The organism is Serratia sp. NPDC078593 (genome assembly GCF_050268245.1).
GTDB lineage: Bacteria > Pseudomonadota > Gammaproteobacteria > Enterobacterales > Enterobacteriaceae > JBNNGK01.
This window is the reverse complement of sequence record NZ_JBNNGK010000014.1, coordinates 1-57,671: the sequence shown is the minus strand read 5'-3', so window position 1 is coordinate 57,671 and position 57,671 is coordinate 1. Positions and strand designations below refer to the sequence as shown.

Sequence of the window (57,671 nt, the reverse complement as noted above, 5' to 3'; positions counted from 1 at the left end):
ACCCGACGGCGACGTGGCCGCCTCGATACTCACGTGCATGCCGGAAAGCGAAGTGGATGTGATGTATGGCATTGGCGGCGCGCCGGAAGGGGTCATTTCAGCCGCCGTGATTCGCGCACTGGACGGCGACATGCAAGCGCGGCTGCTGCCACGCCATCAGGTGAAGGGTGACAGCGCAGAAAATCGTCGCATCGGCGAAGAAGAACTCACTCGCTGCCGGAGCATGGGTATCGAGGCCGGTAATGTGCTGCTGCTGGACGACATGGCACGCAACGATAATGTGATTTTCTCCGCCACGGGTATCACCAAAGGCGATCTGCTGGAAGGCATCAGCCGTAAAGGCAACATGGCAACCACCGAAACCCTGCTGATACGCGGTAAATCGCGCACCATTCGTCGCATTCGCTCAACACATTATCTTGACCGTAAAGACGCGGCGCTACACGAGTTTCTGCTGTAACACGCCATTCAGAACGGCGAAAACGACATGACCAGATTAAGCTCTGGCCATGTCGTGTGTTACGCGGTGTGCCCCTGATGCTGCATCCGATTGGATAGCGGCCACCAACATAACAGGATCAGCAACGCCATCGCGAACATCAGCAGACCCAGGCTAAATTGCCCAGTTTGCGGCAACATGGCAGACAGCCAGGTCGCAAGACCAGAGCCCATATTCTGCATACCGCCCACTAATGCCCCGGCCGCGCCTGCCAAATAAGGAAACGGCTCCATCGCTCCGGTTGTTGCCAACGGGAATAACATACCCGCCCCAAAGAAGAACAGCGCCGCCGGTACGATCAGCGTCCAAATATTCATCACCCCGAACCAACCCGGGATCCACATCATCAACCCCGCCAGCAAGCAGCTAATCACCGCGTGCCACATCAGCTGATGGAAGCTTTTGCCATCACGCCCAGCGTACCACGCACCAAAGAACGCCGCCGGGATCGGCAGAATGAACAACACACTGACGGTCAAACCGCTCAGCCCCAGCACTCCACCCATTAGCACGCCACAACTGGCTTCAAATACCGCGATCCCCGCCAGTGCGCCAATCAACATCACCAAGTAGCAACTGAACGTGCCATCAGCCAACAGTTGCCGGAAACTGGTCAGCATGCGGCGTTTTTCAGTTTGCTGCGGTCGCGTTTCAGGCAACCAGCGAAACATGGAAAATGCCACGCCAGCGCACAAAGCCAATAAGAAAGCATAGCAAGCGCGCCAGCCAAACAGCATCGCCAGCGCACCGCCAATCACCGGAGCCAGCAGTGGGCTGACTAAAATCCCCATGTTCAGCAAACTGTTGGCATAACGCAACGCCGTACCTGCATACAAATCACGTGGCATGGTGCGCGCCATGACTCCGGCCACGCCGGTGCCCATTCCCTGAATCGCGCTGGCAGCCACCAGCATGGTCAAACTGTTTGACAACAACGCACCCAACGCACCCAACATGAAGATCACCATGCCCGCCAGAATCACCGGGCGTCTGCCAATGCGATCGGACAAGGGGCCATAAATGAGCTGCGATAAACCGTAGGTCATCAAATACGCCGCCATCACCCGCTGCACGGCACCTGTTCGCGCCGACAAGTCGTGAGCAATATCAGCAATGGTAGGAACATAAATGGTTTGCGCCATCTGGCCGACGGCGACTAACAGAATCAACATCACCAGCAGGTGAAAATTATCTAATTTTCTCATTATCTTCGTTAACGTATTAACTCGGCCAAGCCGTTCACGCGTCATGCATGCCCATGCATCATCGCAAGCGGCCTTCTATGGCGGCATAAGCTAACAAATCTATTTTTTTTAGCGAGCTTCCGGCAAATATTGATCGCGATCACACTGGCAGCAAAGCCAGCCATCCTCGTAAATTAAACTGTACGTCTCTTCTTTCCAGCGATAAGAACCAAACTTGCAGTAGCCCGGCTTTCACATTTAATCGATAATTCTTTTCATCAACTTGAAATAAAATAACACCATAGGGATTGGGTTCATGAAAACGCCAGAACGGATTTTATTGCAGTTAAAAACCTTGGGGCCTCATTCGGCCAAGATGCTCGCAGAATGCTTGGGGATCACGCCAATGGGAATACGCCAACATCTGCAATCTCTGGAAGAACATGAGCTAGTCTGTTACGAAGAGGCGCGTAACAAAGTGGGTCGCCCAAAACGATTTTGGTCATTGACGCCACAAGGCTATGCCAAGTTTGTCGCTCAGCGCGGGGCGTTAGCCCAAGAGTGGCCTGATGTCACCCACCCGCTGTTTGGCACTGAAGAGCTGAATAAACGGATCCGCACCCGTGAAGAAAAACTGTTCCAGCATTACGCCAGCGAATTAGCCGAAGAACAGAGTCACCAAGATAAATTGACTCGGCTGGTGTGTTTGCGGCGGCACGATGGTTTTATGACCGAACTGGTGGAACATCCTCACGGTGCATTATTGGTAGAAAATCACTGTCCGATGGGCATAACGGCTGACACCTGCAGTAGCCTCTGCGATTCGGAGTTGCAACTGTTTCATCGGTTGCTTGGTAAGGGTTACCAGATTGAACGTACCGCGCATGCCATTTACGGCTCGCGGCATTGCGCATATTTGATTCGACTACGGGAGCATTAAAGTATGGCTGAATGGGTTAAAGGTAAAGTTACGCATCTGGAACAATGGACCGATGGATTGTTTACTCTCACCGTCGATGCACCGATCGACCCGTTCACCGCAGGGCAATTCGCTAAATTGGCCTTGGAAATTGATGGCGAACGCATACAGCGCGCTTACTCCTACGTTAACGCTCCCAGCGATTCCAACCTGGCGTTCTATCTGGTCACCGTACCGGATGGCAAACTGAGCCCGAAACTCAATCAACTACAGCCGGGCGCAGAAATCATGATCACCAAGGAAGCCGCCGGGTTCTTCGTACTGGAGGAAGTACCCGATTGTGACACGCTATGGATGCTGGCGACCGGCACGGCTATCGGCCCCTATCTGTCCATTCTGCAAGAAGGTAACGGACTGGAGCGATTTAATAAATTGGTACTGGTGCATGCCGCCCGTTATGCGCGTGACTTAAGTTATTTGCCGCTGATGCAACAATTGCAGCAGCGCTATAACGGCAAATTACATATTCAAACGGTGGTCAGCCGTGAAGAAGCACCCAGCTCACTGACCGGTCGCGTACCGGCACTGCTCGAAGACGGAAGGCTGGAAGCGGCAATCGGCTTAAACATTGATGCCGAGACCAGCCATATCATGCTGTGCGGTAACCCACAAATGGTGCGCGACACTCAGCAAATGCTGAAAGAGCGGCACGGGATGCGCAAACACCTGCGCCGCAAACCGGGACATATGACCAGCGAGCATTACTGGTAAACAAAACGTCAACCTACGCGAAACTTCACCGGCTCCGGCGGTGCGCCAAAACGGTTGTCGTCTGGCGTGCCGACGAACGCACCCAAATCGATCATCATCATGACAATAATCAGCGTCGGGATAAAACGCCCGACGCCCCACTGCCAAACCGGTGCCAGCATGTGCCAATTACCCGCAGCTAGCATCCACGCCAAGATCAGTAACAGCGCCCACCAGCCAGACTTGTTGCGATCGTGCAACCGCTTAACTAACACCGCTGCCGTTGGCCACAGCATGGCCACAATGAAAAACGCGATGGTTTGAATCGCCACCCAATCATAGTTAGCAAGCGTAAACGCGGCGGCCATTAACACCAGCCAAACGCCTATCCAAATCCAGAAGTCACGCCGCCCAATTCGGCCTTTGAACGAAAAGCACCACTGTTGTAATGTCATGGAATCCTGCATTGTTAACCTGCCCATATTTTGCTCGACAGTGTAACATAGGTCATGCCATGTCGGCGGTGCCAGCGCAATCTCAAATACGCCATGATGGCCACCAATAGATAATCCAATGGGATCTTTGACAACCGCCCCCGATTATCGCTTTAATCGGAGTCTGCTTTGTTATCAGAATCGCGAATTATGTTGAGAAGAATTACCCTCACCACTTGTCTGCTGTCCGGGCTGAGCTGCGCTTGGGCTCAGACGTCTGCCAATGCGAATGCCGCGGCTACGGCTCCCTATTTACTCGCTGGGGCGCCAACCTTCGATCTGACGGTGGTGCAATTCCGCGAAAAATATAACCGCGATAACCCCACATTACCTATCGGCGAATTTCGCGCGATCGCGACGCCTGAAGACGATGCACCGTTGCTGACGCGCGCTGCCAGTAAGCTGAACGAAAACCTCTATGCTTCCACCGCTCTGGAAAAAGGCACCGGTAAAATCAAAACATTGCAAATTACCTATCTGCCATTGCAGGGCAACGTGGAAAAAACGGCGCGGGCCATTGCCATTAACTATATGGCGGCACTGATGCGCCAATTCGAACCGGCACTAACGGTCGAAAAAAGCATCACAGGGGTAAGCGCACTGCTCAAGAAAGGCCAAGGTGCGCGTTTTTATTCGCAGCAGGCCGGTGCAATCCGCTACGTGGTGGCAGATAACGGCAAGAAGGGGCTAACCTTTGCCGTTGAGCCGGTCAAACTGACGTTGTCCGAGCCCTGACGCTGAGGCATGATGCGCCGAATCCCCCAAGTAATATGGCCGCATCGGGTAATGATGAAACGTATTAATGACAAAAAGCAAAGCCTTCTCATCTATTCATCTCTATACTGTTGGCCAGGTTGACTGCCCGTTCGGCAGTATTAATTTCGGCTCTCGCGTTCCCTTGTTGGAGGAAAATATATGCGTCATCCATTAGTTATGGGTAACTGGAAACTCAACGGCAGCACTCATATGGTCAACGAGCTGATTGCTGGCCTACGCAACGAACTGAGCAGCGTAGAAGGCTGCGGCGTTGCCATCGCGCCACCGGTCATGTACCTGGATCAAGCCAAACACCAATTGGCTGGCAGCCGTATTGCGCTGGGCGCGCAGAACGTAGACGTAAACCTGTCTGGCGCGTTCACTGGTGAAGTTTCTGCTAACATGCTGAAAGATGTCGGTGCGCAATACATCATCATCGGTCACTCTGAGCGTCGCACTTATCACAAAGAAACCGATGAAGCGATCGCTGAGAAATTTGCCGTGCTGAAAGAAGCCGGTTTGATTCCTGTGCTGTGCATCGGCGAAACCGAAGCAGAAAACGAAGCGGGTAAAACCGAAGAAGTTTGCGCTCGTCAGATCGATGCCGTGCTGAAAACGCTGGGCGCTCCGGCAATGAAAGGCACCGTTATCGCCTATGAGCCAGTGTGGGCTATCGGTACTGGCAAATCAGCCACCCCGGCGCAGGCACAAGCCGTGCACAAATTTATCCGCGACCACATCGCTAAGCATGACGCGGAAGTGGCTGCAGACGTCATCATCCAGTACGGCGGCTCCGTTAACGATAAAAATGCAGCAGAACTGTTCGCTCAGCCGGACATTGACGGTGCATTGGTCGGTGGCGCTTCACTGAAAGCAGACGCATTTGCCGTCATCGTGAAGGCAGCCGCTGAAGCTAAAAAAGCCTGATAATCTTTGGCTTAGCCTGAAAAACCCCGTTAGTCGGGGTTTATGGTTGATGACAACGCTTGTTATTAGGGAAAGCGTGTCGATGGGGTCGTAGTGGCGTAAGCCACCGGAGCGCTCCTCGCTGCGCTAGGCCCGGGTATCTCGGATCATCAGGCGACTTCGTCATCAAGCTCAAAACCCCGCTCGCCGGGGTTGTTTATCTTGGCGTTAAATCAGCGTTTGCCGATTTCGTCAAATGTCCCACCGCTGGAAAAATGCACTTTTTGCGCATGAGCCCAACCACCAAAGGTATCCTCCACGGTGAACAATTTCAGTTTTGGAAACTGCTCGGCAAATTGAGCCTCAACAGCCGCATCACGTGGCCGGTAGTAGTGTTTTGCCGCGATGAGTTGCCCCTCTGGTGAGTACAGATAGTGCAAATACGCATTCGCCACTTCACGCGTTCCTCGTTTATCCACCACTCTGTCGACTAACGACACCGTTGGCTCCGCCAAAATGGATTCGCTCGGGGTGATAATCTCGAACTTATCTTGACCCAACACCTGTTTCGCCAGTAAGGCTTCGTTTTCCCACGCAATCAGCACATCACCGATACCACGCTCAACAAAAGTATTGGTCGCACCACGCGCGCCGGAGTCCAACACCTCAACATTTTTATACAGGTTTTTGACGAACGCCTGCGCCTTGGACTGATCGTTATTGTTGTGATGTAGAGCGAAACCCCAAGCCGCGAGATAGTTCCAACGTGCGCCACCAGACGTTTTCGGGTTAGGCGTAATCACGGAAATGCCCGGTTTAACCAAATCCGGCCAATCATGAATGCCTTTCGGGTTACCCTTACGCACCAGGAAAACAATGGTCGAGGTGTAAGGTGCTGAGTTAGCAGGTAAGCGCTTAATCCACTTTTTATCTATGCGCCCACGCTCGGCAATGGCGTCGATGTCATAGGCCAATGCCAGCGTCACCACGTCAGCCTCAATGCCATTGATAACAGAGGTGGCCTGCTTGCCTGAGCCACCATGTGATTGACGCACCGTCACCTTATCACCGCTCTGTTGCTGCCAGTATTTACTGAAAGCCGCGTTATACTCTTGATAGAACTCGCGCGTCGGATCGTACGAAACATTCAATAATTGACTGTCTTTTGCCGCCGCGCCGGCCGCCAGCAATAATAAGGTAAGTCCTAGACCCCATTTACGCATCACTACTCTCCCAGAATAATAACCGCAGCCTCAAGCGGTTGATTTAACATCAAAGCCTGCCAGAAACTGAAGGAAGAGATAAAGAATAAAAAAATTATTACTAGACGATTCTGGAATATAGGCACATAACGCGTAAAAAAGCCCCCGCTAGCGGAGGCCTTCATTGCACAACACCAAAAGACGATCAGTACAATTTTTTGGCGGTATCCAACCAGTCACTGCGGAACGGACGCTTCATGTTCTCGATCGCGTCAATGATGTCGTGATGCACCATTTTTTCGTTCTGGATCCCCACACAACGGCCGCCATAACCTTGCAACAGCAGTTCAATGGAGTAAGCGCCCATACGTGAGGCCAGAATACGGTCGTAGGCTACCGGTGAACCACCACGCTGAATGTGCCCCAAGACGGTCGCACGGGTTTCACGCTTAGTTTCCTGCTCGATATAAGCAGCAAGCTCATCGATATCGCAGATGTGCTCGGTAATGGCCACGATAGCGTGTTTTTTACCTTTAGCGATGCCCGCTTTGATTTCACAAACCAGGTCTTCGCGGTTGAACTCGATTTCCGGCAAGACGATAAATTCGCAACCGCCAGCAATCGCCGCGGCCAGTGTCAGGTCGCCACAATAACGCCCCATCACTTCGACGATAGAAATACGTTGATGTGAAGAAGAGGTGTCACGGAGACGGTCAATCGCCTCAACCACCGTTTCTAACGCGGTGAAATAACCAATGGTGTAGTCGGTGCCCGCAACATCGTTATCGATGGTACCTGGCAGACCGATGCACGGAAAACCTTCTTCCGTCAGACGTTTGGCGCCCATGTACGAACCGTCACCGCCAATGACCACTAACGCGTCAATGCCGCGTTTCTTCAGGTTTTCGATTGCCTTGGCACGTACGTTTTCATCTCTGAATTCCGGGAAGCGGGCTGAGCCCAAGAAGGTGCCACCACGGTTGATCATGTCGGACACGCTATAGCGATCCAATTGTTCCATACGATCTTCGTACAAGCCAAGATAGCCGTCGTAGATACCAAAAACGTCCAGACCTTCCGTAAGTGCGGCGCGCACAACGCCACGGATTGCAGCGTTCATACCCGGCGCGTCACCGCCACTCGTCAGTACACCGATTTTCTTGATCATGACTACCTCTGAACTTGTAGATGCAATTTCTTAAGAATTTTGTATTCGCCGATTGCGACTTCCACGTCTCCGGTTGTAGCAACCCCGCTTTACGGATTTTATTGCTGAATATTATATCAAAAACACCCAGCTGAATTGATTCAGGTCACGCTAAATTAAGGTAAAAAAAGTCGCATCGCACGTGGAGCTAATTTCCCCTCCCCGACACAACGCTCGTCGTAGGCTATGTGCTGATTATAGCTCCCAATGGCCTTGTCGGCTTAGAGGCACAACGGAGCAGGGATCCTGGTGAATAATCACATCAGCGCCAGGAAAACGCCGTAGCAACGCTTTTTCCACCCGTTCAGCCAAATTATGCGCCTGCACCAGCGGCAGATTATCGTCCATTTCCAAGTGCAACTGAATAAACTTCGTCGGCCCAGACTGACGAGTACGTAAATCATGCGCGCCTCTAACACCGGGCCATGATGAGACGATATCAATAATCATCTGCCGTTCATCATCCGGCAATGCACGATCCAGTAACGATTGCACCGCTTCATAACCCATTCGCAACGCACTGTAGAGAATGTAGACGCCAATCCCCAATGCAAACAACGCATCAGCACGCTGAAAACCGTACCAGCTTAGCCCAAGCGCGATAAGAATAGCACCATTCATCATGACATCTGACTGATAATGCAGCATATCTGCGCGCACCGCCTGACTACGCGTTTTTCTGACGACCCAGCGCTGATAGGCAACCAAAATCAGCGTGCTAAGCAATGCCACCGCGGTAACCGCTATGCCAATACCGGGCTCGCGTAGCGTTTGCGGCGAATACAGATGTTGGAAGCCGGTAAGAAACAAAAACAGCGCGGAGCCGGAAATAAACATACTTTGCGCTAACGCCGCCAACGATTCGGCTTTTCCGTGACCAAAGGAATGTTCTTCGTCGGCGGGTTGCAATGAGTAACGAACCACCAACAGGTTAGTCAACGAAGCTGCGATATCGACTAATGAATCCACCAGCGATGCTAACAAGCTGACCGAGCCGGTGATGTACCAAGCAACGATTTTGATCAGCAGTAACGTAGAGGCCAAAACGGTGGCAGCCAAAGCGGCGGATTTTACCAAGCGCGCATATTGCTGTTGCATAACAAATCCCGATGAAATTTCCAGGCGTCAGTATAACGGAATGTCAGGCAAAAAAAGCCCCGCCATGATGGCGGGGAAGACAGGGATGGTGTCTATGGCAAGGAAAAACAGGGTACTACTCAGTCGCACTCAACTTCTGGGCAGAAGTTTGCTGCAAACCAGAAATCTGTTGCTTCATCTGCTGCATACGCTGCAGATGTTTCTGGTCTAAAACACTTTTTTGTTGTGGCGTCAGCAGGTTGTACATTTGGTTGCGCACTCTCGCCATGACGATCTGGCGCTTTACCTGTTCCTGAGCCATTTTCTCCGCTTGTTCATGCACAGCGGCTTCATCAAACTTGTTTGCAGTGACCAGTTTATGCATCGCTTCCATTTCAGCTACATTGACATCAGGCAGATCGTTGCGGGCCTGATGCATCAAATCTCGCATTTGCTGGCGCTGCTGTTCGGTCAGGCTAACACCGTCGAACATATGGTGCTGACCAGGTGTACTTATCGCATCATGTTTAGGAGCTGGACGTATTTCCGATATAGTGTCGGCAGCGGTAGCGGCGGTAGAAACTAACGCCAGCGTTGATGCCATAACTAATACGGCCACTTTACGCATTTTTGCTCCTCTTTCTTTCAACTTTGCGAATCAACGAGAAGCAGTGTACTGCTGCACCTGCAAACATCCGTCAGTGCATGTAAAACTACGTAAAGTCATGGAATGCCAACAGTTGATGACGTATTTTGCGTTGAGAGGTAAATCACAATGAATAAAATTTTGTTAGTTGATGATGACCGCGAGTTGACCTCGCTGTTGAAAGAACTGCTTGAAATGGAAGGCTTTACTATCATCGTAGCCCATGATGGTGAACAGGCTTTATCGCTGCTGGACAGCTCTATCGATCTGCTATTGCTTGATATCATGATGCCGAAGAAAAACGGTATCGATACCTTGAAAGAACTGCGCCAACACCACCAAACGCCGGTCATTATGTTGACCGCTCGCGGTAGTGAACTCGATCGCGTTCTCGGTCTGGAACTGGGGGCTGATGATTACTTGCCTAAGCCGTTCAATGACCGTGAACTGGTAGCACGCATCCGCGCTATTCTGCGCCGCTCCAACTGGAGCGAACAGCAACACAACGTCGATACCGGCGCCCCAACGCTTGATGTCGATGGTCTACAGCTCAACCCCGGTCGCCAAGAAGCGAGCTTTGACGGCCAAGTGCTGGATTTGACCGGTACTGAATTCACCCTGCTTTACCTGCTGGCACAACACCTAGGCCAAGTGGTATCACGCGAGTTGCTGAGCCAAGAAGTGTTGGGCAAACGTCTGACACCGTTCGATCGCGCCATCGATATGCACATCTCCAACCTACGGCGTAAGTTACCGGATCGTAAAGATGGTCATCCTTGGTTCAAAACCTTGCGCGGCCGGGGTTACTTGATGGTGTCGGTAACATGATCAACAGTTTGACGGCACGCATCTTCGCCATTTTCTGGTTCACATTAGCGCTGGTGCTCATGCTGGTGTTGATGGTGCCCAAACTCGACTCACGCCAAATAACCTCGCTGCTCGACAGTGAGCAACGACAGGGGTTGATGCTGGAACAACATGTCGAAGCCGAGTTGCAACAGGATCCGGCGAACGATCTGATGTGGTGGCGACGCTTGTTTCGTGCCATCGATAAATGGGCTCCGCCTGGCCAACGCCTGCTTTTGGTGACCAGCGAAGGCCGCGTGATCGGCGCCCAACGTAACGAAATGCAAATCGTGCGTAATTTCATTGGCCAATCTGATAACGCCGATCATCCGAAAAAGAAAAAATATGGCCGCGTTGAACTGGTTGGCCCCTTCTCAGTGCGCGACGGTGAAGATAATTACCAGCTGTACCTGATTCGCCCCGCCAATAGCCCACAATCTGATTTCATCAACTTGATGTTTGATCGGCCGCTATTGCTGCTGATTGTCACCATGTTGATCAGCGCACCCTTGCTGTTGTGGTTGGCCTGGAGTCTGGCAAAACCTGCGCGGAAATTGAAAAATGCCGCCGATGACGTGGCGCGTGGCAATCTGAAGCAGCATCCAGAGCTGGAAGCGGGGCCACAGGAGTTTCTCGCTACCGGTGCCAGTTTTAATCAGATGATCAGCGCCCTGGAACGTATGATGACGGCGCAACAGCGGTTGATATCTGATATTTCTCACGAACTGCGCACCCCTTTGACCCGTTTGCAATTGGCAACCGCGCTGATGCGCCGCCGACACGGCGAAGGCCATGAATTAGCACGTATTGAGACAGAAGCGCAGCGGTTAGACTCCATGATCAACGATTTGCTCGTTCTGTCGCGTGGGCAGCAAAAAAGCGAGTTGGTACGTGAAATGCTGAAGGCCAACGAGCTTTGGGCCGATGTGCTGGACAACGCCGGTTTCGAAGCAGAACAAATGGGTAAACAGTTGGAGGTCATCTCGCCGCCCGGACCATGGACATTATTTGGTAACGCAGGTGCCTTGGACAGTGCGCTGGAAAACATCGTGCGTAATGCCCTACGTTACTCCGACACGCGTATTGCCGTGGCGTTCAGCGCCGACAATCAAGGAATTACCATCGTGGTTGACGATGATGGGCCTGGCGTTAGCCCGGAAGACCGTGAGCAAATCTTCCGGCCATTTTATCGCACCGATGAAGCACGTGACCGCGAATCCGGTGGCACCGGCTTAGGGCTGGCGATCGTTGAAGCGGCAATAACGCAGCACCGTGGCTGGGTAAAAGCCGAGGACAGCCCGCTTGGCGGATTACGTCTGGTGTTGTGGCTACCGTTACATCAACGCAAGCCATTACGCGATCATTAACCTCAGATCCGGCATCTCATTTCGCGACAAACCCTGTGAAGATTTGCTATTCTGCGCCCCTCGTCATGAGGGGCTTTTTACATGCTGAACATCGTTTTATTTGAACCTGAAATTCCACCCAACACCGGCAATATTATTCGTTTGTGCGCCAATACTGGGTTTCAATTGCATTTGATTGAGCCAATGGGCTTCCCATGGGATGACAAACGTCTACGACGCGCCGGGTTGGATTACCATGAATTCACTCATATCAAACGCCACGCCAATTACGACGCATTTCTCGCCAGCGAACATCCGCAACGCGTGTTTGCCCTGACCACCAAAGGCACCCCTGCGCACAGTGCAGTAAGCTATCAGGCAGGTGATTATTTGTTATTTGGCCCTGAAACTCGCGGCCTTCCAGCCACGATTCTCGACGCGTTACCAGCACAACAAAAAATCCGCATTCCAATGCAGGCACAAAGCCGTAGTATGAATTTATCCAATGCTGTCGCGGTGGTGGTATACGAAGCCTGGCGCCAATTGGATTACGCTGGGGCGTTGATCAAGCAGTAGACCTCAGACAACAAAAGGCCGAGCTTGATGACGAAGTCGCCTGATGAACCGAGATACCCGGGTCTAGCGTAGCGAGGGGCGCTCCGGTGGTTTACGCCACTAAGACCCCACAGCCACGCTTTTCCTAATAACGGGCTTTGTCAGCAGTCTAAGGCCGCAGATAGCGGCCTGGAATTATGCAGCATTCTGATGATAACTAGATGCCGTCGCCATACTCAAACCCATGATTGGCGCCGTTGAAGTATTGATCCATATCCATCGAGGGTTTGTCACTTTCTGGCCGACCGACAATACGCGCAGGCACGCCAGCGGCGGTGGTATGCGGTGGCACCGGTTGCAACACGACCGAACCTGCGCCAATTTTCGCCCCTTTGCCCACTTCGATATTGCCGAGAATCTTCGCCCCGGCGCCGATCATGACGCCTTCACGAATCTTCGGATGGCGATCGCCGCAGGTTTTGCCTGTGCCACCTAGCGTGACCGATTGCAAAATCGAAACGTCATTTTCCACCACGGCCGTTTCACCGATCACAATACCGGTGGCGTGATCCAGCATGATCCCGCAGCCGATATTCGCCGCCGGGTGAATATCCACACCAAATGCCACAGAGATCTGATTTTGCAAATAAATCGCCAACGCCTGACGACCTTGCAACCATAGCCAATGGCCAATACGGTAGGCTTGTAAGGCATGGAAACCTTTCAGATACAGCAGCGGCGTAGAATACTTATCAACCGCCGGATCGCGTAGCCGCACCGCAAGAATGTCGCGCGCAGCGGAGGCGATCATCTGCACATCGCTACGGTAAGCCTCCTCCACCACTTCACGCACAGCAATCGCGGGCATGATCGGATTAGCCAATTTGTTGGCTAGAATATAACTGAGCGCACTGCCCAAATTTTCGTGCTTAAGCAACGTCGCATGGTAAAAGCTAGCCAGCATCGGTTCACAATCAGCCAGCGCTCGCGCCTCTGATTTTATACTGTTCCAGATTTGTTCTAACTCTTCTGACGACATCACTTTCCTCTCTGCATGGTAAAAGCCTCCTCACCGTATCAGGCAAGGAGGCTAATCGATACGTTAGAGCGCGTTTATCGCACCCTTGTCAGATCAGACACTGTTTTTTTCGTCTTTCCGTGTACGGCCCAACAAGCTCAACGCGGCTTCGCGGGCATTTTTGTTACGGTACAACACCTGATAAATCTGTTCGGTGATGGGCATCTCCACCCCATAACGCTGCGCCAACGCCAATACCTCTTTGGTATTGCGATAGCCTTCAACCACTTGGCCGATGGTATCTTGCGCTTCTTCAACGCCTTTTCCCTGCCCCAACATAATACCGAAGCGACGGTTGCGAGATTGATTATCCGTGCAGGTTAACACCAAATCGCCAAGCCCAGCCATGCCCATAAATGTCGAAGGATCCGCGCCTAACGCCGTACCTAAACGGCTCATTTCCGCTAGGCCGCGCGTAATCAGTGCGGTGCGCGCATTGGCACCAAAACCGATACCGTCAGACATCCCCGCCCCGATGGCAATCACGTTTTTCACTGCGCCGCCCAATTGCACCCCAATGAAGTCTGGGTTGCTGTAGACACGAAAGCTTTTGCCACAATGCAACAATTGCTGCAAATCTTCAGCAAATTGCTCGTCAGTCGCTGCCAACGCAATGGCCGTCGGTAAACCTGCCGCCAACTCTTTGGCAAACGTCGGCCCAGAAACCACCGCTAACGGAATGGCATCACCTAAAGCTTCACGCGCCACATCCTGCAATAGCCGGCCAGTTTCTGCTTCCAAGCCTTTGGTCGCCCAAACAATGCGCGCATCGGCACGCAACAGCGGCTTCAACTGACGCAGTACGTCACCGAAAACGTGGCTTGGCACCACCACCAACACATCACGGCTCGCAGCTAGCGCGCTGGCTAAGTCGGCATCGAGCAAGAGAGTATCGGGGAAAGGCACATCGGGAAGAAACGCCTGATTACGGCGTTCATGTTGCAGTTTAGCGATCTGTTCAGGGTTGTGACCCCACAGCACCACCGGGTGGCCATTACGCGCCAGCGTAATGGCTAATGCGGTGCCGTACGAGCCGGCACCGATTACGGTCATTGAAGCATTGACGGTGTTCATCAGGCATCCTGATGTGGTGTAGCACCTTCATCTTCGGTCTGCTGTTGCAGATAGTTCATGAACAGCGCATCGAAGTTGACCGGTGCCAGATTCAGTTGTGGGAACGTACCACGAGAAACCAACGCGGTGATGCACTCGCGCGCATAAGGGAACAGAATGTTCGGGCAATATGCACCCAGGCAATGCGCCAGTTGCGTACCATCAATACCGGCTACGGAGAAAATACCCGCCTGTTGTACTTCACACAGGAATGCGGTTTCTTCACCCAGTGCTGCAGTCACGGTCACGCGCAGTACAACTTCATACACATCATCCGCCAGTTGGCTAGAAGCGGTATCCAGATCAAGTTTAACTTCTGGCTGCCATTCCTGCTGGAAAACCTGCGGTGCATTTGGAGCTTCAAAAGAGATGTCTTTGGTGTAAATACGTTGGATCTGGAAAGCCATCTCGGTGCTGTTTTGTTCTGACATGTGTGTAATACCCTTAGTTAAACGTCCTTATATACCCGTCCTAATCCAAGCAACATCGTAATTGGCTACCTTTACTTACCCGATGGAACCTAGGCTCCCGAAGCATCGTGGAGTTATCGCCTTGATGCTACTCGAATTATTGAGAGTATCGATACTCTGCACTGGCCGACCGCTTAAAGCAACGGATCCAAGCCACCACTTGCATCAAGTGCATGTAAATCATCGCAGCCGCCAATATGCTGGCCGTCGATGAAAATTTGAGGCACGGTGGTTCGCCCACTGCGTGCAATCATTTCTTCACGCTTCACATTGTCGCCGTCAATGGCGATTTCATTAAAAGCTGCGCCCTTGCTGTTCAACAACGCCTTTGCGCGATGACAAAAAGGACACGTCGCTTTAGTGTAAATGTCGATATTAGCCATGAAAAGCGCCTCTACTACGTTAAAGAATTATTTACCACGCGCCAAAGGCAGATTTTCACCGCTCCAGCCAGCAATGCCGTCTTTCAGCGTGGTGACGTTCTCGAAACCGGCTTTGTTCAACTCTTCTGCCGGCGCGCGCGCCGCCGTACCGTTAGCGCACACCACAATCACCGGCTGAGTTTTATGTTTTTCCAGCTCACCCAGGCTACCGTTTTTGATTTCGCTCGCCGTCAAATTGATCGCGTTGGCAATGTGGCCTTTACGGAAATCTTCGCGGCTACGGGTATCAACCACCACAGCATCTTCTTTGTTAATCAAGCGAGTAGCTTCACCACGGGTGATTTCTTTCACCTTGGAGAAACGGCTTTTGAAGGTCATCACAATCACGGCAACCAGCAGGGCAACCCAAGCCAGGCTAAGTATGGGATGCTTGCTAACGAATTGCATAATTTCTTGCAGCATGGGGTGTAACAACTCCCGTTAGTTAAGGGGAAAAATAAGTCAAGGCTCCAGAGTATACCTGCCGATTGCGGCAATTACAGCCAATTAGCATCTGTGATTGCAGAAACTGCGAGTGATACCAATAAAATGCCGCACCAATGGAAGAAAGTTATCGAACGTTCAACGCAACTTTGATCTCTCTGGGCGCTTTTTATCCTGCCACATTGTAATATCCCCTGCTTTGCAGGGTGCATAGCCATCATCCCGCGCGAGCAGATGGCTATGCATACTTAAAGCCTAAAAAATGAGGTTAAAATAATGTCGAGCAATAAAAAACCGATGGTTCTGGTGATTTTGGACGGTTACGGCCACCGCGAAGAGCAACAAGATAACGCCATCCTGAACGCCCGTACGCCGGTGATGGATCGCCTTTGGCAGCAACAGCCACATACGCTGATTGCCGCGTCTGGCCTGGATGTCGGTCTGCCAGAAGGGCAAATGGGCAACTCGGAAGTGGGTCACGTCAACTTAGGTGCAGGGCGTATTGTTTACCAGGATTTAACCCGCCTGGATAAAGAGATTAAAGACGGCGATTTCTACGCCAACCCAACCCTGACCGCAACCGTAGACAAAGCCGTACAGGCCGGTAAAGCCGTCCACATCATGGGGCTGATGTCGCCGGGCGGCGTACACAGCCATGAAGAACACATTCTGGCCATGGTGAAACTGGCGGCTCAACGCGGTGCCAAAGCCATTTACCTGCATGCATTCCTCGATGGCCGCGACACGCCACCGCGCAGTGCTGAATCCTCCCTGAAACGATTCACCGACGAGTTTGCCAAACTGGGCGCCGGCCGTATTGCTTCCATCATTGGCCGTTACTTTGCCATGGACCGCGACAATCGATGGGATCGCGTACAGTTAGCCTATGATTTGCTGACTCAGGCTAAAGGCGAGTTCCACGCCGACAACGCCGTGGCCGGGCTACAGGCCGCCTATGCCCGCGATGAAAACGACGAATTCGTTAAACCAACGGTGATCCAAGCGGCTGGGGAAGCCAGCGCTGAAATGCAGGATGGCGACGCATTAATCTTTATGAACTTCCGCGCCGACCGTGCTCGGCAAATCACCCGCGCTTTTGTCGACGCCGATTTCACGGGTTTCACGCGCGACAAAGTGGTGGCCTTCGCTGACTTCGTGATGCTGACTGAATACGCTGCCGACATCAAAACCGCCTGCGCTTATCCACCCGCATCACTGGTCAATACTTTCGGTGAGTGGTTAATGAAGCACGACAAAACCCAGTTACGCATCTCCGAAACTGAAAAGTACGCGCATGTCACTTTCTTCTATAACGGTGGCGTAGAACAACCATTCAACGGTGAAGACCGGGTGCTGATTAACTCGCCAAAGGTTGCCACCTACGATCTTCAGCCCGAAATGAGTGCTGCAGAACTGACCGACAAACTGCTGAGTGCCATCAACAGTGGTAAATACGATGCAATTATTTGCAACTATCCGAACGGCGATATGGTCGGCCACACGGGTATTTACGATGCCGCAGTCAAAGCGGTAGAAACGCTGGATAGTTGTATTGCACAAGTCGTTGATGCGGTAAAAGCCGTCGACGGTCAATTGCTGATCACCGCCGATCACGGTAACGCCGAGCAAATGCGTGACCCAGCTACGGGCCAGGCACACACTGCGCATACTAGCCTGCCGGTGCCATTAATTTACGTCGGCAAGCCGGCTACCGCAGTCAATGGCGGCAAGCTTTCAGACATCGCGCCAACCATGTTGACGTTGATGGGAATGGAAATCCCGCAAGAGATGACTGGTAAGCCGCTGTTCATCGTGGAATAATCCTTCTCCATGAGGGAGAAGGCGTATTTTGCACTATCAAGGGTAACCCGAAGCGCAAACGCTGGCAGCCAACCGCTGCCACTACGCGGTGCGCCGCGGACGTTAACCACACTGTGCGCCAGCGTGTTTTACGCTGGCGTATTGCTGTTGCCGCTATCCGGCCATGCTGCGAATGACAATAAAACCCAACTCAAAGACATCCAGCAGAGTATCGCTGAGAAAGAACAAGCGGTTAAACAGCAGCAGCAACAGCGCAATTCGTTACAAGAACAGCTCAAGTCGCAAGAAAAAACCATCGCGCAAGCTAGCCGTACGCTGCGTGATACCCAAAATACGCTAAATGCTTTGGATACAGACATTTCTGGCTTGAACGCCTCGATCGCCAAACTGCAAAAACAGCAAACAACACAACAAGATATTCTTGCCAAACAGCTCGATGCAGCATTCCGTCAAGGGCAACACAGCGCAGTCCAACTCATCTTAAGTGGCGAAGAAAGCCAGCGTAGCGAACGCATTTTGGCTTACTTCGGCTATCTGAATGAAGCGCGGCAGAAAACCATCGAAGAACTGAAGCAAACCCGTGTTGAACTGGCAGAAAAAAAGACGACGTTGGTCGCCAAGCAAAGCCAGCAACAAGCCTTGTTGAGTACACAGCGGGCACAGCAACAAAAGCTGGAACAAGCACGCAGTGCGCGCAAAAAAAACCTCTCTGCACTCGAAGCGTCGTTAGATAAAGATCAACAACGGCTGAACGAGCTACGACAGAATGAAACCCGTCTGCGCGATAAAATCGCCCGTGCTGAGCGTGAAGCCCGCGCCCGTGCTAAACGAGAAGCGCGTGAAGCCGCCCGCGTCCGTGAGCAAGTTCGTAAAAAAGAACAGCAAGCGAAGAAAACAGGTTCCAGTTACAAACCAAGCGAAAGTGAACGTTCACTGATGGCACGCACCGGTGGCTTGGGTCGTCCAAACGGTCAGGATTACTGGCCGGTACGTGGCAACACACTGCACCGTTTTGGCGAGCAGCAGCAAGGTGAGCTACGTTGGAAGGGCATGGTAATTGCAGCCAAAGAAGGCAGTGAGGTCAAAGCCATCGCCGACGGTCGTGTGCTGATGGCTGACTGGTTGCAAGGCTATGGTCTGGTGGTCGTGGTTGAACACGGTAAAGGTGATATGAGCCTGTACGGCTACAACCAAAGCGCCTTGGTTAACGTCGGTGCGCAGGTTCGTGCCGGACAGCCTATCGCATTAGTGGGCACCAGTGGGGGTCAAGGAACGCCTTCGCTCTATTTCGAAATTCGTCGCCAAGGTCGGGCGGTTAATCCACTGCCGTGGTTGGGAAAATAGATTTGCACTACATCAAAACGCGCAGCGCTATTGTGATTGGCTCCCTGCTGCTAGCCTGTGCCGCTCAGGCGGGTAAACTCTCAATTGTTATTGATGATGTGGGATATCGCCCACATGAAGAGAATGCCGTTTTGCAAATGCCTCTCGCCATTTCGGTCGCGGTATTGCCCAATGCACCGCATGCAAAGTTAATGGCAACCCGCGCCCACAACCAAGGCCGCGAAGTGTTGATTCATATGCCGATGGCCCCCATCAGCAAGCAGCCGTTGGAACGCGATACGCTCCATCCTTCAATGAGCAGTGAAGAAATTCAACGCATAATCCGCAACTCAGTCAATAATGTACCCTACGCCGTTGGCATGAATAATCATATGGGCAGCGCCATGACATCCAGCTTGCCCGCGATGCAAAAAGTGATGCAGGCACTGGAAAACTACCGTCTGTATTTTCTCGACAGCATGACCATCGGTAGTAGTCAGGCGACCCGCGCAGCCGCTGGCACCGGTGTAAAAGTGATCAAACGTCGGGTATTTCTGGATGACACCGCAAGCGAAGCCGATATTCGCCATCAGTTCAATCGTGCGGTCGCACTGGCACGGCGCAACGGTTCGGTTATTGCGATCGGCCACCCGCGCCCGGCCACCGTTAAAGTGTTAAAGCAGATGCTGGCAACCCTGCCAGCCGATATTGTGTTGGTCAGGCCAAGCTCACTGTTGAATGAAACGCAGTGGGTTAACCGTCACCATGAAACATCCGCCAAGCCGCAGCATCCACAATCTAACAACCCGTTCAAAAACGGCATTAAGCAATGTAAGGTGACGTTGCCAAAGGAAAAAACCAACGCAGGTACTGCGTTAAATGTGATTGCTGAGAGCCTGGCACAATCACCGGCCGTCACATTTATCAAATCTCAGTGGCAGCGTTGGATGGGATCGGCAGAGCGTCAATCATAAGGCCCGGCCTGCCGGACCCCATGATTCTTGCGAGCTCGGCATCAATCCCAGCTCAGCACCACTTTACCGGACAACCCAGAACGCATCGCATCAAAACCTTGCTGGAACTCGTCAATCGAGAAACGGTGAGTAATGATCGGTGTCAGATCCAGCCCAGACTGAATGAGCGCTGCCATTTTATACCAGGTTTCAAACATCTCACGGCCGTAAATCCCTTTGATAAACAGCCCTTTGAATATCACCTGATTCCAATCTATCGACATATCAGAAGGTGGAATACCCAGCATCGCGATTCGCCCGCCGTGATTCATCGCGTTGAGCAGCGTACGGAATGCCGGTGGCGCGCCAGACATCTCCAGACCTACGTCAAAACCTTCGGTCATGCCCAGCTCTGTCATCACATCGTCAAGATTTTCCTTACTGACGTTGACCGCTCGGGTGACGCCCATTTTACGCGCCAGCTCCAGACGATATTCATTCACGTCGGTAATCACCACGTGGCGCGCACCAACGTGTTTGCAGACGGCCGCGGCCATAATGCCAATCGGCCCGGCTCCGGAAACTAACACATCCTCACCGACCAGATCGAATGACAGTGCGGTGTGCACCGCGTTGCCGAACGGATCGAAGATCGATGCTAACTCATCAGAAATGTTATCTGGGATTTTGAAAGCATTAAACGCCGGGATCACCAAATATTCAGCAAAAGAGCCGGGGCGGTTCACGCCTACGCCGGTGGTATTACGACACAGGTGGGTACGACCACCACGGCAGTTACGGCAATGACCACAGGTAATGTGGCCTTCACCGGAAACACGATCGCCGATGTTAAACCCTTTGACTTCCTGACCAATGGCAACCACTTCGCCCACGTATTCGTGACCAACTACCATCGGTACCGGGATAGTTTTCTGAGACCATTCATCCCAGTTATAAATATGCACATCCGTTCCGCAAATCGCGGTTTTACGAATTTTAATCATGACATCGTTGTGACCCAGCTCAGGCTGAGGCACATCGGTCATCCAAATTCCTTCTTCCGCTTTCAGTTTTGACAATGCTTTCATGGAATTACCTTATGCAATAACGCCAAGATCTTTACCGATACGAATAAACGCTTCAACCGCACGTTCAATTTGCTCCGGTGAGTGATCGGCAGACATTTGGGTTCGGATACGCGCCTGACCCTTCGGCACCACCGGATAGAAGAAACCTGTTACGTAAATGCCTTCCTTAAGCAATGCATTGGCAAAATCCTGTGCCAATTTGGCGTCACCCAACATCACCGGGATGATGGCGTGATCGGCCCCCGCCAAGGTAAACCCGGCAGCGGTCATTTTTTCGCGGAACATACGGGCGTTGGACCACAAACGCTCGCGCAGCGCGTCCCCCTGTTCCAACAACTCGAGCACTTTAATCGACGCGGCAACAATGGCGGGTGCCAAGGAGTTAGAGAACAGATAAGGGCGCGAGCGCTGGCGTAACCATTCTACAACGTCTTTCTTCGCTGCGGTGTAGCCGCCTGAAGCCCCGCCCAATGCTTTACCCAACGTGCCGGTAATGATATCGACGCGGCCCATCACGTCGCAATATTCGTGTGTTCCTCGCCCCTGTTCACCAACAAAACCGACGGCGTGGGAGTCATCCACCATCACCAATGCCTGATATTCATCAGCTAAATCACATACGCCTTTCAAGTTGGCAATCACCCCATCCATCGAGAACACGCCATCGGTGGCAATCAGGATATGGCGAGCGCCGTCGGCCTTCGCCTGCTTCAGCTGTGCTTCAAGCTCATCCATATTGTTATTGGCATAGCGATAGCGTTTGGCCTTGCACAGACGCACGCCGTCAATAATCGAAGCGTGATTCAACGCATCAGAAATGATGGCGTCTTCAGGGCCTAACAGGGTTTCAAATAGGCCACCGTTGGCGTCAAAGCAGGATGAATAGAGGATGGCATCTTCCATTCCCAGGAACGCCGCCAACTTTTGCTCCAGCTGTTTGTGGCTGTCTTGCGTGCCGCAAATGAAACGTACTGAAGCCATACCAAAACCATGGCTGTCCATACCCGCCTTTGCGGCGTCAATCATCGCCGGATGATTGGCCAAACCCAAGTAGTTGTTGGCGCAAAAGTTGATCACATGGCTACCGTCCGCCACGGCGATATCGGCCTGCTGTGCGGACGTAATAATACGTTCTTCTTTGAACAATCCTTCAGCGCGGGTGGTGGCAATTTGTTGTTCCAACTGCTGATAAAAAGACGCGGACATTCGGTTATCTCCAGGATGGGCTCATTTCCGACATATTTTACTGATTTGTCGCCTGACTGACGAGAATACGCCGGAGAGAATATGAAAATTGCAGCAGATATCACGGCAAACGACTGCTATCCCCCGCTTCACGGGAGAATAAGAACCCTTACGATGTTTGCTGCGGTATGAAATGCTATTATAGGCGACATATCGTGTGGGGCATTGTGCACCACCAGGCAGAATAGCAGGGGTAAACCCAATGATTATCGTCACTGGCGGCGCCGGTATGATCGGCAGCAATATCGTTAAAGCACTGAATGATAGCGGATATCGCGATATTATGGTGGTAGACAACCTGAAAGACGGCACCAAATTCGTCAATCTGGTCGATCTCGATATCGCCGATTATATCGATAAAGAAGATTTCATCGCCAGCATCATGGCGGGCGATGATCTTGGCGACATTGATGCGGTGTTCCACGAAGGCGCCTGTTCCGCGACCACCGAGTGGGACGGTAAGTACATGATGGACAATAACTATCAGTACTCCAAAGATTTATTACACTACTGCCTGGAGCGTGAAATTCCGTTCCTGTATGCCTCTTCTGCCGCGACCTACGGCGGTCGCACCGAGAACTTCATCGAGGAACGTCAATATGAGCAACCGTTGAACGTTTACGGCTACTCTAAATTCCTGTTTGACCAATACGTGCGTGAAATCATGCCGCAGGCCGATTCGCAAATCTGCGGCTTCCGTTACTTCAACGTATATGGTCCACGTGAAGGCCATAAAGGCAGCATGGCCAGCGTCGCGTTTCATCTGGATGGCCAACTCAAGCGGGGTGAAAATCCAAAACTGTTCTCCGGCAGTGAAAACTTTAAGCGCGATTTTATCTACGTAGGTGATGTGGCAGCCGTGAATCTGTGGTTCTGGAAGAGCGGCGTGTCTGGCATCTTCAACTGCGGAACGGGTCGTGCGGAAACCTTCCAAGCCGTAGCCGATGCCGTGGTGGAATACCATCAAAAAGGCACTGTGGAATACATCGAATTCCCAGAAAAACTGAAAGGCCGCTACCAGGCTTATACGCAGGCCGATCTGACCAAGTTACGTGAAGCCGGTTACGATGCGCCATTCAAAACCGTTGCCGAAGGCGTGAAAGAGTACATGGCCTGGTTGAACCGCACTGCATAAGCTGAAGGAAATCTGCACGGTATGAAAATACTGGTTATCGGCCCTTCCTGGGTTGGCGATATGATGATGTCGCAAAGTCTCTACCGCACCCTAAAGGCCGAATACCCGTCGGCAGAAATTGATGTGATGGCACCAAGCTGGTGCCGTCCACTGCTGGCACGAATGCCTGAAGTCAACCGAGCACTCTCCATGCCATTGGGCCATGGCGCGTTGGCGATCGGCGAACGTTATCGACTGGGCCGCGAACTGCGAGCCACCGGCTACGACCGCGCTTATGTGTTGCCGAACTCGTTTAAATCAGCGCTGGTGCCCTTCTTTGCCCATGTGCCACTGCGTAGTGGCTGGCGTGGTGAAATGCGTTACGGCCTGCTCAATGACCTCCGCGTATTGGATAAAAACGCGTTTCCGTTAATGGTGCAGCGCTATGTGGCACTGGCCTACGATAAAAATCGGGTTCAACGCGCAGAAGATCTGCCGCATCCGTTACTGTGGCCGCAATTGCAGGTCAGCGACGAAGAAATTGCTGAAACCGCTTCCGCTTTCAATCTGACCGATGAACGTCCAACGATAGGATTTTGCCCGGGTGCAGAATTCGGCCCAGCCAAGCGTTGGCCACATTACCATTATGCTCAGTTAGCACATATGCTGATCGAACAAGGCTATCAGGTCGCTTTGTTCGGTTCCGCCAAAGACCATGAAGCCGGTGAACAAATCCGTGCAGCGCTGGTCGAAGAGATGCGCGATTACTGTATCAACCTAGCCGGCGAAACCCAGCTGGAACAAGCGGTCATTTTGATTGCCTCTTGCCAAGCGGTAGTCAGTAATGATTCTGGTTTGATGCACGTTGCCGCTGCGTTGAACAAACCTTTGATAGCCTTGTACGGCCCAAGCAGTCCGGACTTTACGCCTCCGCTATCCGATAAGGCAAAAGTTATCCGCCTCATCAGCGGCTATCATAAAGTGCGTAAAGGCGATGCGGATCAGGGCTATCACCAGAGTCTGATCGACATTCAGCCCCTACAAGTGTTGGACGCGCTGACGCCATTACTTGCCGCCAGCGAGGAATAATCATGCAAGTGTTGATCGTTAAAACCTCTTCCATGGGGGATGTGCTCCATACCTTGCCTGCGCTAACGGACGCCATGAATGCCATTCCCGGCATCCGTTTCGATTGGGTCGTCGAAGAGGGTTTTAGCCAGATCCCGACCTGGCATCCGGCAGTCGATCGCGTGATTCCCGTCGCCATTCGCCGTTGGCGAAAAAACTGGTTCGGCAGCGAAACACGTCAGCAACGTTGCGATTTCAAACGTCAGGTGCAGGAACGCAACTATGACATCGTCATCGATGCGCAAGGGTTGATCAAAAGTGCAGCGCTGGTGACGCGTATCGCCAAAGGCAGCAAGCATGGACAAGATTGTAAGAGTGCGCGTGAGCCCTTCGCCAGTTGGTTCTACAATCATCGCCATGAGATTGATCGGCAGCAACATGCCGTGGAACGCACGCGCGAACTGTTTGCTAAAAGCCTAGGCTATGCAAAACCAGCGGCCTATGGCGACTATGGCATTGCCGCCCGTTTTCTCAATCAACCGCAATCGGATGCCGGGCAATATTTGGTGTTCCTACATGCCACCACGCGTGACGAAAAACACTGGCCGGAGGAAAACTGGCGTGAACTGATTGCTCTGGTTGAACCGACCGGGCTGAAGATTAAGCTCCCTTGGGGCGCTGAGCATGAACACCAGCGCGCACAACGGCTAGCGGAAGGTTTCTCTCATGTAGAAGTGTTGCCGAAGCTCAGCCTACAACAGATTGCCACGGTGCTAGCCAACGCGCACGGGGTCGTATCCGTAGATACTGGCCTAAGCCACCTGACCGCCGCGCTCGACCGTCCGAATATTACCCTGTTCGGCCCTACCGATCCGGGGCTGATTGGCGGATACGGGCAAAATCAGGTGTCCAAAAAATCTGATAATAATTCGATGAAAACAATTTCAGCTATCGACGTATTTGCCTTGCTGCAGGAACAATACCCATGAAGCGGTTACACGTTATCAACTTAGGAAAAATGGGCGGTGCAGAAAAAATTTTTCTTCAGTTCCTGCATAATACAACGTCAGGCAGTGACAGCATCCTATGCATCAGTAATCACATTGCGCCAGAAATTGCCGATGGGTTAGGTAATACACCGGTCGTTTTTGCCAATCGCCTGACGAATAGCGCCCCGTTAAAGTTGCCTGTATTTCTGCGTAAATTAGCATTACTAAAAAAAATTGAAAAACAACAAGCAGACCTGGTGATTTTTTGGGATTTCGTTCCTAACTTGAAGCGTAAGATTAGAAACAGTAAGACCATTTATTATGATCATGGCTGCTCTTGGCGTTTTCCATTAAATAATAAAACGTTAGGCTTTTTCGCGAAAGTTGATGGCTGCATCGCTGTCAGCTATGCCTCCAAACGTGTGATGGAAGAACGTTTCAATCTGACTTGTCCCATCGAGATCGTTAGTAATTGTGTGCCACCACCGGTAATTCCTATCACACCCAAAACGGTTGAACCCACGACGCATGTGGTACTGGGTACAGCCTCTCGTTTGGTTTCTTTAAAAGGAATCGGTGTTTCTATCCTAACTCTGCAAGAACTATTGAAAAACAACATCTCTGCAGAATTGTATATTGCCGGCAAGGGGCCGGATGAAGAAGCATTACGCAAGTTAGTCGCTAAACTGAAGCTTGAAAAACACGTTCATTTTCTTGGTTTTCAACAAGATTTAACGTCTTTTTTCAACCGTATCGATTTCTATATCAGCACTCCTGTCACTGAGTCTTTTGGTTTATCCTGTCTGGAGGCCTTATATCATGCGGTACCGGTGATTTTCCCCTTAATAGATGGGCAGCCTGAAGTTATTCCTGATGGTAAATGTGGTATAGGCATTGAGCCGAGATTAACATTTGAGCAATATTATGCCCTGACAGGTATCAATATTGATTTCCCACATGATGTGTTCAACGCCGTCAAACAACAACTGATGCCGCCTTTAGTACTGGCTCCGGACGAGTGCGCTCAACAAATTATTAATATCATCCGTCAGCGCCAATATCTGACATTCAGCAAAAATGCGTTACAGCATGCCAATACGCAATTCGATTACACACTGTTTGTTAAAAATCTTGAGCAGAGCCTTTCATGTTTCATAAATTAAAAACAATCAATCCTCTCTCGCTCGCCTTTTTGTTGGTTGTGATTGCCGTATCCACAAGCTTAACGGATAGCACCGTTAACCGGAACGCGTTTTACCTGGCTACGCTGTTTGCCATTATTGCATTTATTTTCAGCAGGCCTCGTACGCTATCACGTGATGTCATTCTTACGGCAATTGCCGTATTTTGCGTAAGCATTAGCCAAGCTTTTTGGCTATGGCGCTTTCCCGCATTAGAGTCTTTAGAAATCAACGAGGAATATCTCACCAGCGCAACCCGCCTGCTATGTGGTGCGGTACTTATTTTTACACTGGGTTCCTTACGAGAAAAACTCGATCATAAAATCATAACATTTGCTAAAGGCTTATTAGTCATTGGTTTTTTTTACGCGACGAGCATTGCACTATATCTTCATGAGCAATCGCCGGAAAAAAGACTGGAAATTAATACGGTCGCTACCATGACAGCATATATTTATGTTTTGCAGTCGTTGTTAACCGTTTATGTCTTAACTGGCTGGCAATCGCGTTACAAACATCTTGCCATCGCTATCGTTATCCTGCTTAGCCTGTGGGTTATCCTACTCACGGAAACGCGATCTTCGTTATTAGGTTATCCCATTTTCTTGCTCCTATTGTTGTTCAGGAAACACCATTTCTCCTGCAAGAACATGCTGATAGGATTTTTCGTTTTCTTGGCTTCCGCCACGGCCACCTACTATTTATTTACCACCGCCACAGAGCGACTCGCTAATAGCGTCAATGAACTGGCCAACTATCAAAAAGGTGACGGTAACTCCTCCATTGGAGCGCGGATCAGTATGTGGAAAGCGGGAGCTCATGCCATAGAACAGATGCCCGAAGGGCAAAGCGCCGCCTCTCGTCTCAAGATCACAGCACAATATATCAATCAGTATGAAGGGGGCAATCCAGAAGCCTTGCGTAACCTCACTTTTCATCTTCATAATGACTTTATTGAAGCGGGTTCATTGCAAGGCCTACTCGGAATTTTGGCGCTGATATTTTTCTACTTACTCATTATTCATGCCAGCATTAAGTACTCGCATACCAAGGCGGTATTGTTGTTGCTTTTGTTGCCCACCTTAGTGATTGGAGCAGTAGATACATTATTTATCGATCACCGCTATGTCACTAATCTTACCCTGATGTTGGCTATCTATCTCTGTCTACAGCGCTCTGGCCTGAACAGCATCGGGATTAACGCGCAGAAAAATTGAATTTAAAACGGGGAGTTCCCATGGCTATTTTAGTAACGGGTGGTGCAGGATATATTGGTTCACATACTGTCCTCACCTTGCTGGAACGGAATGAAGAGGTTGTGGTGCTTGATAACCTGGTTAATGCCTCTTCAGTTTCACTGCAACGCGTCGCAGAGATCACCGGCAAGCAGGCCACATTTTATCCTAATGATGTGATGGACAGAGCCGCGCTCAAACACATTTTTGCCAAACACCGTATCTCTTGCGTGATTCATTTTGCGGGTCTGAAAGCCGTGGGCGAATCAACCGTCAAACCGTTAGAGTACTACCAAAACAACGTCTCCGGCACACTGGTTTTACTCGACGAAATGCGTCAGGCAGGTGTTAACCAATTTATTTTCAGCTCTTCTGCAACCGTGTACGGCACACCGGAGCAGGTTCCCCTGCGTGAAACATCACGTGTCGGGGGTACGACTAACCCCTACGGTACCTCCAAGCTGATGGTCGAGCAGATCCTGCAAGATTTTGCTAACGCCGAGCCGGCATTCTCAATCACTATCCTGCGTTATTTTAATCCGGTAGGCGCACACGAATCCGGCCTGATTGGCGAAGATCCTAACGGTATCCCTAACAATCTGATGCCGTATGTCGCCCAAGTTGCCATCGGTAAACTGGAGCGTTTGGCGGTATTTGGTGATGACTACCCAACCCCTGACGGCACCGGTGTACGCGATTATATCCACGTCATGGATTTGGCCGAAGGTCATCTGAAAGCGCTGGACAATATCAGTAGTAGCAAAGGCATTACCGTATACAACTTGGGTACCGGCGTAGGCTACTCCGTGTTGCAAATGATTCATGCCTTTGAACACGCTTCTGGTCGTCAAGTCGCTTATCAAATTGCACCGCGCCGCCCGGGTGATATTGCCGAATGCTGGGCGGATGCCGCATTGGCTGAAGAAAAACTGGGTTGGAAAGCACAGCGTGGCTTAAAGGAAATTATGCGCGACGCATGGAACTGGCAACAAAAAAATCCTCAAGGATATTGCGATTAACTGAATCAAAAAAGCGTATCGAGGTTGATGTCGAAGTCGCCTGATGGCCCGAGATACCCGGGCCTCAAGTAGCGAGGGGCGCTCCGGTAGCTTACGCCACTATGACCCCACCGCCACGCTTTGCCTAATAATGGGTTTTGTCAGCCGTCTGAGAGCGCTTCACGCGCTCTTTTCTTATCAAACACCCAACATTCCCACGACTCGGCTAAACACATCATCGATGGAGATTGCCCTCAATGGTTCTTCCCTATCAACAACGCGAGGATCGCTAAGCGGTAAGTAGATCTGTTGATGTTGATCACGATCCTGATAAGGGCCGCTACGTCGCGGGTCCTCGGTGACAAACAGGCTTAATGTCGGCACGCGTAACGAAATAGCCAAATGGAATGGCCCGGTATCGCCGGTTACCAGTAAGTCCATTGACGCAATGACGCCCAATAATTGCGGCAAGGTGGTTTTGCCCACATAGCTGGTAATATTACGCTGCAAAGTCGGATCTAAATGATGCAATAACGCTTCTGCCAACCCCCTTTCTTCAGCAGAACCAATCAACACGATTTCAATAGCGCTATCCCTGGCGATCAATTGTTTGGCCAGCGCTGCGTAATATTCTGGTGGCCAACAGCGAACAGGTGTCGAAGCCCCTAATTGGAAACCAACACGAATGATGCCTTCTGGTTTTGGCTGTTTTTCATACGAACAGGGTAATGCCATATCGACGTTATCGGTTTGGCAACCTAAAGCAGCAACCAATTTCATTTTTCGTGCAATAACGTGTTCATCGAACTCATCTAAACCGTAGGCCAACCAGTGCTGCATCTTGCCTATAGGCTTGGCATAATTATCGCGCACAATATATTGGCAGCCGGCCATGGCGGCACTGACAATGTCATACGGCAGATGGGAATGCAGTAAAATAGCTAATTGTGGTTTACATTGCCTGGCCTGTTTAACCAACGTAAACATATCGCTGAGCTTATTGGTCCAAAACAAGACATCATCGTAAAAATCACGCCGGGTCAACAAGCTTTTATATTTAGAATGAGCGACTAATGTAATCCTGGCTGAAGGATAACGTTGCCGAATAGCCCGCAACGCTGGCGAGTTGAACATGTAATCGCCCAATGCCGTGGTGGAATAGATGAGGATACTGTCGAACTCGACAGTAGATAAAGCGCGCTGTTTTTCAGGCGTAGCTTTTGCCCGCCGAAAAAACAGGTTAAGAATCAAATGACAGAGCCCAATTTTTACTTTCTTATTTTCTCTCATTTTGCACTAACTTTATCCAAGTAATATTCCGCCAAAGTTTTGCCAACGGCGACATCATGTATCCAACTAAAGAACTGCTCCAAATCGCGGTATAACGCCTCAATATCCTGTTCGTTTTTAAAGGTTGGGCTACCACCGGGCATAAATTCAGAGGAGTGCAGCATAAACTCCACGTAATCATGCCCCTGAGCCAATGAACGTTCGGCTACCCATTGCATTTTATCGAGATTATTACCGGTCGGGCGTAACCAGTGCACCGAAGGTGAACGTTGTTTACCACGCAGCCGGTCATAACCTTGTTTGAGCGTATTCATCAGCCCTGAATGCTTGTACTGAATACTCATTGGCACCTCAAGCAGACTGGACTGACCGGAACGCGCAATATTGTTTGGATCGATAAAATAGGCATGCGACGGAAAATGACGATAATCGGTGCCACCACTGCCTTGCGGATTGCCCGGCGAAAACTGCCAGTTGACGCGTGGCGTGACAGAACAATCGATCTGATAGCCGTACTCCATCAATAAGCCCGCATAATATTCATTAAACGCCCAACGCCCCGCACGGTGGCTGAGCATTTTGGTTTGAAATGCGTCCTCCAACAGCTTGGTCATGTGATCGACCTTGGCTCGAATTTGATCGGCTGGGTATTCAATCAAATACGGCTTATGCCGCCAGTCATCATCGGTCAGCGGCGATAACGGCGGGCTGTTCCAGGCATGTAGATGCATCCCGACCTCGCCTGTACCGCGTGCAATAACATCGCGTGCAAACTCAACGTATTGCGGGTCAACCGCCATTTCATAATTGGTCAGATAAACCGGCTTAAAGGCATATTTTTCACACAACGCTTGAAAGCGCGGCAAAAAACGGGTGTTTTCCGTAGCAATACGATCGTGGTTTTGCCACAGGTTATCGCCTTCGGTATCAATAGTGATGATAAAAGCCGGCTTAGTCATGAATATCGCACCTGATATCTATAGTTATATATTATGTTACGCAGCTCCGCGGTTCACGGCAAATGACTTCACCAGCTGGTTTGGAAATTATTGAACTTAGTTTGACGCCTTTTTGCTGCCATTTCCTGACTTCTTTACGAGAAAGATCTGCAATAGTAGCCACATGGCAGAGCGTCATTTAGAATCATCCATTGGTTTCCCATATAGCGAATCATGATGAACGACGCGCCAGCACAGATCCCAGCCCTATCCATACAGCGTATTTTGATCGTCAAGCTGCGCCACCACGGTGACATGCTGCTAACCACGCCGGTGATCAATACGCTGAAAGCCAACTATCCCGATGCGCAAATTGACGTGTTGCTGTATAAAGAAACACGAGACATGCTGGCCAGTAATCCAGCACTGTCAAACGTATGGGAAATAGACCGCCAATGGAAGAAACAGGGGACACTGGCCCATATCCGGCATGAGCTACGTTTGATTCGCCAACTGCAAGCCCGTCATTATGACGTCGTGGTGAATCTCGCCGACCAGTGGCGTAGCGCACTGCTTACTCGCCTTCTCGGCGCACGCATCCGCTTGGGTTTTGACTTCCCTAAACGCCGTGGTTATTTATGGCGTCACTGCCACACACATCTGGTGCCGGTCAGTCAGCATGTTAATCTGCACACGGTCGAGCAAAATCTGTCACTGCTGCAACCGTTGGGTCTCGAAGCCGTCGATACTCGCGTTACCATGAGTTATGCGCCGCACGACTGGCAAACATGTGAAGGGTTATTGCTACAACAGAATATCAGCGATAGTTATATCGTAGTGCAACCCACTTCGCGCTGGTTATTCAAATGTTGGAGCGAAGAGAAAATGGCCGCCACAATCAGTGCACTGCATGCCGACGGCCACACCATCGTCATCAGTTCGGGCCCAGAGACGAACGAGCGTCAAATGGTCGAACGTATTTTATCTCAATGCCCGCCACAAGGTGTCGTGTCGTTAGCCGGGCAGCTCACATTGCCGCAACTAGCCGCATTGATCGATCATGCCACCCTGTTTATCGGCGTCGACTCGGTGCCCATGCATATGGCCGCCGCGTTGCAAACGCCATGCATCGCGCTTTTCGGCCCATCGAAACTCACATTCTGGCGGCCATGGCACGCGATCGGCCAAGTAATTTGGGCTGGCGATTATGGCGCATTGCCCGATCCGGATGATATTAATACCGGCACCGATAAACGCTACCTTGACCTTATTCCTACAGACGCGGTGATTGAAGCCGCGCGGAGCCAGCTTTCATGAAAGCATTTCGTTTGGCGATCGTTCGTCAAAAATATCGACCGGATGGCGGAGCCGAACGTTTCGTTTCCCGCGCGCTCGAAGCACTGGAGCAGCAAGACCTTGATCTGAACGTTATTACCCGTGAATGGCAGGGTGCAACCAATCCAAACTGGCATATTCATTTATGTAATCCGATGAAATTCGGCCGCATCAGCCGCGAGCGCGGTTTTGCCGAAGCGGCCCGCACGCTTTGGCAAAAAGAAAAGTTCGATCTGGTGCAAAGCCATGAGCGCATTGCGGGCTGTGATATTTACCGTGCCGGTGATGGCGTTCACCGTCGCTGGTTATTACAGCGCGCGCGTCTACTGCCCGTATGGCGTCGCAAGTGGTTATTCTCCAATCATTACCACCGCTATGTGATGTGTGCAGAACGCGCGATGTACGCCGCCCCCGAGTTAAAAGCGGTGATCTGTAACGCAGAAATGATCAAACAAGAAATTATTGATGATTTCGGTGTACCCGCCGATAAAATCAACGTGATTTACAACGCCATCGACAACCAAAAATTCCTGCCGGCCAATGAACAACTCAGACAATCGTTGCGCCAGCAATATCAGATCCCGCTTCAGGCTCATTGTTTGATTTTTGTTGGCTCGGGCTTTGAGCGTAAAGGGCTAGCGGCCGCAATCCGTGCGATCGCGACAACCGACAGTTACCTGCTGGTTGTCGGCAAAGATAAAGCGGAAAAGCGTTATCGGGCGCTGGCACAATCGCTAGGCTGCGGTGAGCGCGTACGATTCATGGGCGTACAGAAACAAACATTACCGTTTTATCAGGCCGCTGATGCGCTGTTGCTACCCACACTGTATGACCCATTCCCGAACGTTATTTTGGAAGCCATGTCCTGCGGTTTACCGGTTATCACCAGTACAACCTGTGGCGGTGCTGAATTTATCATATCAGGACAAAACGGTTATGTGACTGATGCACTGGATGTTATCACGATCGCCGAAGCCATTCGCGCACTCCCACGCCGCGCCGAGGGGTCATCAATGGGGGAAGCAGCACGCCAACGCATTCTGTCTGAAACCCCAACCCATTTATCCCAACAGCTTTTGGGCCTTTATCAAAGACTCTTATCTGTATGAAACAACATATTTTGTTCATTATCGATGGTCTACCTGGCGGGGGCGCAGAAAAAGTCACGTTGGCGTTGGCTGAAGGCATGAGTCAGCGTGGATTCGTTGTCACTCTCCTGTCCTTAAGCAGCCGCCGAGATTACGATATTCCCGCAGGGATTAATTATATTATCGACCAAGATAGCGGAAAAGGTCCGCTGCATAAATTGACCGAGCTTTCTCGCCGAGCCGCCTCTCTTGATCGGCTACTGCCAGCGCTTTTCGCCAAAGCCGGTCGCCCAGCGTTGGTCATTTCTAATCTGCATAAGACCGATCGCATCGTTGTTCGCTCTACCGTGCTGCAAACCTGCCCGGTTTGGCACTGCATTCATGGGATGTTTTCTCGTTCATACTTGGGGAATAAAACCGGCCTGCGACGTTGGATAAAACAGCGAAAAATACAGCAGGTCTACAAAAACCGTCGGTTAATCACCGTATCTGATGCCGTGGGGCAAGACCTGCTGCAGCAGGTTGGTATCAAGCCCGCACAGCTACTCACCATCTATAATCCCTTCAATATTCCAGAAATAGTTGAGCGTGCTCACGCCGTTAACCCGTTTGCCGGAGAAGACTATATTCTGCACGTCGGACGTTTTCATCAGGTCAAGCGTCACGATCGCCTGTTAGAAGCCTTTGCGCTGGCGCAATTGCCCGGCAAACTGATATTGATAGGGCAAGGGGAAGAGGCGGTAACGGCGGCAATCAAAGCAAAAATTAGCGCACTTAATCTTCAAGATCGGGTGATTTTGGCAGGATTTCTTCAAAACCCCCTGCCCGTTATCCGTGGGGCTCGTCTAGTGGCACTTAGCTCTGACAGTGAAGGTTTGCCTACCGTGCTCATTGAAGCGTTAATTTGCCACACGCCGATTGTCAGTACGAATAGCCCCGGAGGTATAGCCGAAATCATGGACGGAGAGTTAGCGGAGTACATGTCGGAAATGAACGCGCCAGCATTGGCAAAAAAATTACGGCTCGCGTGGGATACACCGCCCCAGATTACCCCAGAAATGTATCGTAAATTCGATTACGAGTGTATTTTAGATAAATACATTTCATTAATTGAAAAATAAAATTTATTACCTGCCAGCTACGTCTGCCGGCAGGTAGTTTTTACGGCAGTAATCGTTCTATTTTTTCCCAAACATCCTCAACGCTCACATCAATACAATCGCCAGACTCGGTTTGCAGTATTTCATATTTACCTGACCATGGATGCCAGATATTAATATCCGTATCGCCAAAGAAGACAACTTGATGTTTATTGAGTGCAGCCGCCAAATGCATTTGCCCTCCATCGCTGCATAATACCCAATCACATAAATCAAATGCCGCTAACAGTTCACGAACAGAAGCGGTTGGATAGAGTGCAACGCGTTCACTCTGACACTGCGCCAACAGTTGCTCTGCACGTTTTTGATCGCCAATATCATCCGGTGCCAGCGTCCCCGGCGGCGACCAGAAGACCAGCACCGACTGAGCCGGATTGTGGGTTAAACGGCGGATAATCTCGGCGTAACGCTCCAATGGCCAACGGCGATTGGCAATGCGACTGCTGATATGCACCGCGCAGATTCGTTTCGCCCCCGGCAAACGTGCCTGTATGCGCTGTTGCGCCAGTTGTTGCTCTTGCGCGGTTAAATATACCCGTACCGGTGGAATCGGTATCTGCCGTTTAGTGAGAGCCGAAAGATAGCTAAATGTCCGCTCCACCTGATGCGTGCCACGAAAATCGCCAGGTTTGAATGGCTGCGTCATGCCAGGTGCCCCCAGATCGGCACCGATGATATATTTGGCCCCAGCCATTTTCGCCAGACGCAAACTGTATTTGCACGGTTCGGGGTTAGCTAAAATGGCCACATCAAACCGTATTTTTCGTAATTTTAAAAAAATGATCAACCGTTCAAAATACACACCCAGCGTCGTTTCCTTTTTTGTTTTATGCTTTACTTTTTTGTAGACGAAAACATGTTCGATATGCGGGTTGTTTTTTATAACGTCTGCGCTTATTTTATTGATTAAGAGATAAAGTTTAGCATCGGGATAAGCAATTTTTACCCCCTCAATCAACGGTGTCGTACAAACCAGATCGCCAATGTTATCGCGGCGAATAATTAAAATATTTTTCATATCAAACCTATCGGCGAAATCACTCGCCCGTCGTCTGAAACTGACACACCAGGTTACCAAATTAGCGCCTTTCTCTTCCAGTTATGGTACTATTCCGAATAACCCATATAAATGAAATTGATAGAATGTTGCTGCGTTTATATCAGGTATTACTCTACCTTATCCAACCCCTGATCTGGCTCCGCTTATTGCTGCGCAGCCGCAAAGCTCCAGCCTACCGCAAACGCTGGGCAGAACGCTATGGCTTCTGCGCAGGGAAAGTGGTGCCCGGAGGCATCATGCTGCATTCCGTTTCGGTCGGTGAAACACTCGCAGCCATTCCGTTAGTACGCGCGCTGCGCCACCGCTATCCCTATTTACCGATTACTGTGACCACGATGACACCAACAGGTTCAGAGCGTGTTCAGTCAGCCTTCGGTAAAGATGTTCATCACGTTTATCTGCCCTACGATCTGCCCGGCTCCATGCGCCGCTTCCTTGACCACGTGAAACCAAAACTCGTCATCATCATGGAAACCGAGCTCTGGCCAAATATGATCAACGCACTGCATCAGCGCGACATTCCACTGGTCATTGCCAATGCGCGGCTTTCTGCCCGCTCTGCGGCGGGTTACCAGAAAATTGGCGGTTTCGTCCGTGACATGTTGCGCCGTATTACGTTGATTGCCGCGCAAAATCAGGAAGATGGCGATCGCTTTATCGAATTGGGTTTGAAGCGCTCACAGCTAACCGTGACCGGCAGCCTGAAGTTTGATATTTCCGTCACGCCAGAACTCGCGGCGCGTGCCGTTACGCTGCGGCGTCAATGGGCCCCCCGTCGCCCGGTATGGATAGCCACCAGCACGCACGAGGGCGAAGAGTCCATTCTGCTGGCCGCGCATCGTAAACTATTAGAAAACCACCCCGACCTGCTGCTAATTCTGGTACCACGTCACCCAGAACGCTTCCCAACGGCAAAAGAGTTGACGCAAAAAGCGGGGTTGAGTTACACCACGCGTAGCAGCGGTGAGATACCGTCTAGCAGTACCCAAGTGGTGATCGGCGACACCATGGGCGAACTCATGCTGCTGTATGGTATTGCCGATTTGGCGTTCGTTGGAGGGAGCCTAGTCGAACGGGGCGGGCATAACCCATTAGAAGCCGCCGCCCACGCGATTCCGGTGCTGATGGGCCCACATACGTTTAATTTCAAAGATATTTGCGCCAAGCTTTCACAAGCGGAAGGGCTGATCACCATCACTGACGCCGATTCACTGGTCAAAGAAGTGACGACGCTGCTGACGGATGAAGACTACCGGCGTTACTACGGCCGCCATGCCGTCGAAGTCCTGTATCAAAACCAAGGTGCGCTGCAGCGTCTGCTGCAATTGCTGGAGCCTTATCTGCCACCTCGGAGTCACTAATGGGCAACCGCAAAAGTCTGTCGGTAGTGATGATCGCGAAAAACGAGGCCGACCTACTGCCGGATTGCCTGCAATCGGTCAACTGGGCAGATGAAATCATCGTGCTTGATGCCGGTAGCCAAGACGCAACCCGTTCCATTGCCAACGATCTGGGTGCAAAAGTGTTCATCAATAGCGACTGGCAAGGTTTTGGCAAACAACGCCAAATGGCACAAAGCTACGCCAGCTGTGACTATGTTTTGATGATCGATGCCGATGAACGGGTTACCCCGGAACTGCGCAACGCCATTGAGCAAGTGCTTAATAACGCTGATGACAGTGTGGTTTACAGCCTGGGCCGCCGCAATCTGTTTCTTGGCCGCTTTATGCGCCACAGCGGTTGGTATCCCGATCGGGTAAATCGCCTGTACGCCCGCGAACGCTATCGTTATAACGATGATCTGGTGCATGAGTCAGTGGTCACCGGCAACGCCCGCATTGTGCCATTGCGTGGGGATTTGTTGCATCTGACCTGCCGCGATTTCTTTGCCTTCCAACGTAAACAGCTACACTATGCGCAGGAGTGGGCCAACCAACGCCACGCAGCGGGTAAGCGCTGCGGTTATGCTGCCATTCTCACCCATACGCTAGGGGCCTTTTGTAAAACCTGGCTGCTTCGCGCTGGCTTTCTGGACGGTAAACAAGGGTTGCTGTTAGCGGTGGTCAACGCGCAATATACCTTCAACAAATACGCCGCATTATGGGCGTTCGGCCATCACAACGCTGAGAAGTAAAACATGACCACTAAAGCCATCTATCCCGGCACTTTTGACCCGATGACCAACGGCCATCTGGATTTGGTAACCCGCGCATCATTGATGTTCGATCGCGTGATTCTGGCTATTGCCGCCAGCCCCAGCAAAAAACCGTTGTTCACCCTAGATGAACGCGTGGCACTGGCGACACAGGTGACATCGCATTTGGATAACGTGGAAGTGCTTGGCTTTAGCGAGTTGATGGCGCATTTTGCCGCCCATCAAAATGCCAATATCCTGGTACGCGGCCTACGGGCGGTATCGGATTTTGAATATGAATTGCAGTTGGCCAATATGAATCGTCATTTAATGCCAACGCTGGAAAGCGTGTTTCTGATGCCGTCAGAAGAGTGGTCGTTTATTTCATCTTCATTAGTTAAAGAAGTGGCGCGCCACGGCGGCGACATTTCACCGTTCTTACCGGATATCGTCACTCAGGCGCTGCTGGAAAAGTTAGCGACAAATTGATCAATGCTGGCAGCGGCGGCAGAAAAAGGTGCTGCGCTGCCCATGCTTGGCACTTTCTATCGGCGTACCACACACTCGGCAAGGTTCCCCCACCCGACCATAAACCTGTAATTCCTGGGCAAAATATCCCGGTTTACCGTCCGATTGCAGAAAATCACGCAGCGTCGTGCCGCCCTGCTCAATCGATCGCAGCAACACCGTCTTGATGGTTTGCGCCAGTAATTCAGCCTCCGCCAAGCTCAACGCCCCCGCCGGCCGGCTAGGCAAAATCCCAGCGGTAAACAGTGATTCGCTGGCATAAATATTGCCAACTCCCACCACCAGTTTGTTATCCATCAGCCAGGGCTTGATCAATGTGCGTTTGTTACGTGACTTATCAAACAGGTATTGGCCATTAAACGCGTCACTCAGCGGTTCTGGACCTAAATGGACCAATACATTGCTGGTTGCAAGATCGTCACACCACAGCCAGGCACCGAAACGACGCGGGTCGGTATAGCGCAGTGTCATGCCGTTGCTCATCACCAAATCAACATGGTCGTGCTTACCGGCTTCGGTTTCCTCGGCCAACATACGCAAGCTGCCAGACATACCAAGGTGCACAATAATCCAACCGTGATTCAGTTCAATCAGCAAATATTTGGCACGGCGCTGCACGCTGCGTACCGGCTGATCGCTTAACGTTAGAATTTGCTCCGAAACCGGCCAGCGCAAACGGGCATTACGCACCACCGCATACTGAATACTGTGGCCGACAAGATAAGGCTCGATACCACGACGGCTGGTTTCAACTTCCGGTAATTCAGGCATGGTGTGCTCCTCCTGCAGACATAACGCAAAAACCCGGCCGAAGCCGGGTTTTAATTAATCCACTAAATTAATGATTACTTAATTTTAGCTTCTTTGTAGATCACGTGTTGACGGACAACTGGATCGAATTTCTTCAGTTCCAGTTTTTCCGGCTTAGTACGCTTGTTCTTCGTGGTGGTATAGAAGTGACCAGTACCAGCAGAAGAAACCAGCTTGATCTTCTCGCGAACACCTTTAGCCATGATGCAGTTCCTTAATACTTCTCACCACGGGCACGCAGATCGGCCAAGACCGTCTCAATACCCTTCTTATCAATAACACGCATACCTTTAGCAGATACACGCAGAGTTACAAAGCGCTTCTCAGCCTCAACCCAAAAACGGTGTGAGTGCAGGTTTGGCAGAAAACGGCGTTTGGTCGCGTTCATTGCGTGGGAACGGTTGTTACCGCTCACCGGGCGCTTGCCAGTAACTTGGCAGACTCGGGACATGTCTATTCTCCAAAAATCAAATCAGCTCGAGCTTCGTATAGGGTATGGCCGCCTCGTCAGGCTTTAGAGCCCATCTCAGCAAACTTCATACTGAGGAGACTCTCGTCATCAGCTCAGAAACTACACACCAGGTTAGAAACCTGCTGAGATAGGCTCTTAACGCCAAACCCAAGATTCTCAAAGGTGGCGTAGTATACGCTCTGAAGCGTAAGTGCTCAAGTCCCGAACAGCTAAAGATCCCTCAAGGATCGCGAAAATTTTGCCTAAAGCCATCCGCGCTCGGCGAAAGAGACGCATTCACCCCGGCCAATAACCAAATGATCGAGCACGCGGATCTCCAATAATTGACAGGCTTTGACCACCTGTTCAGTAATCAGACGGTCGGCATGGCTGGGTTCAGCCTGACCCGAAGGGTGATTATGCGCCAGAATGATGGCGGCTGCATTCGTCTTCAATGCTTCGCGCACGATTTCCCTCGGGTGTACGACGACGCTGCTGATGGTACCAGCAAACATCTCCTGATGGCGAATGACCCGATGTTGGTTGTCTAAAAATAGAACTAAAAACACCTCGCGCTCACGGTGTGTCAGCAAACTTTGCAAATAATGCTGCGTCACTTTCGGATTTAGCAACGCACTCTCCTGCGACAGCTGATTAAAAAAACAGCGGCACGCCAATTCGGAAATCGCCTGAAGCTGAGTATAGGTCGCATCACCGACCCCTTTTAGACTGCACAATTGCCCATAATCTGCCGCAATTAAGCGATGCAGTGAGCCAAATTGCTGCAATAACTGCTCCGCCCGCTGTATAACATGCACACCGGGCAACCCCGTACGTAGAAAAATTGCCAGTAGTTCAACATCCGACAGCGCCGCTGCACCATCACGGAGCAGTTTTTCCCTCGGAGCCAGCCCACTTGGCCATGATGTCATATCCTGAATACTCATCGCCCGCCTCCCTGACAGGGCTAAATCATGCCACGCCAGCAATAACGTCACGACAGGTGTTTGATAACATTGCGAAGTATTACGCAAAGAACCATGTAACGCGACGCACCCTCAGGGTAAACACTCACCCGGCCGACGCTTATGCTAAAATGGTCAATCTTTCGGTTTTCAATCGGACAATGATGATGACGGGACTTTCCGGCAAACATATTGTACTGGGTATCAGCGGCGGCATCGCTGCCTACAAATGCCCGGAACTGGTACGCCGCCTGCGCGACAACGGCGCCGACGTACGTGTAGTGATGACCCACGCAGCCAAAGCGTTTATCACGCCACTCACGTTACAGGCGGTCTCCGGCCACCCGGTTTCCGACGATCTGCTGGATCCCGCTGCGGAAGCCGCTATGGGCCATATCGAACTGGGAAAATGGGCCGACTTAGTGATTTTGGCTCCCGCAACCGCCGACCTGCTGGCTCGCGTTGCTGCTGGCATGGCCAACGATCTCTTGACCACCCTTTGCCTAGCAACCCCCGCCCCTATCGCTGCTGCACCGGCCATGAACCAACAGATGTACCGGGCTACCGCGACCCAAGCAAACCTGCAAACGCTGCGCACGCGCGGTATGTTGCTATGGGGACCGGACAGCGGTAGTCAAGCCTGTGGCGACGTAGGGCCAGGCCGTATGTTGGATCCCTTGGACATCGTTGAACGGGCAAATACCCACTTCTCCAGCGCGCAGGATCTGCAACATTTAAAGATTATGATTACCGCAGGCCCAACGCGTGAGGCGCTGGATCCCGTGCGTTTTATCAGTAATCACAGTTCCGGCAAAATGGGCTTTGCCATTGCCGCCGCCGCCGCCGCGCGTGGCGCGCAGGTCACACTCATTGCAGGGCCAGTCACGCAACCCACGCCACCACGGGTCACTCGTATTGACGTTATCAGCGCGCTGGAAATGGAGCAGGCAGTGCAACATAATGCCGCACAGCAAAATATATTTATTTCTTGCGCGGCCGTGGCGGATTACCGCGCCGAGCAGGTTGCCGATGAAAAAATTAAAAAACAGGGTGATGAAATCATCCTTAAGATGGTAAAAAATCCCGATATTGTGGCTGGCGTGGCGGCGATGACTAAAAACCGCCCGTTTGTCGTAGGGTTTGCCGCCGAAACCCAGAATGTGGAAGAATACGCGCGACAAAAATTGGCGCAAAAGAAATTGGATGTCATCTGCGCTAATGATGTATCGCTTGCAGGTCAGGGGTTCAACAGTGATTCCAATGCCCTGCATCTTTTTTGGCCTGAGGGTGAGAAACACTTGGCGCTCAGCGACAAAGCACGCTTGGGCCAACGTTTAATAGACGAGATAGTCAGCCGTTATGATGAAAAAAATCGACGTTAAGATTCTCGACCCGCGTATCGGTCAGGATTTTCCATTACCGACCTATGCAACACCGGGCTCCGCCGGTCTTGATCTGCGCGCCTGCTTGGACAGTGCGGTAGAATTGGCGCCGGGAGAAACCACGCTGCTGCCGACCGGGCTGGCCATTCACATTGCTGATGCCAATCTGGCCGCGGTGATCCTACCGCGTTCAGGTCTGGGCCATAAACATGGCGTCGTACTCGGCAATCTGGTTGGCCTGATCGATTCCGATTATCAGGGGCAACTGATGGTTTCCGTGTGGAATCGTGGTCAGAAATCATTCACCATTGAGCCGGGTGAGCGTATTGCGCAGATGGTGTTCGTCCCGGTTGTGCAGGCTGAATTCAATCTGGTCGAAGAATTCGACAGCAGTGAACGTGGTGCCGGCGGTTTCGGCCACTCTGGCCGCCATTAAACACAGAACGAAGACGAAGGGTATACAGGCAGAGAATAATGCCTGAAACAGTGTCAATGCGAAGCGAGCGCTGCGTTATGGCACTGTTTCCCAGAATAACAACGCCGCCGCCAAACAGCGCGGCGAAAACAACCGGTCGTAAAGGCCGCTGACCCCACACCGTAAAAAAGCGATGACATAAGCCGCACAGAACCTCTCTCTGGCGCGGCCGGTGCCGGGTTTTCGACAGTCTAAGCCGTTTTAGCAAGGGTCTAATCAGACATGGCAGAAAAAGAAAATACCAAAAGGAATCGGCGCGAGGAGATATTGCAGGCGTTAGCCCAAATGCTGGAATCCAGCGATGGCAGCCAGCGTATCACCACGGCGAAGTTAGCTGCAAACGTCGGCGTCTCTGAAGCTGCGCTTTATCGGCATTTTCCCAGCAAGACACGGATGTTCGATAGCCTGATCGAATTTATTGAAGACAGCCTGATAACACGCATCAACTTGATTCTTCAGGATGAGAAAGAAACCTTCAATCGCCTGCGCCTGATTTTGCTGCTGGTTCTCGGCTTTGCCGAACGCAATCCGGGGCTAACGCGCATTATGACCGGGCACGCCCTGATGTTTGAACAAGATCGGCTGCAAGGCCGTATCAACCAATTGTTTGAACGCATTGAAGCGCAACTCCGGCAGGTATTGAAAGAGCGCAAACTGCGAGAAGGCAAAGGATTTAGGGTCGATGAAACGATGCTGGCCAGCCAACTACTCGCCTTTTGCGAAGGCATGCTGTCGCGTTATGTTCGCTCTGAGTTCCGTTATCGCCCGACCGAAGACTTTGATGGTCGCTGGCCGCTGCTCGCGGCACAGCTGCAATAATATACCCACGGTAATTCGAGTTGCTTGTAGGCGGCAACTGAATGAGTCCATGGGAGCATCGACTATATGACTAGGACGGAAGAAGGCAGCCCACACCCAAGCAACTTGAAGTATGAAGGGTATAAAACGCCGGGATACCCGGCGTGAGAGTTGAAGACAGCATAACAGCTTGGCGAAATTCGTCGGCCGAACCAGCATGATGATATTGACGGATGAATAGTAATGCCACGCCGCAACCTGCGGTGGCGAATCATGCGTTGTCTTCAGACCATCGATTAAACGCCATATTGCTCACGATAGGCGCGTACTGCCGCCAGATGATCGGCCATTTCCGGCTTCTCTTCCAGATAGGCAATCAAATCCTTCAGCGTCACAATCGAGATCACTTTGCAGTGATAATCTCGCTCCACCTCTTGGATCGCAGACATTTCGCCACGGCCACGCTCTTGGCGATCCAGTGAAATCAGCACGCCAGACAGACTCGCACCGCTCGCATTAATAATCTCCATCGATTCACGAATCGCGGTACCTGCCGTAATCACATCATCTACCAGCATCACACGGCCTTGCAACGGGCTACCCACCAGCGTACCGCCCTCACCGTGCGTTTTGGCTTCTTTACGGTTAAAGCAGTAAGGCACATCGCGATCATGGTGCTCAGCCAACGCCACGGCGGTCGTTGTGGCTATCGGTATACCTTTATAGGCAGGGCCAAACAGCAGATCGAAATCAATCGCAGAATCCATCAGCGCCTCAGCATAAAAACGCCCTAACAGCGCAAGATCGCGCCCGGTATTAAACAGCCCGGCGTTAAAAAAATAGGGACTGGTACGGCCGGACTTCAACGTGAACTCACCGAACTTTAATACCTGTTTGCTCAATGCAAACTCGATAAACTGGCGTTGATAGGCTTTCATGACTGCTTCTCCTCGTCTGGTCTTGATTCATACTGCACCCGATCGCCGGGTGTAAAAAAGGCGACTTCTCAGTCGCCTTAAAAATTAGTCTGCCAGCGCCGCTTTCTGCGCTTGGAAGATGGTTTCGATGCCCCCTCGGGCCAATGCCAACAACGCCAGCAATTCGTCATGACTAAACGGCTCGCCTTCCGCGGTGCCTTGCACCTCAATCATACGGCCGTCTTCCATCATGACCACGTTCATGTCCGTTTCAGCAGTGGAGTCTTCTACATACTCCAAATCGCAGAGCGCTTCACCGTTAACAATACCAACGGAAACCGCTGCCACCATGCCTTTCATTGGATTCGCTTTCAGTTTGCCCGCCGCGACTAACGCATTCAACGCGTCGGCCAACGCAACACAAGCGCCGGTGATCGATGCGGTACGCGTACCGCCATCGGCCTGCAACACGTCACAATCGAGCGTAATGGTGAATTCACCCAGTTTTTTCAAATCTACCGCGGCACGCAAAGAACGGGCGATTAAACGCTGGATTTCCAGTGTGCGGCCACCCTGCTTGCCTTTTGCGGCTTCACGCGCATTACGGCTGTGGGTAGAACGTGGCAACATGCCGTATTCCGCTGTGATCCATCCTTGCCCTTGGCCTTTCAAAAAGCGCGGAACGCCCTCTTCAACCGTGGCGGTGCACAAAACTTTAGTATCGCCAAACTCAACCAGCACTGAACCTTCAGCGTGTTTCGTGTAGTGACGGGTCAATGTCAAAGGGCGAACGTGTTGTGGTGCTCTGCCTGCAGGACGCATGGGCTTTCTCCGGCTTTCAATCATCATTGGCCGCGCATTATACCCCAAATCAAGGGAGTTGCAGCAAAGCAGCAACGGAACCTTCATCCTTAGCGTTGTCAGAGCCGATAACGGTGGATTCACAGCTCCCCAACTCAAGACGCAACCTAAAGCCGCGCCACAGTGACTGGCAAATAGACTTCGTGACGTTATGCCTATCTTGCCCGCACGCGCAACGCTATAATCACGCTATCTTTTACTGATTACGGGTACGCACAAATGATCCGCAGCATGACCGCCTACGCCCGGCGTGAAATCAAAGGCGACTGGGGCAGCGCAGCTTGGGAGCTGCGTTCCGTTAACCAACGCTATTTAGAAACTTACATCCGCCTGCCAGAACAGTTCCGCAGCCTGGAACCTGTTATCCGCGAACGCATTCGCGCCCGCCTGACGCGCGGCAAAGTGGAATGCAACCTGCGTTTTGAGCTGGATCCCAGCGCGCAAAGTTCGCTGATACTCAACGAAAAACTGGCTAAACAGCTGGTCGAAGCGGCCAACTGGGTAAAAATGCAAAGTGACGAAGGGGAAATTGATCCTATCGACGTCCTGCGCTGGCCTGGTGTCATGTCGGCCCAAGAGCAAAATCTGGATGCCATCAGCGAACAGCTGATGCAAGCGCTGGACGGCGCGCTGGATGACTTCATCACCGCGCGCGAAAGCGAAGGTACCGCGCTAAAGGCGATGATCGAACAGCGCTTGGATGGCGTCAGCGCCGAAGTCACCAAAGTCCGTGCTCAGATGCCCAATATTCTGCAATGGCAGCGCGAGCGGTTAGTCAGCAAGCTGGAAGAAGCGCAGGTTCAGTTGGAAAACACCCGTCTTGAGCAAGAACTGGTGCTGATGGCGCAACGCATTGACGTCGCCGAAGAACTGGATCGCCTAGAGGCGCACGTCAAAGAAACGCGCAATATCCTGAAGAAGAAAGAAGCCGTCGGCCGCCGTCTGGACTTTATGATGCAGGAGTTTAACCGCGAATCGAACACGCTGGCCTCTAAGTCAATCAATGCCGACGTCACCACCTCCGCCATTGAGCTGAAAGTGCTGATCGAACAGATGCGCGAACAGATTCAGAACATCGAGTGATGTCATTAGCGTTTCGAGCTCGCTATCTAACACGATAATTATCATTGAAAGCTGGCAGGTTGTGAAACGCTCATCTTTTTTGGGTTATGAGGGATCGCAAGTTGGGGAGTATTTTCTCGCTATCGTTAACCAAGCAAGACGGTACTCCCCCATTTTTTGATGGTGCGAATGCAGCAAAGCCGAGCCAACTTGATGCTCTGCTATTGCACGTTGTCGTTATCAATCAGCACAAAATCCCAAAGCGCCGTGAAAACGACAAAACTCAACATCAACTCGCAAAATGCTATGTCAGTCGTGGTATTCTCCTGTGTTATTCCTATGCTCAAAGCTATCAACTATAGCCACAATCATGATCCGCTGCCGGCTCGCCCACATCATGGGGAAACGCCAAATGCGTACTGCCGGTGTAGCTAGAGCACCGGGCACGGTGTCTTTACGCGATAAAGAGACAGCGCAAAGCTTGTTTTGGCAGCCTTCGATAGGTTTGTGAAGTGTTCTATTGCCAGTTAGGTGACCTTTTGAAGTGAATGCCGGGAAGTTCGCCCAGCCGCGCCTTTCAATAAGTGAAATGGAGTTTCTGAGTCATGATATCAGCCAACCAAGCCAGCAATTTTGGGTTCCTTGCAGAACATGATCCTCTATTCATTGAACTAACCCTGTCAGCGGAGCGTGCCTTTGCCAGCGACCCAAATACAACCCTGATTAAGCTTCGCCAATTAGGAGAAGCACTGGCTCAACACATTGCAGCCATGGTGGGAGTAGCATTCGACAAACAAACCACACAGGCCGACCTGCTCTACAAGATCAACCGCGAATTGAAGCTGGAACCGGTGGTAAGGGAGCTGTTCCATACGCTACGAGTAGAAGGCAATAAGGCCACGCACCAGTTTAAAACCCGGCATAAAGAAGCCATCAACGGTCTGGTTGTCGCACGCAAGCTGGCAATCTGGTTTCATCAATCTTTTGGTAAAGCCGGAACCCAGTTCAAACCCGGCCCGTTCATTGCGCCTACAGACCCCAGTGAACAACTGCGCAAACTGCAAAGCGAGATCACCCAGCTCAAGAATGAATTACAGCAAGCTAACCTCGATCTCGGCTCAAGCCAGCAGCTCAATGAACTGATCGCCAAAGAAAGAGGTGAATACGAGGCACTGGCCCATGCGATGGATGAAGAAACCCGCGCGTTGGTTCAGCAAGCAGCCGACCACGAACAGGCATTGAATCAACAACAACAAGACTACGAAACCCGCATCAAAGCACTTCAGGTGCAACTCGCCAAGCAGGATGAAAAAGCGCGGACTTCACAGCGCCAACGGCTAAACCGCAACACTCAGGCAGCAACACAACACATTGTGTTAGATGAAGCCTTGACCCGCATTCTGATTGATCAGCAATTAACAGAGGCAGGCTGGCAAGCCGATAGTGAAGCCCTCACCTTCAAAAAGGGTACAAAGCCAGAAAAAGGGCAAAACATCGCCATTGCCGAATGGCCAACGGAACATAACGGTCAGCAAGGCAGAGCAGATTACGTATTGTTTGCTGGCCTCACCCCCATCGCCGTCGTCGAGGCAAAAAAAGAGAATACCAACGTCGCCGGGAAAATCCCGCAAGCGGAGCGCTACAGTAAGGGCTTTCATCTAACACCACCAATGCAAGACGCATGGGTGCTAGCAGGGTTGACCATTGCTTGGCCAGATGAAAACGATGGTCATTATAAAGTGCCCTTCGTTTATTCCTGTAACGGTCGCCCATATGTGCCGCAACTAGCGGAACAATCCGGTACCTGGTTTCGTGATGTACGTGACCCGGCCAACACCAAGCGCGCACTACCATCCTTCCACACACCTGAAGGTTTGCTTGACCTGCTCAAACGCAGCAAGGAAGCCGCCCAGCAAAAGCTCAGCGCAGAGCCATTTGGCTATCTAAAATTACGTGATTATCAGCAAAATGCCATCATCGCTGTAGAAAACACATTAGCCAGAGAAATACGCAGTGCGCTTTTGGCTATGGCAACCGGCACAGGTAAAACCCGCACCATCATTGGCTTAATGTACCGTTTCCTGAAAGCCGAGCGCTTTAAGCGTATTTTATTTCTGGTCGATCGCACTGCGCTGGGCCAGCAAGCGATCGACACCTTTAACGAAGCGCCACTGGAACAAAACCACACATTATCCAAAATCTACAATGTGGCAGAACTTGGCGATATGGCCGCCGAAGCCGAAACACGTGTTCAGGTAGCAACGGTACAAGCCATGGTGAAGCGGATCTTTATGAGCGACAACCCGCCAACCGTAGATCAATTCGACTGTATCATCATCGATGAAGCTCACCGGGGTTATACCTTGGATCAAGAAATGACCGAAGGCGAGCTGGCTACCCGCGATACTAGTCAATATCTTTCCAGCTATCGCCGGGTACTGGACTATTTTGATGCCGTAAAAATCGGCTTAACCGCTACACCGGCAAAACACACCAGTGAAATCTTCGGCAAACCGGTTTATACCTACTCCTACCGGGAAGCTGTAGCCGATGACTGGTTGATTGACCACGAACCGCCCATCCGCTTCGAAACCCTGCTCACCCAGAACGGCATTACCTTTGCCAAGGGCGAAAAGGTCAGTGCCATCAACACCCACACTGGCGAAGTACACAGCGCAGAACTAGATGATGAACTTAATTTTGAGGTGGATGCCTTCAACCGTCGGGTCATCAACGAAAACTTCAATCGCGTGATCTGCGAACAGCTGGTTCTGGAGCTCGACCCCTTCGGCGACGAGAAAACCCTCATTTTCTGCGCCACCGATCTGCACGCCGACATGGTCAAGCGCTTACTGGATGACGCCTTCAAAGCACTCTACAACGGTGAATATCATCAGGCCGCGGTGGCCAAAATCACCGGTCAGAGTGATAAAGTAGAACAACTGATCCGCCAGTATAAAAACGAACGCTATCCAAATATCGCCATTACCGTTGATCTGCTCACTACGGGTATCGACGTGCCTAAAATCTGTAATCTGGTGTTTATGCGCCGAGTAAAATCGCGGATTTTGTACGAGCAAATGATGGGTCGTGCCACACGCCGCTGCGATGAAATCGGCAAAACCGTCTTTCGCATCTACGACCCTGTAGATATTTACGCGACACTCGTTGACGTCAACACCATGAAACCACTGGTGAAAGACCCCAACATCACACTGGAACAATTGGTTGGTGAAATCACCAACCCGGAACAGTTGGAGCGTGCACTCCAAACACCCGGTGATACACCGGAACAAAGTCATGCGGATGTGGTACTCAGCCAGCTCAGCCAAAAGGTCATGCGTGTGCTGCGTAAAGCAGAAAAAAGGGCTGCAAACAAACCGGCGTTGCAACAAAAGCTTAATGAGCTGCATGACTTATGGGGGGTGGAGCCTAAAAATCTGCATAAACATCTACATAAGCTTGGGCCCAAGCAAGCGGCGGACTTTATCACTCAGCACAGCGGCCTGTTGAGCCAATTGGCCGAAGTGAATCAGTTACTGGGCAGTGAGCGCCAACCGGTGATTTCCGAACACTTCGATGAGCTCCGTGAACGCACCCAGAGCTACGGCGTTCACCAAAAGCCCGAAGATTACTTAGACAGCTTCAATCAATTCATCAAAGCGCAACTCAACCAAAGCGCCGCCCTGTCCGTTGTGGTGAATAAGCCACGCGATCTGACCCGCGAACAGTTAAAAGCGCTCAAGCTCCTGCTGGATGGTGCCGGCTACTCTGAGGTCAAACTGCAAAGCGCTGTGCGTAACCAAACCAATCAGGATATTGCCGCCAGCATCATCGGCCATATTCGCCGAGCCGCCCTAGGCGAACCACTGGTTCCATTTGAGCAGCGAGTCGCCCAGGCTATGCAGCGCATCTATCAAAGCCATAACTGGTTGCCCGCGCAGCGCAAATGGCTCGAACGCCTGGCAAAACAACTCATACACGAAGTCATCATAGACCATGATTTCGTGAACAACCGCTTTGCCGAGCAAGGCGGCGCCAAACAACTGAACAAAGTACTTGGCAATCAACTCAATACCGTATTGGATGAACTCAGCGATGCCATTTGGTCACCGAAAAGTGCGTAGCGTTAAAATATATAAATAAATGAAAAAAATATATATTAGATACGAAACGTGTATAATATATGAGGATTTTTATACATTAACTTGTCGTCGAGTATAAAAAAGGAAGAAATTTAGCTATGCCTACACCCATTGCACCATTACCACTGGCCAACATTGAACAATGGGAAACCCGTGCGGTACTCAAAAAAACGGCTGAAGCGCATCGCTATTTGGCCGAACTAAAAGGTGTGGCGGCAAGCATTCCCAATGAGGCAATTTTAATCAATACCCTGGCCCTGCAAGAGGCAAAAGACAGCTCTGAAGTTGAAAACATCGTCACCACCCATGATGAACTCTACAAAGCCAACCTCTTTGAAGAGGCCATTACCAACCCCGCGACTAAAGAAGTACAAGATTACGCCTTTGCATTAAAACAAGGCTTTCAGAACGCGCGGCAAAGTAGGCTCATTCGCTTGAGCGATATTCTCGCCATTCAGCAGAACCTTGAGCACAACACAGCAGGACTACGTAAACTACCGGGGACTGACCTGAAAAATGCCCGTACCGGCGAGGTGGTGTATACACCACCACAACATGCCGACGAGATCGCCAGGTTGATGGACAACCTGGTGCAGTTTATCAACAACGATGAACTGTGCGATGCCGATCCACTGGTAAAAATGGCCATTATCCACCACCAGTTTGAAAGTATTCATCCATTTTACGATGGCAATGGCCGTACCGGGCGTATCATCAATATTCTGTACCTGGTCACCAAAGATCTGCTCAATTTACCGGTGTTGTACTTAAGCCGTTTCATTATTCATCACAAAGCAGACTACTACGCCAACTTACAAGCCGTACGTGATACCGGCAATTGGCAACCTTGGCTACTGTTTATGCTCGATAGCATTATCGATACCGCGCAAAATACCCTTTCTCTGATCACCGAAATGAAAACCATGATGGCGAATGTCAAACACGGTATTCGTGAGCAACTACCCAAACTCTATAGCCAAGATTTACTCAATAACCTGTTTAACCACCCCTACACCAAAATTGACTTTATTGTCGAAGAGATCGGGGTCACACGTATCACCGCCACCAAGTATTTAGAACAACTGGTCGAGCACGGCTTTTTAGTGAAACAAAAAGTCGGCCGTGCCAATTACTACATCAACCAACCGCTGTGCCAATTATTAATCGCACACAGCTAAAGTACCCAAACTACGTGGAGTTGCAGGTAGGCGGCAAGTGAGTGAACGTAGCCAACACCGCTGCCGCTTCAAGTAGGAAGGGTAAGAATGAATGTTTAAATAAGAGAACACCATGACCAACAACGACATTGTGCAAAAACTCTGGAACCTGTGTGACGTCTTGCGTGATGACGGTATCAACTACAGCGATTATGTCACCGAGCTAGTGCTGCTGCTGTTTATTAAAATGGTGCACGAAAACACCGAAGCCGGCACGTTAAAGACGCACCCGCTGCCAGAAGGGTGCCGTTGGACGGATATCAACGCTAAGTCAGGCATCAATCTGCTGAACGACTACAAACGTATTCTGCTTAGTTTATCCACAGGCAAAGATGCTGATGGCAAGCTGGTACACGGCGACCCGCTGATCAGCGCGATTTATGCCGATGCCCAAACTCGCCTGCGCGAACCACGTCATTTAGAGCAAATGATCAAAACCCTCGACCAGATCGACTGGTTCAGCGCGCAGAAAGACGGGCTGGGCGATTTGTACGAAGGCCTGCTGGAGAAAAACGCGTCTGAAACTAAGTCCGGTGCGGGCCAGTACTTCACCCCGCGCGCGCTGATTAACAGCATGGTGCGCTGCATCAAGCCACAAATTGGCGAAGTGATTCAAGACCCCGCAGCCGGTACCGCAGGCTTCTTGGTCGCTGCCGACCAATATATGCGCGATCACACCGACAACTATATGGATTTAAGCGCCAAAGACGCCGCCTTCCAGAAGAACAAAGCCTTTGTCGGTATCGAACTGGTACCCAATACCCGCCGTTTAGCCTTAATGAACTGCTTACTGCATGGCATGGAGGGTGATGATGAAGGTGTGGTGCATTTGGGCAACGCCTTAGGCGACGCGGGTAAAGCGTTAAAACAAGCCGACATTATTCTGGCCAATCCACCGTTTGGCACCAGTAAAGGTGGCGAAGCGTCCAACACCCGCGATGATCTAACGTTTAAGACCAGCAACAAACAACTGGCGTTTTTGCAGCACATCTATCGCAACCTGAAACCCGGTGGTCGCGCCGCTGTAGTATTGCCGGATAACGTATTGTTTGAAGCAGGCATAGGCACCGACGTGCGCCGCGACCTGATGAACAAGTGCAATCTGCACACTATCTTGCGCCTGCCTACCGGTATTTTTTACGCTCAGGGTGTAAAAACTAACGTGCTGTTTTTTACCAAAGGCAGCGTGACTGACAAGCACCAAAGTGAAAACTGCACGCAAAACGTGTGGGTTTATGACCTGCGCACCAATATGCCCAGCTTTGGTAAACGTACCCCGTTTGGCAATGCCGGCATTGGCTTTTTGCCAGAAGATTTTGGCGCAGACCCACACTTGGGCGCGTTTGAGAACGTGTTTGGTGATAACCCCGACGGTACCAGCAAGCGTATTGAAGGTGAATACAGCTTTGGCTCACAAGAGATTGACATAGACAAAGACACGGTGGAAGAAAATCAGGGCGTTGACGAACGCCTGGCGCATTCCCGCTGGCGTTGCTTTAGCCGCGAGTGGATTGCCAACACCAAAGGCGATTCGCTGGATATTAGCTGGCTGAAAGACAAAGACAGCGTCGATGCTGCAGATTTGCCGGAACCTGCGGTATTGGCGCAGGCGGCAAAAGAGGAATTACAAGCGGCGTTGAGTGAGCTGGATGGGTTGTTGAAAGCGTTGGAAGGGGCGAACTGATGAGTGACGTTAATTTGCCTAAGGGTTGGGCTAGAGCCCCTTTTTCTGATGTATTGGATCTGCAAAATGGCTTTGCGTACAAAAGTAGCTCGTATGTAGATATTGGTGCATTTGTAATAAGGATTGGTAATGTTCAAGATGGCAAAGTATCGCTACACAATCCGGCTTACATTGATTTAAGCGAACTAAAAAATAGTCCTTTTGAATTATACCCAGAAGATATATTAGTTTCCTTGACCGGAAACGTAGGTCGTGTTGCGGTAATACAAGAAAGTCAGCTTCCTGCTGTTCTCAATCAACGAGTCGCAAGAGTAATTTGTAACGAAATTGAAAGACGCTTTGCGTATTACTCTATTAAAACAAAAAGTACATTTGAAGCTATTCTAAATACAGCAAAGGGGGCTGCACAGTTAAATGTAAGTACAAAAGATATTCTTAGTATTTGTTCGCCACTCCCCCCTCTAGCCGAACAAAAAGTTATCGCCAATAAACTCGACACCCTGCTGGCACAAGTGGAAAACACCAAAGCCCGCCTTGAGCGCATCCCCGAGATCCTAAAAACCTTCCGCCAATCCGTCCTCTCGGCAGCTGTGAGTGGGAAGCTGACGGAGGAATGGCGGGAAGGAAATCCTTCACAAAAAGCGTTATCATTAGCCGACATCGAATACTATTGGGTTTTAAGGTACCAAGAAATTAGCAAAAAACGTCAAAGTCTAAAGTTAATAGAAACCGCATCGCATGCTGACATACCGCCGAGTTGGCTTAGTACAAAGCTTGGATATGTTTTTGATGTTTTTGTAGGTGCAACACCTAGTCGTAACGTCGAAGCTTACTGGAATGGGGATTTACCTTGGGTAAGCAGTTCAGAGGTTGCTTTTTGTCGCATAGTGAAAACCAAAGAAAAAATTACAGAGCTTGGACTTAAAAATACTTCGACATCAATTCACCCTCGCGGAACTGTGATGTTAGCAATGATCGGTCAGGGAAAAACTAGGGGACAAGTAGCAATCCTTGATATAGAAGCCTGTCACAACCAAAATACAGCAGCCTTACGAGTTCCTGAAGGCTTTGTTGTATCTGAGTACTTATATTTCTATTTAACTAAGCAGTATGAAGAAACCCGAAGAGTTGGTGGTGGTAACAATCAACAGGCTCTAAACAAATCATTTGTTCAATCGTTGGAGTTTCCATTGCCTCCCTATGAAGAACAAACCCAAATCGTCCGCCATGTCGAAGAATTATTCGCCTTGGCCGACAACATCGAGCAAAAAGCTAATGCAGCATTAGAGCGCGTTAACAACCTGACCCAAGCTATTTTAGCCAAGGCTTTCCGTGGCGAACTCACAGCCGACTGGCGCGCCGCCAACCCGAATTTAATCAGCGGTGAAAACAGCGCCGAGGCATTGCTGGAGAAGATTAAGGCAGAACGTGAGGCGCTAAAAAAGCAGACTAATAAGAAAACAGCGGCAAGGAAAAGGGTCTGATGCGTCTGCTGTCACTGACTCTAAACGGGCAATACAAAGGTTTGAGGGATCAAACCTTTAGCTTTGATGCCGCACAGGGCAACATCATTGCCTTTATCGGTCTTAATGGCTCGGGTAAATCGCAACTATTGGAACTGATTGCGGAAAGCTTTGGTTATTTAGAACGCTTTCTACGCAGTGATTTCAAGTGCCGTAACTGGTTCTCAAATCTCGCGATTACGCTTCGTTATACCAATCAAGCTTATGACTCAGAAAAACACGCTAGTACCTATTCTGTTCAAATTGACCAAACGGGTGTTGTGACCCTTTATCGTGATGGCACCTTAGTTGATATCAAGGCTCGCGAATATTCAGGTATTGAAGAAGAAATTCTGCCAAGTCAGATCATAGGTTATTCGTCCGGTTTAAATGAAAACCTACAACGCGCCTTTATGAAAAATGCGATTCAATATCTGGATGTGATGAATGTAAAGCGCCAATGGGAACAGCGCTTATTGGTGATTAATCGGGCGAGAAATGAAAAAGGTAAGTACCTGACAGAAACGGATATTGAATTGATTGATCGGCAGTTCAACGAAGCCTACTACTATTACCAAACTCGTCACCCTGCGCTGTTTCCGATTTTACCTAAAGAATCATCACTATCTGACAACGCTAACATTGGTTTAAGACCAACGGCATTGCCACGTCTTAAGTATTTTGATCAAGATACGACAGCGCTAATGCTAGCAAGTATGGGAATGATGTCAGATGCAGAGCAGAAGGCTATATGGCAAGGAAAACAACGCTTCAATAAAATTCACTCGGTGAAGCTACGTTATGACTTACGTAAGTTCACGCATGATGCAGGGGCTTTGTTAGATGTAGCTAAATTGATCGCATGTTTAGCTAATATATCCTCATGTAACTTTGAAGCGTTGCCGATAGTGAGCAAAACCTCACAAGAGTTTTTCAACCAGTTTGAGTTGGATTATTTAGCGGGTGAAATCACCATAGATTTTAGCGATAGCCGTGTTCAACACATTTTGGAAGACAGTTTTTTTACGCCACAAGTGTTGTTTGAAAAGCTTTACCGTTTACAACTGCTGGCGGCGGACTTTTGGCAGGGCGAAACCAAGCGACAATTGAGACAAGACAATTTCGACCGTTCGGCAAAAAGACCACAGAAGTGGAAGTCGCCCATTCATGTTCTGTCTCTCAAGTTAACGGATGGCCAGCAATGCATTGAATTTGATGATTTGTCTGACGGTGAAGCCCAACTTATTCAGATTTTGTCTATGGCTTCAATCTACAAAGATAGCAGGGCGTTGTTTTTACTTGATGAACCTGAAACCCACCTCAACCCATCTTGGCGTACCCACTTTCACTCGTTTGTTGAAAGCGCGATAGGTGTGGACAATGAAAAGGCACAGCTATTTATTTCAACGCACTCGCCATTTATGGTCTCCTCGTTAAAGCGAAATAATGTGTACCAGTTCCGCCGAAACGATAATGGCTTGATTGATATGAAAGTCGCGCAGAATGAAACCTACGGCGCGTCCTTTGATGTGTTGATTAAAGACTTATTTGACCTGCGCTCACTGATCTCACAAAGCGTGATTGATGAAATTCGAGAGCAGCTAAAGCAAGGCAATGACCATGCCAGAAAATGGATTGAAGCAAACCTTGGTCTGTCAGCCGAAAAAGCGTATTTAATAAGGAAGTTAAGTCAGTAATGTTATTTCGTTTAGCCGCCAATACGCCTAAATTTGAAGTATTTAGATTGCTCAATGAAGAGCTTTTACACTTTCTCGAGCAATTAGTTAATACCAATGCCTTTGATCGAGTACTTTTTACTCAAGGCGCTATTGGGGATGCTTGTTGGGCGAATACTCCGACTCGTGAGAAATTTAAAACACTATTTAACAAACTGCAAGCTGCTGGTAATGATAAAAAACAGCAATTATTTGAGGTGATGAGAGACAACCAAGATCTTCAAATATTCTTTGAAAATCCGCAAAGAAATCTGTTCGATTTTATGAACGAGCCTTGCCAGGAAGCCCTCAAGTCATTGTGTACTCATCTCTATTGCTCAACAAAAGGTTTAGAGCCCGTTATTAGGGCATCTGGTGGCTTAAACATCACGGGTCATTTCAATGTTTACCGTGAGCAGGCGGTTAATGGCAATATCTGCAAAGCATGCGGAATGAAAGAGCTCTCAGCCTTTAGAGCAGGAATACCAGACGGTGATCAGTGGCGCGCAGACTATGATCACCAGCTATGCAAATCAAAGTATCCCATTTTTGCAGTCCACCCAGATAACCTCGTACCACTGTGCGACGTGTGTAATCAGGATGCAAAAAAGGCAAAAGATCTGTTTAGACATAAGGATGGAACGGATCGATTAGCATTTTACCCCTACAACGAAGAAGCGAAGAACTTAATTGATATTGCAATTGATAACTTACGCGATCCAGAACCTACCATCACAGTCAATTGGAATACTCAGGACGGTACGTTATTGGACAAACTCGATACATGGGATGAAATCTACGAGATTCGCAGCCGCGTTGAGGGCCAGTTTCGCTCTTTAGAAACCGTTATTGAAGATGAAATTCGCCCAAGAGACTCTGCTCATCTGACAAGCAGAATAAGCGATGAAGCTCGTCCTAATACAATGGGGACTTTAAAACGAAAAGAGTGGGTGTTTTGGTACCAGAAACTATTTTATGCCCTCGTTCAGATTGATATAGCGCCTTTTGTTGCTAAATGGGACTTTGTTCAGCAGCAAGCCGCTGATGGTGGAGCGTTCATTCTCGAACGAGAATGAATCCATTACGGTATTAACATGAAGACTTATTGACGAACTCCCCTTACACGCATCGAGACTGTAATTTAAATTGTGTAATTGCCTGTTTTTGATATGTTCTTCCTGACAATGGAGACAGGCAAATTATGGACGAAAAGAAACTTAAAGCA

At 50.6% G+C, this 57,671-nt stretch carries 55 protein-coding genes (1 of these 55 running past the window's edge); 33 read left to right on the top strand and 22 right to left on the bottom strand.

The features are described from left to right. Positions 1-460: the 3' end of a class II fructose-bisphosphatase gene (gene glpX / locus ACQKDS_RS15415; protein WP_399672279.1), read on the top strand. Its footprint begins 551 nt before the window's first position; only the last 460 of its 1,011 coding nucleotides appear in the window; its start codon lies beyond the left edge, outside the window; it ends in the stop codon at positions 458-460. A gap of 59 nt (positions 461-519) precedes the next feature. Here the strand turns inward: glpX and emrD are convergent, their stop codons facing one another. Further along, the gene (emrD, locus tag ACQKDS_RS15410) at positions 520-1,704 is read right to left on the bottom strand and encodes a multidrug efflux MFS transporter EmrD (RefSeq protein ID WP_399672281.1); all 1,185 of its coding nucleotides are present in this window, start codon (positions 1,702-1,704) and stop codon (positions 520-522) included. A gap of 295 nt (positions 1,705-1,999) precedes the next feature. On the opposite strand from emrD, the gene ACQKDS_RS15405 reads away from it, so the two are divergent. Together ACQKDS_RS15405 and fpr are read left to right on the top strand one after the other, a co-directional pair. Beyond that, entirely contained in the window at positions 2,000-2,623 is a 624-nt protein-coding gene (locus ACQKDS_RS15405) for a helix-turn-helix transcriptional regulator (protein WP_399672283.1), read from the top strand. Positions 2,624-2,626: 3 nt separating this feature from the next. Further along, positions 2,627-3,373, top strand: a complete 747-nt coding sequence (gene fpr / locus ACQKDS_RS15400; RefSeq protein ID WP_399672285.1) for a ferredoxin--NADP(+) reductase — start codon at positions 2,627-2,629, stop codon at positions 3,371-3,373. Positions 3,374-3,381: 8 nt separating this feature from the next. On the opposite strand, the gene ACQKDS_RS15395 is transcribed toward fpr, so the two are convergent. Next, positions 3,382-3,807: a DUF805 domain-containing protein gene (locus ACQKDS_RS15395; RefSeq protein ID WP_399672287.1), complete on the bottom strand. Its 426-nt coding sequence runs from the start codon at positions 3,805-3,807 to the stop codon at positions 3,382-3,384. A 189-nt stretch (positions 3,808-3,996) separates the two neighbouring features. Here ACQKDS_RS15395 and ACQKDS_RS15390 point away from each other — a divergent pair, with 189 nt between their 5' ends. Both ACQKDS_RS15390 and tpiA read left to right on the top strand, forming a co-directional pair. Continuing rightward, positions 3,997-4,581 carry a DUF1454 family protein gene (locus ACQKDS_RS15390; protein WP_399672289.1) on the top strand — a complete coding sequence of 195 codons (585 nt, stop codon included), beginning with the start codon at positions 3,997-3,999 and terminating at the stop codon, positions 4,579-4,581. A gap of 180 nt (positions 4,582-4,761) precedes the next feature. Continuing rightward, a complete protein-coding gene (tpiA, locus tag ACQKDS_RS15385; RefSeq protein ID WP_399672291.1) occupies positions 4,762-5,529 on the top strand; it encodes a triose-phosphate isomerase in 768 nt (255 codons plus the stop codon). Positions 5,530-5,741: 212 nt separating this feature from the next. Here tpiA and ACQKDS_RS15380 read toward each other — a convergent pair whose 3' ends face one another. The 4 genes from ACQKDS_RS15380 to cpxP all read right to left on the bottom strand — a co-directional run bounded on the left by ACQKDS_RS15380 (position 5,742) and on the right by cpxP (position 9,622). Next, positions 5,742-6,731, bottom strand: a complete 990-nt coding sequence (locus ACQKDS_RS15380) for a sulfate ABC transporter substrate-binding protein (protein WP_399672293.1) — start codon at positions 6,729-6,731, stop codon at positions 5,742-5,744. Between the two features lie 184 nt (positions 6,732-6,915). Next, complete coding sequence (gene pfkA / locus ACQKDS_RS15375; protein ID WP_399672295.1) at positions 6,916-7,878, bottom strand: 6-phosphofructokinase; 963 nt, start codon at positions 7,876-7,878, stop codon at positions 6,916-6,918. A gap of 234 nt (positions 7,879-8,112) precedes the next feature. Further along, the gene (gene fieF / locus ACQKDS_RS15370) at positions 8,113-9,015 is read right to left on the bottom strand and encodes a CDF family cation-efflux transporter FieF (RefSeq protein ID WP_399672297.1); all 903 of its coding nucleotides are present in this window, start codon (positions 9,013-9,015) and stop codon (positions 8,113-8,115) included. A gap of 115 nt (positions 9,016-9,130) precedes the next feature. Continuing rightward, the gene (cpxP, locus tag ACQKDS_RS15365; protein WP_399672299.1) at positions 9,131-9,622 is read right to left on the bottom strand and encodes a cell-envelope stress modulator CpxP; all 492 of its coding nucleotides are present in this window, start codon (positions 9,620-9,622) and stop codon (positions 9,131-9,133) included. 147 nt (positions 9,623-9,769) lie between these two features. Between cpxP and cpxR the strand changes: the two genes are divergently transcribed. The 3 genes from cpxR (at position 9,770) to trmL (ending at position 12,408) form a co-directional block, all read left to right on the top strand. Continuing rightward, entirely contained in the window at positions 9,770-10,468 is a 699-nt protein-coding gene (cpxR, locus tag ACQKDS_RS15360) for an envelope stress response regulator transcription factor CpxR (RefSeq protein ID WP_399672301.1), read from the top strand. Continuing rightward, entirely contained in the window at positions 10,465-11,853 is a 1,389-nt protein-coding gene (cpxA, locus tag ACQKDS_RS15355) for an envelope stress sensor histidine kinase CpxA (protein WP_399672303.1), read from the top strand. The genes cpxR and cpxA overlap by 4 nt, the downstream gene beginning before the upstream one ends. 81 nt (positions 11,854-11,934) lie before the next feature. Then, positions 11,935-12,408, top strand: coding sequence for a tRNA (uridine(34)/cytosine(34)/5-carboxymethylaminomethyluridine(34)-2'-O)-methyltransferase TrmL (trmL, locus tag ACQKDS_RS15350; protein WP_399672305.1), 474 nt, complete (start codon positions 11,935-11,937; stop codon positions 12,406-12,408). Positions 12,409-12,604: 196 nt separating this feature from the next. Here trmL and cysE read toward each other — a convergent pair whose 3' ends face one another. The 5 genes from cysE to ACQKDS_RS15325 form a co-directional block, all read right to left on the bottom strand. Further along, a complete protein-coding gene (cysE, locus tag ACQKDS_RS15345; RefSeq protein WP_399672307.1) occupies positions 12,605-13,426 on the bottom strand; it encodes a serine O-acetyltransferase in 822 nt (273 codons plus the stop codon). Between the two features lie 93 nt (positions 13,427-13,519). Continuing rightward, positions 13,520-14,539: an NAD(P)H-dependent glycerol-3-phosphate dehydrogenase gene (gpsA, locus tag ACQKDS_RS15340; protein ID WP_399672309.1), complete on the bottom strand. Its 1,020-nt coding sequence runs from the start codon at positions 14,537-14,539 to the stop codon at positions 13,520-13,522. Then, positions 14,539-15,009, bottom strand: a complete 471-nt coding sequence (secB, locus tag ACQKDS_RS15335) for a protein-export chaperone SecB (protein WP_399672311.1) — start codon at positions 15,007-15,009, stop codon at positions 14,539-14,541. The genes gpsA and secB overlap by 1 nt, the downstream gene beginning before the upstream one ends. 173 nt (positions 15,010-15,182) lie before the next feature. Next, complete coding sequence (gene grxC / locus ACQKDS_RS15330; protein WP_399672313.1) at positions 15,183-15,431, bottom strand: glutaredoxin 3; 249 nt, start codon at positions 15,429-15,431, stop codon at positions 15,183-15,185. Between the two features lie 27 nt (positions 15,432-15,458). Continuing rightward, entirely contained in the window at positions 15,459-15,893 is a 435-nt protein-coding gene (locus ACQKDS_RS15325; protein ID WP_399672315.1) for a rhodanese-like domain-containing protein, read from the bottom strand. A 297-nt stretch (positions 15,894-16,190) separates the two neighbouring features. Between ACQKDS_RS15325 and gpmM the strand changes: the two genes are divergently transcribed. Genes gpmM through ACQKDS_RS15310 form a run of 3 tightly spaced genes read left to right on the top strand, consistent with a single transcriptional unit; the run spans position 16,191 to position 20,032 of the window. Continuing rightward, positions 16,191-17,735 carry a 2,3-bisphosphoglycerate-independent phosphoglycerate mutase gene (gene gpmM / locus ACQKDS_RS15320; protein WP_399672317.1) on the top strand — a complete coding sequence of 515 codons (1,545 nt, stop codon included), beginning with the start codon at positions 16,191-16,193 and terminating at the stop codon, positions 17,733-17,735. A 9-nt stretch (positions 17,736-17,744) separates the two neighbouring features. Next, positions 17,745-19,079, top strand: coding sequence for a murein hydrolase activator EnvC (envC, locus tag ACQKDS_RS15315; protein ID WP_399672319.1), 1,335 nt, complete (start codon positions 17,745-17,747; stop codon positions 19,077-19,079). Between the two features lie 2 nt (positions 19,080-19,081). Further along, a complete protein-coding gene (locus tag ACQKDS_RS15310; RefSeq protein WP_399672321.1) occupies positions 19,082-20,032 on the top strand; it encodes a divergent polysaccharide deacetylase family protein in 951 nt (316 codons plus the stop codon). A gap of 41 nt (positions 20,033-20,073) precedes the next feature. Here the strand turns inward: ACQKDS_RS15310 and tdh are convergent, their stop codons facing one another. Beyond that, positions 20,074-21,099 carry an L-threonine 3-dehydrogenase gene (gene tdh, locus ACQKDS_RS15305; protein ID WP_399672323.1) on the bottom strand — a complete coding sequence of 342 codons (1,026 nt, stop codon included), beginning with the start codon at positions 21,097-21,099 and terminating at the stop codon, positions 20,074-20,076. Between the two features lie 9 nt (positions 21,100-21,108). Further along, a complete protein-coding gene (gene kbl, locus ACQKDS_RS15300) occupies positions 21,109-22,305 on the bottom strand; it encodes a glycine C-acetyltransferase (RefSeq protein ID WP_399672325.1) in 1,197 nt (398 codons plus the stop codon). A gap of 241 nt (positions 22,306-22,546) precedes the next feature. Here kbl and rfaD point away from each other — a divergent pair, with 241 nt between their 5' ends. From rfaD to galE, 6 genes are read left to right on the top strand one after another with little or no spacing between them, the layout of a single operon-like run. After that, the gene (rfaD, locus tag ACQKDS_RS15295) at positions 22,547-23,479 is read left to right on the top strand and encodes an ADP-glyceromanno-heptose 6-epimerase (protein WP_399672327.1); all 933 of its coding nucleotides are present in this window, start codon (positions 22,547-22,549) and stop codon (positions 23,477-23,479) included. Between the two features lie 21 nt (positions 23,480-23,500). Beyond that, positions 23,501-24,547: an ADP-heptose--LPS heptosyltransferase RfaF gene (rfaF, locus tag ACQKDS_RS15290; RefSeq protein ID WP_399672329.1), complete on the top strand. Its 1,047-nt coding sequence runs from the start codon at positions 23,501-23,503 to the stop codon at positions 24,545-24,547. A gap of 2 nt (positions 24,548-24,549) precedes the next feature. After that, a complete protein-coding gene (gene rfaC / locus ACQKDS_RS15285; RefSeq protein ID WP_399672331.1) occupies positions 24,550-25,515 on the top strand; it encodes a lipopolysaccharide heptosyltransferase RfaC in 966 nt (321 codons plus the stop codon). Next, positions 25,512-26,678 carry a glycosyltransferase gene (locus ACQKDS_RS15280; RefSeq protein WP_399672333.1) on the top strand — a complete coding sequence of 389 codons (1,167 nt, stop codon included), beginning with the start codon at positions 25,512-25,514 and terminating at the stop codon, positions 26,676-26,678. Before rfaC ends, ACQKDS_RS15280 begins: the two co-directional genes overlap by 4 nt. Beyond that, positions 26,663-27,913, top strand: a complete 1,251-nt coding sequence (locus ACQKDS_RS15275; RefSeq protein ID WP_399672335.1) for an O-antigen ligase family protein — start codon at positions 26,663-26,665, stop codon at positions 27,911-27,913. The genes ACQKDS_RS15280 and ACQKDS_RS15275 overlap by 16 nt, the downstream gene beginning before the upstream one ends. A 20-nt stretch (positions 27,914-27,933) precedes the next feature. Beyond that, the gene (gene galE / locus ACQKDS_RS15270; protein ID WP_399672337.1) at positions 27,934-28,950 is read left to right on the top strand and encodes a UDP-glucose 4-epimerase GalE; all 1,017 of its coding nucleotides are present in this window, start codon (positions 27,934-27,936) and stop codon (positions 28,948-28,950) included. Between the two features lie 177 nt (positions 28,951-29,127). Here the strand turns inward: galE and ACQKDS_RS15265 are convergent, their stop codons facing one another. Both ACQKDS_RS15265 and ACQKDS_RS15260 read right to left on the bottom strand, forming a co-directional pair. Then, complete coding sequence (locus tag ACQKDS_RS15265) at positions 29,128-30,219, bottom strand: glycosyltransferase family 9 protein (protein WP_399672339.1); 1,092 nt, start codon at positions 30,217-30,219, stop codon at positions 29,128-29,130. Continuing rightward, entirely contained in the window at positions 30,216-31,178 is a 963-nt protein-coding gene (locus ACQKDS_RS15260) for a polysaccharide deacetylase family protein (protein ID WP_399672341.1), read from the bottom strand. Before ACQKDS_RS15260 ends, ACQKDS_RS15265 begins: the two co-directional genes overlap by 4 nt. 213 nt (positions 31,179-31,391) lie before the next feature. On the opposite strand from ACQKDS_RS15260, the gene rfaQ reads away from it, so the two are divergent. From rfaQ to ACQKDS_RS15245, 3 genes are read left to right on the top strand one after another with little or no spacing between them, the layout of a single operon-like run. Continuing rightward, positions 31,392-32,474: a putative lipopolysaccharide heptosyltransferase III gene (rfaQ, locus tag ACQKDS_RS15255; protein ID WP_399672343.1), complete on the top strand. Its 1,083-nt coding sequence runs from the start codon at positions 31,392-31,394 to the stop codon at positions 32,472-32,474. After that, positions 32,471-33,601, top strand: a complete 1,131-nt coding sequence (locus ACQKDS_RS15250; protein WP_399672345.1) for a glycosyltransferase family 4 protein — start codon at positions 32,471-32,473, stop codon at positions 33,599-33,601. The genes rfaQ and ACQKDS_RS15250 overlap by 4 nt, the downstream gene beginning before the upstream one ends. Next, entirely contained in the window at positions 33,598-34,701 is a 1,104-nt protein-coding gene (locus ACQKDS_RS15245) for a glycosyltransferase (RefSeq protein ID WP_399672347.1), read from the top strand. Before ACQKDS_RS15250 ends, ACQKDS_RS15245 begins: the two co-directional genes overlap by 4 nt. 40 nt (positions 34,702-34,741) lie before the next feature. On the opposite strand, the gene ACQKDS_RS15240 is transcribed toward ACQKDS_RS15245, so the two are convergent. Further along, on the bottom strand, positions 34,742-35,758 hold the full coding sequence (locus ACQKDS_RS15240; RefSeq protein WP_399672349.1) for a glycosyltransferase family 9 protein: 1,017 nt from the start codon (positions 35,756-35,758) through the stop codon (positions 34,742-34,744). A gap of 125 nt (positions 35,759-35,883) precedes the next feature. Here ACQKDS_RS15240 and waaA point away from each other — a divergent pair, with 125 nt between their 5' ends. From waaA to coaD, 3 genes are read left to right on the top strand one after another with little or no spacing between them, the layout of a single operon-like run. Further along, positions 35,884-37,161: a lipid IV(A) 3-deoxy-D-manno-octulosonic acid transferase gene (gene waaA / locus ACQKDS_RS15235; RefSeq protein ID WP_399672351.1), complete on the top strand. Its 1,278-nt coding sequence runs from the start codon at positions 35,884-35,886 to the stop codon at positions 37,159-37,161. Next, complete coding sequence (locus ACQKDS_RS15230; RefSeq protein WP_399672353.1) at positions 37,161-37,934, top strand: glycosyltransferase family 2 protein; 774 nt, start codon at positions 37,161-37,163, stop codon at positions 37,932-37,934. The genes waaA and ACQKDS_RS15230 overlap by 1 nt, the downstream gene beginning before the upstream one ends. Before the next feature lie 3 nt (positions 37,935-37,937). Next, the gene (gene coaD / locus ACQKDS_RS15225) at positions 37,938-38,423 is read left to right on the top strand and encodes a pantetheine-phosphate adenylyltransferase (protein ID WP_399672355.1); all 486 of its coding nucleotides are present in this window, start codon (positions 37,938-37,940) and stop codon (positions 38,421-38,423) included. Here the strand turns inward: coaD and mutM are convergent, their stop codons facing one another. The 4 genes from mutM to radC form a co-directional block, all read right to left on the bottom strand. After that, positions 38,424-39,233 (bottom strand): bifunctional DNA-formamidopyrimidine glycosylase/DNA-(apurinic or apyrimidinic site) lyase, encoded by an 810-nt coding sequence (gene mutM / locus ACQKDS_RS15220; protein WP_399672357.1) that lies wholly within the window; start codon positions 39,231-39,233, stop codon positions 38,424-38,426. 74 nt (positions 39,234-39,307) lie between these two features. Continuing rightward, a complete protein-coding gene (gene rpmG, locus ACQKDS_RS15215; RefSeq protein ID WP_004392084.1) occupies positions 39,308-39,475 on the bottom strand; it encodes a 50S ribosomal protein L33 in 168 nt (55 codons plus the stop codon). Positions 39,476-39,486: 11 nt separating this feature from the next. Continuing rightward, a complete protein-coding gene (rpmB, locus tag ACQKDS_RS15210; protein ID WP_004931195.1) occupies positions 39,487-39,723 on the bottom strand; it encodes a 50S ribosomal protein L28 in 237 nt (78 codons plus the stop codon). 263 nt (positions 39,724-39,986) lie between these two features. Continuing rightward, positions 39,987-40,670, bottom strand: coding sequence for a RadC family protein (radC, locus tag ACQKDS_RS15205; RefSeq protein WP_399672360.1), 684 nt, complete (start codon positions 40,668-40,670; stop codon positions 39,987-39,989). Positions 40,671-40,852: 182 nt separating this feature from the next. Between radC and coaBC the strand changes: the two genes are divergently transcribed. The 3 genes from coaBC (at position 40,853) to slmA (ending at position 43,364) form a co-directional block, all read left to right on the top strand. Then, on the top strand, positions 40,853-42,070 hold the full coding sequence (coaBC, locus tag ACQKDS_RS15200) for a bifunctional phosphopantothenoylcysteine decarboxylase/phosphopantothenate--cysteine ligase CoaBC (protein ID WP_399672384.1): 1,218 nt from the start codon (positions 40,853-40,855) through the stop codon (positions 42,068-42,070). Beyond that, positions 42,048-42,506 (top strand): dUTP diphosphatase, encoded by a 459-nt coding sequence (gene dut / locus ACQKDS_RS15195; RefSeq protein WP_234587134.1) that lies wholly within the window; start codon positions 42,048-42,050, stop codon positions 42,504-42,506. The genes coaBC and dut overlap by 23 nt, the downstream gene beginning before the upstream one ends. Before the next feature lie 261 nt (positions 42,507-42,767). Continuing rightward, positions 42,768-43,364, top strand: coding sequence for a nucleoid occlusion factor SlmA (gene slmA / locus ACQKDS_RS15190; RefSeq protein WP_399672362.1), 597 nt, complete (start codon positions 42,768-42,770; stop codon positions 43,362-43,364). A gap of 275 nt (positions 43,365-43,639) precedes the next feature. Here slmA and pyrE read toward each other — a convergent pair whose 3' ends face one another. Continuing rightward, positions 43,640-44,281: an orotate phosphoribosyltransferase gene (pyrE, locus tag ACQKDS_RS15185; protein ID WP_399672364.1), complete on the bottom strand. Its 642-nt coding sequence runs from the start codon at positions 44,279-44,281 to the stop codon at positions 43,640-43,642. 84 nt (positions 44,282-44,365) lie between these two features. After that, positions 44,366-45,082 (bottom strand): ribonuclease PH, encoded by a 717-nt coding sequence (gene rph, locus ACQKDS_RS15180; RefSeq protein ID WP_399672366.1) that lies wholly within the window; start codon positions 45,080-45,082, stop codon positions 44,366-44,368. Positions 45,083-45,340: 258 nt separating this feature from the next. Between rph and ACQKDS_RS15175 the strand changes: the two genes are divergently transcribed. The 7 genes from ACQKDS_RS15175 (at position 45,341) to ACQKDS_RS15145 (ending at position 57,522) form a co-directional block, all read left to right on the top strand. Beyond that, a complete protein-coding gene (locus ACQKDS_RS15175; RefSeq protein ID WP_399672368.1) occupies positions 45,341-46,204 on the top strand; it encodes a YicC/YloC family endoribonuclease in 864 nt (287 codons plus the stop codon). Positions 46,205-46,788: 584 nt separating this feature from the next. Further along, positions 46,789-50,310 carry a type I restriction-modification system endonuclease gene (hsdR, locus tag ACQKDS_RS15170; protein WP_399672370.1) on the top strand — a complete coding sequence of 1,174 codons (3,522 nt, stop codon included), beginning with the start codon at positions 46,789-46,791 and terminating at the stop codon, positions 50,308-50,310. 116 nt (positions 50,311-50,426) lie between these two features. Continuing rightward, positions 50,427-51,506, top strand: a complete 1,080-nt coding sequence (locus ACQKDS_RS15165; RefSeq protein ID WP_399672372.1) for a Fic family protein — start codon at positions 50,427-50,429, stop codon at positions 51,504-51,506. A 112-nt stretch (positions 51,507-51,618) separates the two neighbouring features. Further along, positions 51,619-53,229: an N-6 DNA methylase gene (locus tag ACQKDS_RS15160; protein ID WP_399672374.1), complete on the top strand. Its 1,611-nt coding sequence runs from the start codon at positions 51,619-51,621 to the stop codon at positions 53,227-53,229. Next, positions 53,229-54,713 (top strand): restriction endonuclease subunit S, encoded by a 1,485-nt coding sequence (locus ACQKDS_RS15155; protein WP_399672376.1) that lies wholly within the window; start codon positions 53,229-53,231, stop codon positions 54,711-54,713. Before ACQKDS_RS15160 ends, ACQKDS_RS15155 begins: the two co-directional genes overlap by 1 nt. Continuing rightward, positions 54,713-56,428 (top strand): AAA family ATPase, encoded by a 1,716-nt coding sequence (locus tag ACQKDS_RS15150; protein ID WP_399672378.1) that lies wholly within the window; start codon positions 54,713-54,715, stop codon positions 56,426-56,428. The genes ACQKDS_RS15155 and ACQKDS_RS15150 overlap by 1 nt, the downstream gene beginning before the upstream one ends. Next, the gene (locus ACQKDS_RS15145) at positions 56,428-57,522 is read left to right on the top strand and encodes a hypothetical protein (RefSeq protein ID WP_399672380.1); all 1,095 of its coding nucleotides are present in this window, start codon (positions 56,428-56,430) and stop codon (positions 57,520-57,522) included. The genes ACQKDS_RS15150 and ACQKDS_RS15145 overlap by 1 nt, the downstream gene beginning before the upstream one ends. The last annotated feature ends 149 nt before the right edge of the window (positions 57,523-57,671 follow it).

Coding starts and splice junctions, on each gene's coding strand:
- emrD (WP_399672281.1), bottom strand. CDS start 1,704: ATGAGAAAATTAGATAATTTTCACCTGCTGGTGATGTTGATTCTGTTA.
- ACQKDS_RS15405 (WP_399672283.1), top strand. CDS start 2,000: ATGAAAACGCCAGAACGGATTTTATTGCAGTTAAAAACCTTGGGGCCT.
- fpr (WP_399672285.1), top strand. CDS start 2,627: ATGGCTGAATGGGTTAAAGGTAAAGTTACGCATCTGGAACAATGGACC.
- ACQKDS_RS15395 (WP_399672287.1), bottom strand. CDS start 3,807: ATGACATTACAACAGTGGTGCTTTTCGTTCAAAGGCCGAATTGGGCGG.
- ACQKDS_RS15390 (WP_399672289.1), top strand. CDS start 3,997: ATGTTGAGAAGAATTACCCTCACCACTTGTCTGCTGTCCGGGCTGAGC.
- tpiA (WP_399672291.1), top strand. CDS start 4,762: ATGCGTCATCCATTAGTTATGGGTAACTGGAAACTCAACGGCAGCACT.
- ACQKDS_RS15380 (WP_399672293.1), bottom strand. CDS start 6,731: ATGCGTAAATGGGGTCTAGGACTTACCTTATTATTGCTGGCGGCCGGC.
- pfkA (WP_399672295.1), bottom strand. CDS start 7,878: ATGATCAAGAAAATCGGTGTACTGACGAGTGGCGGTGACGCGCCGGGT.
- fieF (WP_399672297.1), bottom strand. CDS start 9,015: ATGCAACAGCAATATGCGCGCTTGGTAAAATCCGCCGCTTTGGCTGCC.
- cpxP (WP_399672299.1), bottom strand. CDS start 9,622: ATGCGTAAAGTGGCCGTATTAGTTATGGCATCAACGCTGGCGTTAGTT.
- cpxR (WP_399672301.1), top strand. CDS start 9,770: ATGAATAAAATTTTGTTAGTTGATGATGACCGCGAGTTGACCTCGCTG.
- cpxA (WP_399672303.1), top strand. CDS start 10,465: ATGATCAACAGTTTGACGGCACGCATCTTCGCCATTTTCTGGTTCACA.
- trmL (WP_399672305.1), top strand. CDS start 11,935: ATGCTGAACATCGTTTTATTTGAACCTGAAATTCCACCCAACACCGGC.
- cysE (WP_399672307.1), bottom strand. CDS start 13,426: ATGTCGTCAGAAGAGTTAGAACAAATCTGGAACAGTATAAAATCAGAG.
- gpsA (WP_399672309.1), bottom strand. CDS start 14,539: ATGAACACCGTCAATGCTTCAATGACCGTAATCGGTGCCGGCTCGTAC.
- secB (WP_399672311.1), bottom strand. CDS start 15,009: ATGTCAGAACAAAACAGCACCGAGATGGCTTTCCAGATCCAACGTATT.
- grxC (WP_399672313.1), bottom strand. CDS start 15,431: ATGGCTAATATCGACATTTACACTAAAGCGACGTGTCCTTTTTGTCAT.
- ACQKDS_RS15325 (WP_399672315.1), bottom strand. CDS start 15,893: ATGCTGCAAGAAATTATGCAATTCGTTAGCAAGCATCCCATACTTAGC.
- gpmM (WP_399672317.1), top strand. CDS start 16,191: ATGTCGAGCAATAAAAAACCGATGGTTCTGGTGATTTTGGACGGTTAC.
- envC (WP_399672319.1), top strand. CDS start 17,745: ATGAGGGAGAAGGCGTATTTTGCACTATCAAGGGTAACCCGAAGCGCA.
- tdh (WP_399672323.1), bottom strand. CDS start 21,099: ATGAAAGCATTGTCAAAACTGAAAGCGGAAGAAGGAATTTGGATGACC.
- kbl (WP_399672325.1), bottom strand. CDS start 22,305: ATGTCCGCGTCTTTTTATCAGCAGTTGGAACAACAAATTGCCACCACC.
- rfaD (WP_399672327.1), top strand. CDS start 22,547: ATGATTATCGTCACTGGCGGCGCCGGTATGATCGGCAGCAATATCGTT.
- rfaF (WP_399672329.1), top strand. CDS start 23,501: ATGAAAATACTGGTTATCGGCCCTTCCTGGGTTGGCGATATGATGATG.
- rfaC (WP_399672331.1), top strand. CDS start 24,550: ATGCAAGTGTTGATCGTTAAAACCTCTTCCATGGGGGATGTGCTCCAT.
- ACQKDS_RS15280 (WP_399672333.1), top strand. CDS start 25,512: ATGAAGCGGTTACACGTTATCAACTTAGGAAAAATGGGCGGTGCAGAA.
- ACQKDS_RS15275 (WP_399672335.1), top strand. CDS start 26,663: ATGTTTCATAAATTAAAAACAATCAATCCTCTCTCGCTCGCCTTTTTG.
- galE (WP_399672337.1), top strand. CDS start 27,934: ATGGCTATTTTAGTAACGGGTGGTGCAGGATATATTGGTTCACATACT.
- ACQKDS_RS15265 (WP_399672339.1), bottom strand. CDS start 30,219: ATGAGAGAAAATAAGAAAGTAAAAATTGGGCTCTGTCATTTGATTCTT.
- ACQKDS_RS15260 (WP_399672341.1), bottom strand. CDS start 31,178: ATGACTAAGCCGGCTTTTATCATCACTATTGATACCGAAGGCGATAAC.
- rfaQ (WP_399672343.1), top strand. CDS start 31,392: ATGATGAACGACGCGCCAGCACAGATCCCAGCCCTATCCATACAGCGT.
- ACQKDS_RS15250 (WP_399672345.1), top strand. CDS start 32,471: ATGAAAGCATTTCGTTTGGCGATCGTTCGTCAAAAATATCGACCGGAT.
- ACQKDS_RS15245 (WP_399672347.1), top strand. CDS start 33,598: ATGAAACAACATATTTTGTTCATTATCGATGGTCTACCTGGCGGGGGC.
- ACQKDS_RS15240 (WP_399672349.1), bottom strand. CDS start 35,758: ATGAAAAATATTTTAATTATTCGCCGCGATAACATTGGCGATCTGGTT.
- waaA (WP_399672351.1), top strand. CDS start 35,884: ATGTTGCTGCGTTTATATCAGGTATTACTCTACCTTATCCAACCCCTG.
- ACQKDS_RS15230 (WP_399672353.1), top strand. CDS start 37,161: ATGGGCAACCGCAAAAGTCTGTCGGTAGTGATGATCGCGAAAAACGAG.
- coaD (WP_399672355.1), top strand. CDS start 37,938: ATGACCACTAAAGCCATCTATCCCGGCACTTTTGACCCGATGACCAAC.
- mutM (WP_399672357.1), bottom strand. CDS start 39,233: ATGCCTGAATTACCGGAAGTTGAAACCAGCCGTCGTGGTATCGAGCCT.
- rpmG (WP_004392084.1), bottom strand. CDS start 39,475: ATGGCTAAAGGTGTTCGCGAGAAGATCAAGCTGGTTTCTTCTGCTGGT.
- rpmB (WP_004931195.1), bottom strand. CDS start 39,723: ATGTCCCGAGTCTGCCAAGTTACTGGCAAGCGCCCGGTGAGCGGTAAC.
- radC (WP_399672360.1), bottom strand. CDS start 40,670: ATGAGTATTCAGGATATGACATCATGGCCAAGTGGGCTGGCTCCGAGG.
- coaBC (WP_399672384.1), top strand. CDS start 40,853: ATGATGACGGGACTTTCCGGCAAACATATTGTACTGGGTATCAGCGGC.
- dut (WP_234587134.1), top strand. CDS start 42,048: ATGATGAAAAAAATCGACGTTAAGATTCTCGACCCGCGTATCGGTCAG.
- slmA (WP_399672362.1), top strand. CDS start 42,768: ATGGCAGAAAAAGAAAATACCAAAAGGAATCGGCGCGAGGAGATATTG.
- pyrE (WP_399672364.1), bottom strand. CDS start 44,281: ATGAAAGCCTATCAACGCCAGTTTATCGAGTTTGCATTGAGCAAACAG.
- rph (WP_399672366.1), bottom strand. CDS start 45,082: ATGCGTCCTGCAGGCAGAGCACCACAACACGTTCGCCCTTTGACATTG.
- ACQKDS_RS15175 (WP_399672368.1), top strand. CDS start 45,341: ATGATCCGCAGCATGACCGCCTACGCCCGGCGTGAAATCAAAGGCGAC.
- hsdR (WP_399672370.1), top strand. CDS start 46,789: ATGATATCAGCCAACCAAGCCAGCAATTTTGGGTTCCTTGCAGAACAT.
- ACQKDS_RS15165 (WP_399672372.1), top strand. CDS start 50,427: ATGCCTACACCCATTGCACCATTACCACTGGCCAACATTGAACAATGG.
- ACQKDS_RS15160 (WP_399672374.1), top strand. CDS start 51,619: ATGACCAACAACGACATTGTGCAAAAACTCTGGAACCTGTGTGACGTC.
- ACQKDS_RS15155 (WP_399672376.1), top strand. CDS start 53,229: ATGAGTGACGTTAATTTGCCTAAGGGTTGGGCTAGAGCCCCTTTTTCT.
- ACQKDS_RS15150 (WP_399672378.1), top strand. CDS start 54,713: ATGCGTCTGCTGTCACTGACTCTAAACGGGCAATACAAAGGTTTGAGG.
- ACQKDS_RS15145 (WP_399672380.1), top strand. CDS start 56,428: ATGTTATTTCGTTTAGCCGCCAATACGCCTAAATTTGAAGTATTTAGA.